Source organism: Rahnella rivi, from assembly GCF_019049655.1.
GTDB classification, from domain to species: domain Bacteria; phylum Pseudomonadota; class Gammaproteobacteria; order Enterobacterales; family Enterobacteriaceae; genus Rahnella; species Rahnella rivi.
In genome coordinates this window covers 114,415-166,580 of sequence record NZ_JAFMOX010000056.1, presented here as the reverse complement: position 1 = coordinate 166,580, position 52,166 = coordinate 114,415, and the positions used below count along the sequence as shown (strand labels likewise).

General features: G+C 53.5%; 43 protein-coding genes (1 of these 43 running past the window's edge). 16 read left to right on the top strand and 27 right to left on the bottom strand.

Annotated features, from left to right (window positions below):
- Positions 1-129: 129 nt before the first annotated feature.
- Positions 130-873, bottom strand: coding sequence for a glycoside hydrolase family protein (locus J1779_RS10385; protein WP_217203702.1), 744 nt, complete (start codon positions 871-873; stop codon positions 130-132).
- 566 nt (positions 874-1,439) lie between these two features.
- Here J1779_RS10385 and J1779_RS10380 point away from each other — a divergent pair.
- Positions 1,440-2,042, top strand: coding sequence for a LysE family translocator (locus J1779_RS10380; RefSeq protein WP_217203701.1), 603 nt, complete (start codon positions 1,440-1,442; stop codon positions 2,040-2,042).
- Positions 2,043-2,546: 504 nt separating this feature from the next.
- Positions 2,547-3,584: an aminopeptidase gene (locus tag J1779_RS10375; protein ID WP_122096445.1), complete on the top strand. Its 1,038-nt coding sequence runs from the start codon at positions 2,547-2,549 to the stop codon at positions 3,582-3,584.
- Between the two features lie 75 nt (positions 3,585-3,659).
- On the opposite strand, the gene J1779_RS10370 is transcribed toward J1779_RS10375, so the two are convergent.
- The 4 genes from J1779_RS10370 to J1779_RS10355 all read right to left on the bottom strand — a co-directional run bounded on the left by J1779_RS10370 (position 3,660) and on the right by J1779_RS10355 (position 9,315).
- Positions 3,660-4,391: a phosphoadenylyl-sulfate reductase gene (locus tag J1779_RS10370; RefSeq protein WP_056772846.1), complete on the bottom strand. Its 732-nt coding sequence runs from the start codon at positions 4,389-4,391 to the stop codon at positions 3,660-3,662.
- A gap of 24 nt (positions 4,392-4,415) precedes the next feature.
- Positions 4,416-6,152: an assimilatory sulfite reductase (NADPH) hemoprotein subunit gene (gene cysI / locus J1779_RS10365; protein WP_217203700.1), complete on the bottom strand. Its 1,737-nt coding sequence runs from the start codon at positions 6,150-6,152 to the stop codon at positions 4,416-4,418.
- Between the two features lie 27 nt (positions 6,153-6,179).
- Positions 6,180-7,982 carry an NADPH-dependent assimilatory sulfite reductase flavoprotein subunit gene (gene cysJ / locus J1779_RS10360; protein WP_122096447.1) on the bottom strand — a complete coding sequence of 601 codons (1,803 nt, stop codon included), beginning with the start codon at positions 7,980-7,982 and terminating at the stop codon, positions 6,180-6,182.
- A gap of 343 nt (positions 7,983-8,325) precedes the next feature.
- Positions 8,326-9,315, bottom strand: a complete 990-nt coding sequence (locus J1779_RS10355) for a hypothetical protein (RefSeq protein WP_217203699.1) — start codon at positions 9,313-9,315, stop codon at positions 8,326-8,328.
- Positions 9,316-9,483: 168 nt separating this feature from the next.
- On the opposite strand from J1779_RS10355, the gene queD reads away from it, so the two are divergent.
- Positions 9,484-9,846 carry a 6-carboxytetrahydropterin synthase QueD gene (gene queD / locus J1779_RS10350; protein WP_056772857.1) on the top strand — a complete coding sequence of 121 codons (363 nt, stop codon included), beginning with the start codon at positions 9,484-9,486 and terminating at the stop codon, positions 9,844-9,846.
- Between the two features lie 10 nt (positions 9,847-9,856).
- On the opposite strand, the gene queE is transcribed toward queD, so the two are convergent.
- From queE to rlmD, 6 genes are all read right to left on the bottom strand, one after another.
- Positions 9,857-10,528, bottom strand: coding sequence for a 7-carboxy-7-deazaguanine synthase QueE (gene queE / locus J1779_RS10345; protein WP_056773084.1), 672 nt, complete (start codon positions 10,526-10,528; stop codon positions 9,857-9,859).
- A gap of 165 nt (positions 10,529-10,693) precedes the next feature.
- On the bottom strand, positions 10,694-11,998 hold the full coding sequence (gene eno, locus J1779_RS10340; RefSeq protein ID WP_056772870.1) for a phosphopyruvate hydratase: 1,305 nt from the start codon (positions 11,996-11,998) through the stop codon (positions 10,694-10,696).
- Positions 11,999-12,079: 81 nt separating this feature from the next.
- The gene (gene pyrG, locus J1779_RS10335) at positions 12,080-13,717 is read right to left on the bottom strand and encodes a glutamine hydrolyzing CTP synthase (protein ID WP_056772874.1); all 1,638 of its coding nucleotides are present in this window, start codon (positions 13,715-13,717) and stop codon (positions 12,080-12,082) included.
- A 334-nt stretch (positions 13,718-14,051) separates the two neighbouring features.
- On the bottom strand, positions 14,052-14,870 hold the full coding sequence (gene mazG, locus J1779_RS10330) for a nucleoside triphosphate pyrophosphohydrolase (RefSeq protein ID WP_056772878.1): 819 nt from the start codon (positions 14,868-14,870) through the stop codon (positions 14,052-14,054).
- Between the two features lie 79 nt (positions 14,871-14,949).
- The gene (gene relA, locus J1779_RS10325) at positions 14,950-17,193 is read right to left on the bottom strand and encodes a GTP diphosphokinase (protein ID WP_056772881.1); all 2,244 of its coding nucleotides are present in this window, start codon (positions 17,191-17,193) and stop codon (positions 14,950-14,952) included.
- A gap of 9 nt (positions 17,194-17,202) precedes the next feature.
- Positions 17,203-18,567, bottom strand: a complete 1,365-nt coding sequence (rlmD, locus tag J1779_RS10320; RefSeq protein WP_217203698.1) for a 23S rRNA (uracil(1939)-C(5))-methyltransferase RlmD — start codon at positions 18,565-18,567, stop codon at positions 17,203-17,205.
- 63 nt (positions 18,568-18,630) lie between these two features.
- On the opposite strand from rlmD, the gene barA reads away from it, so the two are divergent.
- Positions 18,631-21,381 (top strand): two-component sensor histidine kinase BarA, encoded by a 2,751-nt coding sequence (gene barA, locus J1779_RS10315; protein WP_122096451.1) that lies wholly within the window; start codon positions 18,631-18,633, stop codon positions 21,379-21,381.
- Positions 21,382-21,457: 76 nt separating this feature from the next.
- Here barA and J1779_RS10310 read toward each other — a convergent pair whose 3' ends face one another.
- The 5 genes from J1779_RS10310 to J1779_RS10290 all read right to left on the bottom strand — a co-directional run bounded on the left by J1779_RS10310 (position 21,458) and on the right by J1779_RS10290 (position 27,255).
- A complete protein-coding gene (locus J1779_RS10310) occupies positions 21,458-22,765 on the bottom strand; it encodes an amino acid deaminase (protein WP_217203697.1) in 1,308 nt (435 codons plus the stop codon).
- A 140-nt stretch (positions 22,766-22,905) separates the two neighbouring features.
- Positions 22,906-24,045, bottom strand: a complete 1,140-nt coding sequence (locus J1779_RS10305; protein ID WP_183850099.1) for a glycerate kinase — start codon at positions 24,043-24,045, stop codon at positions 22,906-22,908.
- A 120-nt stretch (positions 24,046-24,165) separates the two neighbouring features.
- Positions 24,166-25,056, bottom strand: a complete 891-nt coding sequence (gene garR / locus J1779_RS10300; protein ID WP_183850157.1) for a 2-hydroxy-3-oxopropionate reductase — start codon at positions 25,054-25,056, stop codon at positions 24,166-24,168.
- Positions 25,057-25,082: 26 nt separating this feature from the next.
- Positions 25,083-25,853, bottom strand: coding sequence for a 2-dehydro-3-deoxyglucarate aldolase (gene garL / locus J1779_RS10295; RefSeq protein WP_122096455.1), 771 nt, complete (start codon positions 25,851-25,853; stop codon positions 25,083-25,085).
- 55 nt (positions 25,854-25,908) lie between these two features.
- A complete protein-coding gene (locus J1779_RS10290) occupies positions 25,909-27,255 on the bottom strand; it encodes an MFS transporter (RefSeq protein ID WP_122096456.1) in 1,347 nt (448 codons plus the stop codon).
- A 538-nt stretch (positions 27,256-27,793) separates the two neighbouring features.
- Here J1779_RS10290 and garD point away from each other — a divergent pair.
- Positions 27,794-29,365 carry a galactarate dehydratase gene (gene garD, locus J1779_RS10285; RefSeq protein ID WP_056772910.1) on the top strand — a complete coding sequence of 524 codons (1,572 nt, stop codon included), beginning with the start codon at positions 27,794-27,796 and terminating at the stop codon, positions 29,363-29,365.
- A 69-nt stretch (positions 29,366-29,434) separates the two neighbouring features.
- Here garD and exbD read toward each other — a convergent pair whose 3' ends face one another.
- Together exbD and exbB are read right to left on the bottom strand one after the other, a co-directional pair.
- On the bottom strand, positions 29,435-29,869 hold the full coding sequence (exbD, locus tag J1779_RS10280) for a TonB system transport protein ExbD (protein WP_122096457.1): 435 nt from the start codon (positions 29,867-29,869) through the stop codon (positions 29,435-29,437).
- A 9-nt stretch (positions 29,870-29,878) separates the two neighbouring features.
- Positions 29,879-30,784 carry a tol-pal system-associated acyl-CoA thioesterase gene (gene exbB / locus J1779_RS10275; RefSeq protein WP_238485128.1) on the bottom strand — a complete coding sequence of 302 codons (906 nt, stop codon included), beginning with the start codon at positions 30,782-30,784 and terminating at the stop codon, positions 29,879-29,881.
- A gap of 521 nt (positions 30,785-31,305) precedes the next feature.
- Between exbB and J1779_RS10270 the strand changes: the two genes are divergently transcribed.
- The 5 genes from J1779_RS10270 (at position 31,306) to J1779_RS10250 (ending at position 36,417) form a co-directional block, all read left to right on the top strand.
- On the top strand, positions 31,306-32,283 hold the full coding sequence (locus J1779_RS10270; RefSeq protein ID WP_136375493.1) for a TRAP transporter substrate-binding protein: 978 nt from the start codon (positions 31,306-31,308) through the stop codon (positions 32,281-32,283).
- A gap of 62 nt (positions 32,284-32,345) precedes the next feature.
- Positions 32,346-32,858, top strand: coding sequence for a TRAP transporter small permease (locus J1779_RS10265; protein WP_056772918.1), 513 nt, complete (start codon positions 32,346-32,348; stop codon positions 32,856-32,858).
- Positions 32,859-32,871: 13 nt separating this feature from the next.
- Positions 32,872-34,164 (top strand): TRAP transporter large permease, encoded by a 1,293-nt coding sequence (locus J1779_RS10260; RefSeq protein ID WP_217203695.1) that lies wholly within the window; start codon positions 32,872-32,874, stop codon positions 34,162-34,164.
- Positions 34,165-34,339: 175 nt separating this feature from the next.
- Entirely contained in the window at positions 34,340-35,533 is a 1,194-nt protein-coding gene (gene metC, locus J1779_RS10255; protein WP_217203694.1) for a cystathionine beta-lyase, read from the top strand.
- 224 nt (positions 35,534-35,757) lie between these two features.
- Entirely contained in the window at positions 35,758-36,417 is a 660-nt protein-coding gene (locus J1779_RS10250; protein WP_056772927.1) for a DedA family protein, read from the top strand.
- A 16-nt stretch (positions 36,418-36,433) separates the two neighbouring features.
- Here J1779_RS10250 and J1779_RS10245 read toward each other — a convergent pair whose 3' ends face one another.
- Positions 36,434-37,375, bottom strand: a complete 942-nt coding sequence (locus J1779_RS10245) for an AraC family transcriptional regulator (protein WP_056772930.1) — start codon at positions 37,373-37,375, stop codon at positions 36,434-36,436.
- Between the two features lie 287 nt (positions 37,376-37,662).
- On the opposite strand from J1779_RS10245, the gene dkgA reads away from it, so the two are divergent.
- Positions 37,663-38,487 (top strand): 2,5-didehydrogluconate reductase DkgA, encoded by an 825-nt coding sequence (gene dkgA, locus J1779_RS10240; protein ID WP_217203693.1) that lies wholly within the window; start codon positions 37,663-37,665, stop codon positions 38,485-38,487.
- Positions 38,488-38,552: 65 nt separating this feature from the next.
- Here dkgA and ftsP read toward each other — a convergent pair whose 3' ends face one another.
- The 3 genes from ftsP to parC form a co-directional block, all read right to left on the bottom strand.
- Positions 38,553-39,968 (bottom strand): cell division protein FtsP, encoded by a 1,416-nt coding sequence (gene ftsP, locus J1779_RS10235; protein WP_056772937.1) that lies wholly within the window; start codon positions 39,966-39,968, stop codon positions 38,553-38,555.
- Positions 39,969-40,037: 69 nt separating this feature from the next.
- Positions 40,038-40,775 carry a 1-acylglycerol-3-phosphate O-acyltransferase gene (locus J1779_RS10230; RefSeq protein WP_217203692.1) on the bottom strand — a complete coding sequence of 246 codons (738 nt, stop codon included), beginning with the start codon at positions 40,773-40,775 and terminating at the stop codon, positions 40,038-40,040.
- Between the two features lie 216 nt (positions 40,776-40,991).
- On the bottom strand, positions 40,992-43,265 hold the full coding sequence (gene parC / locus J1779_RS10225) for a DNA topoisomerase IV subunit A (protein ID WP_056772944.1): 2,274 nt from the start codon (positions 43,263-43,265) through the stop codon (positions 40,992-40,994).
- Between the two features lie 323 nt (positions 43,266-43,588).
- Between parC and J1779_RS10220 the strand changes: the two genes are divergently transcribed.
- Positions 43,589-44,176 (top strand): NAD(P)H-dependent oxidoreductase, encoded by a 588-nt coding sequence (locus J1779_RS10220; RefSeq protein ID WP_056772948.1) that lies wholly within the window; start codon positions 43,589-43,591, stop codon positions 44,174-44,176.
- 31 nt (positions 44,177-44,207) lie between these two features.
- The gene (locus J1779_RS10215) at positions 44,208-44,513 is read left to right on the top strand and encodes a putative quinol monooxygenase (protein ID WP_056772951.1); all 306 of its coding nucleotides are present in this window, start codon (positions 44,208-44,210) and stop codon (positions 44,511-44,513) included.
- Between the two features lie 81 nt (positions 44,514-44,594).
- Here J1779_RS10215 and parE read toward each other — a convergent pair whose 3' ends face one another.
- The 5 genes from parE to nudF form a co-directional block, all read right to left on the bottom strand.
- Positions 44,595-46,490 carry a DNA topoisomerase IV subunit B gene (parE, locus tag J1779_RS10210; RefSeq protein WP_056772954.1) on the bottom strand — a complete coding sequence of 632 codons (1,896 nt, stop codon included), beginning with the start codon at positions 46,488-46,490 and terminating at the stop codon, positions 44,595-44,597.
- A gap of 115 nt (positions 46,491-46,605) precedes the next feature.
- Positions 46,606-47,187 (bottom strand): esterase YqiA, encoded by a 582-nt coding sequence (gene yqiA / locus J1779_RS10205; protein WP_217203691.1) that lies wholly within the window; start codon positions 47,185-47,187, stop codon positions 46,606-46,608.
- Positions 47,184-48,014, bottom strand: a complete 831-nt coding sequence (gene cpdA, locus J1779_RS10200) for a 3',5'-cyclic-AMP phosphodiesterase (protein ID WP_217203690.1) — start codon at positions 48,012-48,014, stop codon at positions 47,184-47,186. Before cpdA ends, yqiA begins: the two co-directional genes overlap by 4 nt.
- 27 nt (positions 48,015-48,041) lie before the next feature.
- Entirely contained in the window at positions 48,042-48,464 is a 423-nt protein-coding gene (locus J1779_RS10195; protein WP_072158072.1) for a DUF1249 family protein, read from the bottom strand.
- Entirely contained in the window at positions 48,464-49,099 is a 636-nt protein-coding gene (gene nudF, locus J1779_RS10190) for an ADP-ribose diphosphatase (RefSeq protein ID WP_217203689.1), read from the bottom strand. The genes J1779_RS10195 and nudF overlap by 1 nt, the downstream gene beginning before the upstream one ends.
- A 233-nt stretch (positions 49,100-49,332) precedes the next feature.
- Here nudF and tolC point away from each other — a divergent pair, with 233 nt between their 5' ends.
- From tolC to J1779_RS10175, 3 genes are all read left to right on the top strand, one after another.
- On the top strand, positions 49,333-50,826 hold the full coding sequence (gene tolC / locus J1779_RS10185) for an outer membrane channel protein TolC (protein WP_122096467.1): 1,494 nt from the start codon (positions 49,333-49,335) through the stop codon (positions 50,824-50,826).
- Positions 50,827-51,020: 194 nt separating this feature from the next.
- Positions 51,021-51,689 (top strand): DUF1190 family protein, encoded by a 669-nt coding sequence (locus J1779_RS10180; protein WP_136374724.1) that lies wholly within the window; start codon positions 51,021-51,023, stop codon positions 51,687-51,689.
- 7 nt (positions 51,690-51,696) lie between these two features.
- On the top strand, positions 51,697-52,166 hold the beginning of the coding sequence (locus J1779_RS10175; RefSeq protein WP_217203688.1) for a glutathionylspermidine synthase family protein. 691 nt of this gene lie beyond the right edge of the window; the window shows 470 of its 1,161 coding nt (coding positions 1-470); its start codon is at positions 51,697-51,699; the stop codon falls past the right edge of the window.

Below are 52,166 nucleotides of genomic sequence, written 5' to 3'. Positions count from 1 at the left end.
CAAGGTACATGGGGGGAGTCCACGACTTACGAGATTCTTTCCAAAAGCAACCCGGTGTGGAAAATTCAGGAGATTAATGAAAACTCCCCACTTTGATGAAGAAAGGCGCTGATTAGCGCCTTTTTCTTATTAATGACCAGCAAGTGCCTGTTGGAAATTGTGTGCAGTATCGGCGTTTCTCTTATCACCAATTCCCGTACGATGCGATTCAGTCGCTGCAGTCCCCCAATCTCCCCGATTCACCGCAGCATTAAATTTTGGGAATTCATTGCGTAAGCGTGGAATACCCAAGTTAAATCCCATATCTACAAGTCCAGTTTTAGCGTTATCGGTAAAATGATCATAGTTTGCATACAATCCCCGCAACCCTTTCTCAGTTTCTTGTACATCCGCAATACAGGCTTGTATCGCATCATCATTGCTGAGATGCACGGCAGCACGGGAGCCTGGATGATTCAAAACCTGATTATAACCATTTCGGACATCCGTGGATGTAGCAGCTACTTCAATATTGCTGCTGTCCCCGTGGCCTAATGACTGATGATACGTTTTCAAAAATCGCATGCCTAAAGCCGCATCAATATTGGCAAGTAAATGACCTATTCCAACTGTTGGGTTCCCTTTTGAGTCAGCATAAATAGCATTTACAAACCCCTCATGTGCCATCAGGTTATTTGCGCACATGGTCATATAGATACCATCGTACGTTTTAGTTGAAGGTATGCTTAACCTTGTTGTTGGGCCTATGTTGGTGTGTGAACCAGCATTCCCGCCGGTACCCAAGGAGCCAGGGGCATCATAACTATGAATAGTGCCATAAGGCGTATCATGATCATTCCAGCCTGGGCCTGAATTCGGATCTGTATCTGACATATTAATCCCTCATAGAAAGTAAAATAAAAACTGTATTTAAATACAGTAATCAGACTGTGTTCTCGAAAGGGAGTTGTATCAACAGATGCCAATCGTGCTAACCATGGCACAACAAGAGCCGAAGTGGGAATATCTTCAACCGTTCACAGGTACAAAATTTAGCTGGGGTAAATTCTAGGAAAAGCAATGAATTATCTCGTTAACATGATTTTTCTCACGGTTTGCCCACGACCCCCTTATCAGATTGGCTTCGAAGCGACTGGTGCGTTTTTTGTGATGATATGGAGCTGGTCGCAGAAGAGTTTGAAGTTGTTGAGGTTCTGTGAATCGGACAAAGTTTCTGCATCTCAGATGAGAAAATTATCTTAGCATTTTGCTTATTGCAACCCATATCAATGTCCGCTTCTGGCACACAGCAGACAAAACACCTGACGCTGAAGGTCTGCTGAGAGCGAGGAGCCGACCTTTCATTCATGGCGGCTATATGTTTTCATTGTGTTAAATACAACATTCTCGAAGCGCCTTGACTGGCAATACAGTAGAGCGTCAATGACTATCAAAAATCTATGGATCTAAACCTTCTTGGGTTTATGCCAGCACTACTCCCTGTTGCACTGTCCCCCGGAGCAAGCTTCACTCTTGTTATGAGCGGTGCTCTGGCAGGCGGTCACAAAGGGCTGTTCAGGACTCTTGCCGGAACAGCTTTGGGCATTTATACCCACGCAGTTCTCATAGGGTTTGGTATTACCGCTGTGCTCATATCTTCTCCAGCAATTTTTGCTGTGTTGAAATTTTTCGGAACTGCCTATCTGCTCTGGTTAGGAGCGATGCTTATACGCAACGGCATAAGGGCAAACCCAGAAGGATTTGCTGATACGAAGCATTCGGTGACTTTAAGAGAGGCCTGGATAGCGAATGTTTTGAATCCTAAAGCCATCATTTTCTATCTGACAGTCGTTTCGCAGTTCGCAGGGGTACAGGGAGGTGTTTGCAACTATCTGACACTGGCATCAGTACATATAGTCGTTATGAGCGTTTGGCTTTACGCTGTTAGCCAAACACTGATCTTTTCAGTAAAAAAAGCCAACCCATTAATGCTCAAAAAATACGTCAACATTGCGGGCGGGATGTTGCTAATTGCTTTTTCTCTGCACAGCCTGATCCCGTAATTCATCACCTATAGCGACAACGTCCGCTCTTGGCCGATTTCTGCTTGTCACGACCGACAGCTATGGCCGACTGTCGCCGGTCAAGCCAGCGGCCTTGTCGCTATTTAGGAGCCATTTGGTGTGGAGTGCAAGAATTTACCGCCTTTAGCTTCAACTACCGAGCGAACGGCCCCGGCGTCTGATTTCGAGCCGATAAATGCAAGTTGTAATTTAGGAAGCATAGTTGATGTGTTACTTAAAGCTGCAATGGCTGAGTTAGCTGCATTACTAAATGGAATATAGAGCGCAAGGCGGCGCTCGGTCTTGCGGGATTTTTCTCTGCCTGAATATTTTTCATGACCCTTTCGCCTATGGCGGTCGCGACAAAAAGAGCGATTTCGAATTTGGGAAATTGTCTATTGGCTCACACAATCGCATACTATCCGCCCTGTAAGACCGCCACACGCGGCCTGCTGCTTTGATTGCCTTCCGGTCACCCTGACCAATTTACAAGGATTTTTGGCTATGTTTTCTTTCTTACGCATGAAGCTGTCGCTGCTGGCTTTAGGCCTGAGCTGCGCCGGTATGGGCCATGCGCTGGCGGCCACTGCGCCGCTTCCCCCGATGGGCAAAATTGCCAGTCAGCAAATTCGTCATATCGCCACCTATTTTCCGGGGCGGATGGCAGGCAGTCCGGCGGAGCTGATCGCCGCCGAATATCTGAATCAGCAATTTACTAAATTCGGTTACCAGAGCAATCTGCGCGGTTTCGATACCCGTTATCTCTACACCAGCAACGATGGCAAGCAGGACTGGCATACCCTTCATGCCACATCGGTGATCGCCGCGCGCGCCGGTGAAGTGCCACAGCAAATCATTGTGATGGCCCATTTCGACACCTATATGCCGCAAAGTGACGCCGACACCAATCACAACCTTGGCGGCCTGACATTGCAGGGTGTCGATGACAATGCGTCCGGCATCGGCGTGATGATGGAGCTGGCCGAGCGGATGGAAGCCATCCCGACGCATTACAGCCTGCGTTTTGTCGCGCTGAGTGCCGAAGAAACCGGGGCGAAAGGCGCAGAAGACTTTATTAAGCGGATGAGTGCCGAAGAGAAGAAAAATACGCTGCTGGTGATCAATCTGGATTCACTGATCACCGGCGATAAGTTGTATTTCAACAGCGGGGTGAACACCTCGGCGGCGGTGGCTAAACTGACCCGCGTGCGGGCAATTAATATTGCCCACAGTCTGGGGATCCCGGCGGAAAGTCATGCAGGGGCACATTGTTGTGAAGGTTTACAGGCGCTGGACGATGCGCGTCTGCCACTGCTGAATGTCACTGCCACCAATTACGCGCTGGGTAAAAAAGACGGCGTCCAGCAACGGGCGATCAGCAGCCATTTCCCGCTGGGCACTGCACGGTATCAGAGCCAGTTTGATAATCTGCAATATCTCGACAGCGTGTTACCTGGGCGCATCGACAAGCGCGCCAGAGACAGTGTGAAAGTATTGTTCCCGCTGCTGAAAGCGCTGGCGAAACCGGCCAAACACGCCTGACTTTTTACTGGCCGTGCAATTGAAAACGGACGCCATAAGCGTCCGTTTTTTTATTGGGAAAGATGCAGCGAAAGATTATTCGTGCAGGCCGCATTCACGTTTCAGACCAAAGAAGCGCGTGTCTTCTTCCTTCATCCCTTCTTCCCACTTTTTCGTGGTATGGGTGTCACCCACGGAAAGATAGCCCTGATCCCAGAGCGGGTGATAACTCAGACCGTTGTCTTTCAGATATTGGAAAATCTGACGATTGTCCCAGTCGATAATCGGCAGGAGCTTAAACACCCCGCGCTGAACGGCCAGCACCGGCAGATGCGCACGGCTGCCAGACTGCTCACGGCGCAGACCAGCGAACCAGGTCTGCACGCCGAGTTGCTCAATCGCACGGTTCATCGGCTCAACTTTGTTGATCTGATTGTACTGTTCGATCCCTTCTACGCCCTGTTCCCAAAGCTTACCGTAGCGCGCTTCCTGCCACGCGGGTGACTGTTCTGCGCGAAACACCTGCAGATTCAGATTCAGCTGTTCAGTGAGCGTATCGATGAACTGATAAGTTTCCGGAAACAGATAACCGGTATCGGTAAGGATCACCGGAATATCGGATTTCTGCTGAGTCACCAGATGCAGACAAACTGCCGCCTGAATGCCGAAACTGGAGGAAAGCGCGAATTCGCCGGGCATGTTTTCCAGCGCCCATTGCACACGCTCCTGTGCCGACAGCTTTTCGAGGCTGACGTTAATTTCCGCCAGCGCCATCGCCTGCCCGGATTTCGGTAACTCATTCAATTGCGCAAGACTGAGTAAACTCATAGCGTCTCCGATAAGTCGTCGTGCTTAGTCGTAAAAATCACGAGCCGGATCGAGCACCGGCCTGATGATGCCTGCGCGGATCACAAAGTCACCGAAGCCTTCGTTTGTTTCGCGCTCTTTTGCCCAGCGACCCACCAGCTCATCGATGATGCTCAGGATCTCTGTATCAGAAATATTTTCGCGGTACATACGCGGAATGCGCGTACCCGCACGGTTGCCGCCAAGATGCAGGTTGTAGCGGTTCATCGCTTTGCCGACTAAACCGATCTCAGCCAGCAATGCACGCCCGCAGCCGTTAGGGCACCCGGTGACGCGCAGAACGATATGTTCATCGCCTACGCCGTGGCCATGCATGATATCTTCGACTTTGGTCACAAATTCCGGCAGGAAGCGTTCTGCTTCTGCCATCGCCAGCGGACAGGTCGGATAAGACACGCAGGCCATCGAGTTTTTGCGCTGCTCGGTGACGCCGTCGTCGATCAGGCCGTGATTACGCGCCAGCGTTTCGATCGCGTCTTTGTCTTTTTCCGAAACACCCGCCACGATCAGGTTCTGGTTAGCAGTAAGCCTGAAATCGCCTTTATGGATCTTAGCAATTTCTGCCAGACCGGTTTTCAGCGGCTTGCCCGGATAATCGAGAATACGGCCATTTTCGATAAACAGCGTCAGGTGCCATTGTTTGTCGATGCCTTTAACCCAACCGATGCGATCGCCGCGACCGGTGAATTCATAAGGGCGGATATCCGCAAACTGAATCCCGGCGCGTTTTTCAACTTCGGCTTTGAATACCGGCACACCCACGCGTTCCAGGGTGTATTTAGTTTTGGCGTTTTTACGGTTAGTACGGTTACCCCAGTCGCGCTGCGTGGTGACCACCGCTTCGGCCACGGCCAGCGTATTCTCCAGCGGAATAAAGCCCAGCTCGCTCGCGGTGCGCGCGTACGTGGCTTTATCGCCGTGTGCGATAGAAAGCCCGCCGCCGACCAGCACGTTGAAGCCGACCAGTTTGCCGTTGTCGGCAATTGCCACGAAGTTCAGATCGTTAGCGTGAAGATCCACATCATTTTGCGGCGGGATCACCACGGTGGTTTTGAACTTACGCGGTAAATACGTTGCGCCGAGGATCGGCTCTTCGTCGGTAGTTTCGACTTTTTCCTGATCCAGCCACACTTCGGCGTAAGCCCGCGTGCGCGGCAGCAGGTGTTCGGAGATTTTCTTCGCCCACTGATACGCTTCCTGATGCAGTTCTGACTCCACCGGATTCGACGTACACAACACGTTACGGTTAACGTCGTTGGCGGTCGCCAGCGCATCCAGACCCAGCTTGTTCAGCAGCTGATGCACGGGTTTGACGTTCGGCTTAAGAATGCCGTGGAACTGGAATGTCTGACGGTTCGTGATACGGATGCTGCCGTAAATCGTGCTGTCATCGGCGAATTTGTCGATGCCCAGCCACTGCGCAGGCGTCATCACACCGCCCGGCAAACGGCAGCGCAGCATCATGGCATGACGCGGCTCCAGTTTTTGCTCGGCACGTTCGGCACGGATATCACGGTCATCCTGCTGATACATGCCGTGGAAACGGATTAACAGGAAGTTGTCACCGTTAAAACCGCCAGTCAGGCCGTCTTTTAAATCTTCTGTGATGGTTCCGCGCAGGAAATTGCTTTCCTTTTTCAGGCGCTCGGCGTCAGCCAGCGGGGCGGCCACGATTAACGGGCCCGGACCGGGATTGAGTTCACTCCACAACTTATTGCTCATAAGGTTTTCGCTCATTGCTCAAATTCGTTAATACACGTCGCGCTGATAACGGCGATCCAGGCGCAGCTCACTGAGGTATTCGTCGGCAGTTTCCAGATCCATCACGCCATATTCAGCGATGATCTCCAGCAACGCCTGCTCGACGTCCTTCGCCATACGGTTAGCGTCACCGCAGACATACACGTGCGCGCCTTCCTGCAACCATTGCCAGACTTCCGCACCTTGCTCGCGCAGTTTGTCCTGTACGTAAACTTTTTCAGCCTGATCGCGTGACCATGCCAGAGAGATATGGGTCAGCAGGCCGTCTTTCACGTAACGCTGCCATTCCACCTGATAGAGAAAATCGTCAGTAAAGTGCGGGTTGCCGAAGAACAGCCAGTTTTTGCCAGTTGCGCCATCGTTATCACGCTGCTGAATAAAGGCGCGGAACGGCGCGATGCCGGTACCCGGACCAATCATAATGACCGGCGTTTCAGGATTGGCTGGCAGGCGGAAGTTGTCGTTGTGCTCGATAAACACTTTCAGTTCACCATCTTCTTCCAGACGATCCGCCAGGTAACCGGATGCACCGCCAGAACGCGGACGGCCATCGATATCGTAACGCACCACGCCAACGGTAATATGGACTTCAGATTCGGTTTCCGCCTGCGAAGAGGCAATCGAATAGAGGCGCGGCGTCAGCGGACGCAGTAAATCCACCAGCTGTTGAGCATCCAGCTCAGTCGGCGCGCGGCGCACCATATCGACGAAAGGCACGGTCTGCGCGTAGTGCTGAAGCGCAGATTTGTCCGCCAGTAAACCGGTCAGCTGTTCATCACGACACAGACCGGCGTATTTCTCAATGATAGGCGTAGTGTTCTGGGTCAGTTCAATGTGGTGTTGCAGGGCGTCTGAAAGCGACAGTTTTTTATCATTCACTTCAACGGTTTCATCGCCTTTCAGCCATAACAGCTCGACGATTTCCTGCACCAGCTGCGGATCGTTTTCAAACCAGATGCCCAGCGCATCGCCTGGCTGGTAGCGCAAACCGGAATCACCCAGATCAATTTCCAGATGACGAACGTCTTTATCAGAATCCCGACCGGTAATTTTCTGGTTTACCGCGAGGGTCGCCGTCAGCGGCAATTCTTTGGTGTAAGGGCTGCTGTCGACCTGATTCACACTGCCCGCCAGCGTCGGTGCAGGCTGTGCAGAAACGTCAGCCGGTACGCGCTGTTTCAGCACATCGACTATGCGCTTGCGCCACGCCTGCGCCACGTCTTTGTACTCAACGTCGGCATCCACGCGGTCTAACAACCGCTCCGCGCCCAGCTCCCCCAGGCGGGTATCAAAGTCTTTACCGGCCTGACAGAAGAATTCGTAAGACGTATCGCCCAGTGCAAATACCGCAAAGGCGGTATCTTTCATTTGCGGCGCTTTTTTGGATTGCAGGAATTTATGCAGCGCGACGGCTTCTTCCGCCTGCTCGCCTTCGCCTTGCGTGGAGGCCACGATCAGGAGCAGTTTTTCCTGTCCAATTTGCTTGAATTTGTAGTCACCGGCGTTCACCAGATTGACATTCAGCTTCGCGGCGATCAAATCGTCACGCAGTTGCTCGGCAACGCGGCGGGCATTGCCGGTTTGCGATGCGGAGATCAAGGTGATCGACGCCGCTGCCGGGGCGGAAACCGGCGCAGAAACCACGTCAGGTTGCTGGTTTACCCTTCCCCAGAAATAACCGGAGAGCCAGGCCATCTGAGTGGGCGAGAAGTCACCCGTCGCCGATTGAAGGCGGGTCATTTGCTCGGGGGTCAGCGGGAGCAGTGAATTTGGAGGAGCCTGAGTCGTCATCGCGGTACGAATTCCCTTATGCAGAAGCCAGTCATCAATCCGGCCTTTTACGCTTTTCGCGCCCTTTGCGGTTCAACGAGCGCGCAGGAAAGACCTTTATTGTTTGTAAGGTTAACGAGGCGGATGATAACAATTAAAGAAGTGATGGAAATAATAAATAACCAAAAGGACTAAGAGCATTTAGAGGTAAGTTCTAGCGGAAAAACTGGTAAGTGAAGATTTTTATCGCACTGAAATCGCTAAAAAAATTCCCGCACACTTTTCAGGCCCTCAGCAAAGTGCCGGATAGATAAAGAAAAACCCCGCCAAAGCGGGGTGATGAATTTTTCTCATTAACCACACATCAGAGATGGAAGGCGTTGTGCTGCTCGAACCAGGCAAACTGTCCGGCGGCGAAAACCGACATCTTACTGCCGCTGTGCCCGACGTCAGAGAGATCAACAAAGTGCCAGTTAAATGGCGTGTTATTTTGCTCAGCCCGTTGCTGCGAAGTCGTGAAATAGCTCTCGGCGCGATCAAGACGGTTGGCACCCTGCGCCATGGCCTGCTTGGATTTACGCAACAGATGATTTTCCGGATCGTCATCTTCTGCACCCACAGCAATCAGCACCGGTTTGGCGAAGTAATCGTCCAGTTGTTGCTGACTGACCGCGACCGGTGCCTCACGCAGGCCGTAGGGCCAGCGCTGATCGGTATCGGGCAGAGTCCACCACCCTGCCGCCGCGCACACCGCCGCTTTGACATTGGGTTGCGGTAACAACGTCAGCATACGGTGTACAAACTGGCAGCCCGCACTGTTGCCAAACAAATAGTATTGCTTCTGGCTGGTCACACCCTGCTTTTGCAGCGTGGTAAAAATGTTGTCAACAATACTGAATGCCCACTGGGATTTCGGCTGGCGGTGGTGAGTTTTGCTGTCCACCAGATTACCGAGGTTATAACCCGCTGCACCGGGGAAATCCAGCTCGCTGAAATGCGGCACCACAACCCGCAAATGATACTGATCGGCCACGGTCATCCAGTCATTACGATACGTGGCCGCATTGCGATCGACACCGGTCATGACCATCACGACAGGCGTGGTTTCGTCTGCACCGGCGGGCTGATAGGTGAAAACTTCCAGCGTCTTTTTGCTTTGCGCCAGAGGAATATGCATCACGCCAGCGCCCGGCGGAAACGTCACTGACACTTTCGCCGCCACCGGCGCTTTCACCTCGGGGTGAACGGTTTTCGCCACCGCGGGCGCAGGAACCTGTTCGGGCGAGGCGGTTTGTGCCTGAACGCCAGCAGAGATAAACAGCGCCAGGACAGCGCAACGAAGCACAGTAATCATTCACTATCTCAACAGGTTAGTTTCTACCGGCTCACTGTATGCCAGTAACGCTGGCAGTGTAAAGGCAGTAAAAGTCAGGATTTGGTGAAGAAAAGCGCAGTGAAGTCATGGCACGCAGGGCGGTATTCCGGTACTATGCCGCGTTTTTTCGAGCAACGAGACTGCCTCATGACCACCACATTATTTAAAGATTTTCAGTTCGAAGCCGCCCACCATTTGCCGCATGTGCCTGCCGGACATAAATGCGGACGGTTGCACGGCCACTCTTTCACCGTGCGTTTAGAAATCACCGGTGAAGTGGATCCGTATACCGGCTGGGTAATGGATTTCGCCGATCTGAAAGCCGCGTTCAATCCAACGCTGGAACGTCTCGATCACTACAATCTGAACGATATTCCGGGATTAGAAAACCCGACCAGCGAAGTGCTGGCCGCGTGGATCTGGAACGAGATGAAACCGAAGTTACCTTTGCTCAGCGCCGTGCGAGTGAAAGAAACCTGCACTGCGGGCTGCGTTTATCGCGGCGAATAAACATCGCACGTTATGCGATGTTTAAGTATTTGTGCGTCTGCATCGACAGCCGCCAGTTCCTTGCAATGCAGGTCGCGATGCAAAGTCTGGTGGCTTCTTCTTTTTGGCTGATCGGTTGCAGGGCGATAATTCGCGCTTTGCTGTCAGTCAGTGTTTCCAGCAACGTATCCAGGGCGTCGATATCCCGCTGACGCGCCACCGGATGTTTCACTTCATCAGCACGTTTCAGTGCCTGCGGCAGAATGTCATAGCCTCCGCGCATATTCACTTTTGGCGAAACGGTTACCCAGGTGTTCACCGAACAACGCACTTCATGCGTACCGCTGGTTTCAATCTGGCAGCTGAACCCGTTCTTCTCCAGCAGCATCGTCAATGGCATCAGATCATAAATACACGGCTCGCCGCCGGTGATCACGATATGACGGGCGGTGTAGCCTTGCTGCACAATGATGTCCAGCAACTGCTCGGAGGTCGCATTGCCCCATGCATCGCTCTCTTCCGTTTTGACCAGAATGCGCTGCATATCGACTTCCCGATCGGCAATTTTATCCCAGGTGTGTTTGGTGTCGCACCAGCTGCACCCCACCGGACAGCCTTGCAGGCGTACAAAAATCGCCGGCACGCCGGTAAAATAACCTTCCCCTTGCAGGGTTTCGAACATCTCATTTATCGGGTACTGCATCTTTTTCTCAGTCATCTCTAAAAAATCAGCGCGCATTATCACAGATAAGACCTGTGAGACCAAACCTGAGCTGTAAATGAGTATGGCAGATTTCTGTTGCGGGACCTTTCAGGCATAAAAAAACCCGCCGAAGCGGGTTTTTAGAAAGAGTTTACAGCGCAGTAATTACTGGCCTTTCACTTCTTTCAGACCGTTGAACGGTGCAGGTGTGCCTTGTGCAGCCAGCGCTTCTTCGATACGGATCAGCTGGTTGTATTTAGCAACACGGTCAGAACGGCTCATAGAACCTGTTTTGATCTGGCCGGCAGCAGTACCCACAGCCAGGTCAGCGATGGTTGCATCTTCAGTTTCGCCTGAACGGTGAGAGATAACGGCAGTGTAGCCCGCGTCTTTCGCCATTTTGATCGCAGCCAGAGTTTCGGTCAGTGAACCAATCTGGTTGAATTTGATCAGAATGGAGTTAACGATGCCTTTATCGATACCTTCTTTCAGGATCTTGGTGTTGGTAACGAACAGGTCGTCGCCCACCAGCTGGATTTTGTCGCCCAGCACTTTAGTCTGGTATGCGAAACCATCCCAGTCAGATTCGTCCAGACCGTCTTCGATAGAAACGATTGGGTATTGTTTGGTCAGGTCTTCCAGGAAGTGAGTGAACTCTTCAGAAGTGAAGGCTTTGTTGCCTTCGCCAGCCAGAACGTATTTGCCATCTTTGTAGAATTCAGATGCTGCGCAGTCCATCGCCAGAGTGATGTCTTTGCCCAGTTCGTAGCCTGCTGCTTTAACCGCTTCCGCGATCACAGACAGTGCTTCTGCGTTAGAACCCAGGTTTGGCGCATAGCCACCTTCGTCACCAACAGCAGTACCCATGCCTTTAGATTTCAGAACTTTAGCCAGGGTGTGGAAAACTTCAGAACCCATACGGATGGCTTCTTTCAGCGTTTTCGCGCCAACAGGCTGGATCATGAACTCTTGAATATCAACGTTGTTATCAGCGTGTTCGCCGCCGTTGATGATGTTCATCATAGGCAGTGGCATAGAATATTTGCCTGGGGTGCCGTTCAGTTCTGCGATGTGAGCGTACAGTGGCAGACCTTTAGAGGCAGCCGCCGCTTTAGCAGCAGCCAGGGAAACAGCCAGAATCGCGTTAGCACCGAACTGAGATTTGTTCTCAGTACCGTCAAGATCGATCATGATCTTGTCGATGTTAGCCTGGTCTTTCGCGTCTTTACCCATTACTGCCTGAGCAATTGGACCGTTAACAGCAGCAACGGCTTTCAGTACGCCTTTGCCCAGGAAACGGGATTTGTCACCGTCACGCAGTTCCAGCGCTTCGCGGGAACCAGTAGAAGCACCAGATGGTGCAGCAGCCAGACCAACGAAACCGCCTTCCAGATGAACTTCAGCTTCTACGGTCGGGTTACCACGGGAGTCGATGATTTCACGACCGATGACTTTAACGATTTTGGACATTAGGATTTCCTCAGTACAAGTTAACTAAAGCTTCGGACAAGTGATCCCAGGCAGTCTGCCCCGCACCACTTCCCCGGTATTTTATTTTACCTGACGCTTCTGATACTCACCGGCAGCCTTCACGAAGCCTGCAAACAGCGGATGACCATCACGCGGCGTAGACGTAAATTCTGGATGGAACTGGCAAGCCACAAACCAAGGATGATTTGGCAGCTCGATGATTTCCACCAGTTGCTTATCGCCAGAGCGACCGGCTACGCGTAAACCTGCGGCTTCGATAGGTTTGAGCAGCATATTGTTTACTTCGTAACGGTGACGATGACGTTCAACTATTGTCGGTTCGCCGTACATCTCACGAACCAGGCTACCATCGCTCAGGTGACATTGCTGCCCGCCAACGCGCATGGTGCCGCCTAAATCACTGTCTTCGGTACGTACTTCAACGTTACCGTCTTCATCTCGCCATTCGGTGATCAGCGCCACCACAGGGAATTTACAGTCTGGCACAAATTCAGTGGAGTTGGCATTTTCCATACCCACCACATTGCGGGCGAACTCCATCAGTGCCACCTGCATACCCAGACAAATGCCCAGATAAGGAATGTTGTTTTCACGCGCATAACGGGCGGTGGCCACTTTGCCTTCAACACCACGGTAACCGAAGCCACCCGGGATAAGGATAGCGTCCAGGCCTTTGAGCACTTCAACACCACGGGTTTCGACATCCTGAGAGTCGATAAGTTTAATGTTCACGGTGAGACGATTTTTCAGGCCGCCGTGTTTGAGCGCTTCAATCACAGACTTATAGGCGTCTGGCAGCTCAATATACTTACCGACCATCCCGATGGTGACTTCACCACCCGGATTCGCTTCTTCGTAAACCACCTGCTCCCACTCGGAAAGATTCGCTTCCGGCGCATTCAGGTTAAAACGCTTACAAATATAGTCGTCCAGACCCTGAGATTTCAAGAGGGCCGGGATTTTATAAATGGAATCAACATCTTTAAGAGAAATAACCGCTTTTTCTGGCACGTTACAGAACAGAGCGATTTTCGCACGTTCGTTCGCAGGTACTGCGCGATCGGAACGGCAAATCAGCACGTCAGGCTGGATCCCGATGGACAGCAGCTCTTTGACGGAGTGCTGAGTCGGTTTGGTTTTGACTTCACCGGCAGCCGCCATGTACGGCACCAGCGTCAGGTGCATATACAGCGTGTGCTCACGGCCCACGTCAACGGCCATCTGACGAATCGCTTCCAGGAACGGCAGGGATTCGATATCACCCACGGTACCGCCGATTTCCACCAGCACCACATCATGGCCTTCGCCGCCTTCGATGATGCGTTCTTTGATGTTATTGGTAATGTGCGGGATAACCTGAATGGTCGCGCCGAGATAGTCGCCGCGGCGCTCTTTGCGCAGCACGTCGGAATAAATACGGCCAGTGGTGAAGTTGTTACGACGGGTCATTTTGGTACGAATGAAGCGCTCGTAGTGACCAAGGTCCAGATCCGTTTCAGCGCCATCTTCGGTAACGAAGACTTCGCCGTGTTGGGTCGGGCTCATGGTACCGGGATCCACGTTGATATACGGGTCCAGTTTCATCATAGTCACGTTGAGGCCACGGGCTTCGAGAATAGCCGCCAGAGAGGCTGCGGCAATGCCTTTACCCAGAGAGGATACGACCCCGCCGGTCACAAAAATATAATTAGTTGTCATGCTGAACCTGAGAGGTTAGGTTTAAAGATGATGGAGTAACCAAGACGGGAAAACAGTATACCGGAACCTTGTGTGCGCCACAAATAAACGTTTTGCTGCCCATCATCGTTTTCCTCAGCGTCAGTTCAGAAGAGTTAATCCTGCAGGTCACATTCTCTCAGTCTTTCAAAAACAACCAGTTAGCGATTAAAATTGTGTGGTGACTCTCATCCATCCGTAAAACATCTTAGATTTCAGTTTGTTGTACTTTAATGCTCTCAGATCAGGCTTTTATCTGCCGAATGCCGTTGAGCTTAACCGTTTCAGCAACGGCAGATCTTGTCGCCGATCAAAGTCAGAGCACAGGTTTTACCGCTTCACCCTGCTTTACCTGCTGCCACGCGGCTTCCATCTGCTCTAAGGTCGCGTCTTCCATGCTCAGCCCCTGCTCGCGGATGATGTTTTCAACCTGACGGAAACGACGCTCGAACTTACGGTTAGCGGCTTGCAGCGCATCTTCTGCTTTGTGACCTAAATGGCGGGAAAGGTTAACCGTGGCGAACAGCAAATCGCCGATTTCCTCACCGAGTTTTTCTTCGTCGATCACCGCCTGACGCGCTTCAAACATCACTTCATCGATTTCTTCATAGACTTTATCCAGCACCGGGCCGAGCGTGGTCCAGTCGAAGCCGACGTTTGAGCAACGCTTCTGAATTTTGTGCGCTTTCATCAGCGCAGGCAGTGCGGATGGAATATCGTCGAGCGCCGAATGCAGTGATTTGTCCGCCCGCTCCAGCGCCTTGCGCGCTTCCCATTTCACCAGAACGTCTTTGCTGCTGGCGTCTTTTGACCATGCAGCCTCATCACCAAAGATTTGCGGATGACGGCGCTCGAGTTTATCCGAGATTGCGTTGCAGATATCGTCGAAGCCAAACAGCCCCTGCTCGCTGCCCATCTGGGCGTAAAACACCACCTGAAACAGCAAATCGCCCAGTTCATCACGCACCTCGTCATAATCTTTACGCGCGATGGCATCCAGCACTTCGTAAGTTTCTTCCAGCGTATACGGGGCGATAGTCTCGAAGGTTTGTTCTTTATCCCACGGGCAACCTGCCGCCGGATCGCGCAGGGTTTTCATGATGGTGAGTAAGCGTTGCAGGGGTGATTCGGTCATGAGATCTGTCCGTTTAAAAAGGGGTATGCCAAAGCAGGAATGAAAAAGGCCCGACGGGCGGGCCTTAACGTTTATACGATCAGTTGCCGTGCAGGCGTTTGGCGTCGATGACATCCGGCAGCTGGTTCAGTTTGGCGATCACGCGCCCCAGAACCTGCGGATTGTAGATCTCGATATCCATATCGATGGTCGCCAGTTGCTGTTTGGTATCACTGCGGCTGGCGACGCCGAGCACGTTCACCTTCTCGTTGGCAAGAATGGTGGTGATGTCACGCAGCAGGCCGCTGCGATCGTTGGCCACGACACGCACAACCAGAGAATAGCCGCTGGAGTAGCTTTCGCCCCAGACGGCGTCAACCACGCGCTCAGGGGCGTTCAGACGCAAATCTTCCAGCTGATCACAATCGGCGCGGTGGATAGAAATCCCCCGTCCCTGCGTGATGTAGCCGACGATTTCGTCGCCCGGAATCGGCTGGCAGCAGCGCGCAATGTGGTGCATCAGATTGCCCACGCCTTCCACCACCACGCGTCCGTTATCTTTACTGCCATTACGCTGTGGAGCCGGCGTGGTTTTCTGCGTCAGCTGACGCATCGCCTCTTTATCCAGCTCTTCCGCACTCGGCTTTTTCAGCTGCGATTGCAGGAAGTTGACCATCTGGTTGATGCGGATATCACCGTTGCCAATGGCGGCCAGCACTTCGTCCAGCGAATTGACGTTATAGCGCGGTAGCAGCAGTTTCTCGGCATCTTTGATGCTGATATCCATACGATCCAGTTCGTCGTCGAGGATCTGCTTACCGGCAATAATATTTTTGTCGCGATCCTGTTTACGGAACCAGTTTTGGATCTTCGACCGCCCGCGGCTGGTCGTCACGTAACCGAGGCTCGGGTTCAGCCAGTCACGGCTTGGGTTCGCATGCTTCTGGGTGATGATTTCAATCTGATCGCCCATCTGCAACTGATAGGTAAACGGCACAATGCGCCCGCCGATTTTTGCCCCGATACAGCGGTGCCCGACATCACTGTGGATGTGATACGCAAAATCGAGCGGCGTGGAGCCCATTGGCAGGTCGATGACATCGCCTTTTGGCGTAAACACGTAAACGCGATCATCAAAGACCTGACTGCGAACTTCGTCGAGCATTTCGCCCGAATCAGCCATCTCTTCCTGCCACGCGATAAGTTTACGCAGCCACGCAATGCGGCCTTCGTAGCCACCGCTGCGACCACCCACCACGGCGGTACCTTCTTTGTATTTCCAGTGCGCCGCGACGCCCAGTTCGGCATCTTCATGCATCTGGCGGGTACGGATTTGCACTTCCAGCGTTTTACCACGCGGCCCTAACACCACGGTGTGAATTGACTGATAACCGTTCGGTTTCGGGTTAGCGACGTAATCGTCAAACTCATCCGGCAGATGGCGGAAATGGGTGTGCACAATCCCTAACGCGGCGTAGCAATCCTGTAAACGTTCCACCACGATGCGCACGGCGCGCACGTCGAACAGCTCGTCAAAGGACAGAGATTTTTTCTGCATCTTGCGCCAGATGCTGTAGATGTGTTTTGGCCGGCCATAGACATCAACTTTGATGCCTTCTTCGCCCATCGCATTTTTCACGGTGGACACAAAATCATCGATGTACTGTTCACGGTCGATACGACGCTCATGCAACAGTTTGGCAATGCGTTTGTATTCATCAGGATGCAGATAGCGGAAACAGAAATCTTCCAGCTCCCATTTGAGCTGGCCGATACCGAGGCGGTTAGCCAGCGGCGCATAGATGTTGGTACATTCTTTTGCCGCCAGTACGCGCTCTTCTTCCGGCGCGTCTTTCACTTCACGCAGATGCGCGATACGTTCGGCAAGTTTCAGCACCACGCAGCGGAAATCTTCCACCATCGCCAGCAGCATACGGCGGACGTTGTCCACCTGCTCGGAGGCCATGGAGTCATTTTGCGTGGCTTTCAGCTGGCGGATGGCATCCATATCACGCACGCCGTGCACCAGATCGGTAATGCCTTTACCGAACTGCTCCGTCAGCGTGTTTTCATCAATGATGCCATCATCGACCAGCGGGAACAGCAGCGCGGCGCGCATACTGTCGTTGTCCATACTGAGGGTCGAGAGGATTTCCACCATCTCAAGACCGCGCCACAATAAGAGCGACGCGTCCGGATGGCCCTGCGTTTGCTGCTCGCAGTAGCGCCAGGTTTCGGCTAAACGGTCACATGACTGCTGGCTGGACAGCCCCAAACTGTTAATCCAGTCGTCGAGCGCAAACTCGCCAGCCGTGTTCAGATGTGCACTTCTTACCGCAACCATACCCTCTCCCTACGTGTCTGACACAACCCCGGTGTCAGATGGGTTGATAAACAGAGCCATCGATTCAAGGTGCCCGGTGTGCGGAAACATATCCAGCATACGAACCTGAGCCAACCGATAACCCGCCTCCAACAAAATTTTACTGTCCCGAGCCAATGTCGTGGGATTACAGGACACATACACCACGCGCTGCGGAGCAAGCTTTACGATATGCGCCATCACGCCCGCCGCACCACCCCGTGCAGGATCCAGCAAGACTTTATTGAAGCCTTGCGCCGCCCAGGGTTGCTGACTGACGTCGTCCTCCAGATTTTCGTGGAAGAATGACGCATTTTCTAATCCGTTATTTCGGGCATTATCTTGCCCATTCGCCACCAGTGTAGCAACACCTTCAACTCCGACAACCCGCTTAGCTCTTTTTGCCAGCGGAAGGGTGAAATTTCCCATGCCGCAAAACAAATCCAGCACGCGATCTTCTGGCGTCAGCGCCAGCCACTCCAGTGCCTGTGCCACCATTTGCTGGTTCACGGCGTCATTAACCTGAATAAAATCACGCGGGCCGAAGGTCAGGTTAAGACCATCAATCTGATACGTTGGCGCCTCGCCGTGCAAACGCTCCAGCGTCTCGCTGTCAGGTGCCAGAAACAGCGTTAACTGATGGTGCTGTGCAAACGCGGTAAGACGCGCGCGATCCGCCTCGCTGAGCGGATCCAGATGGCGCAGCACCAGCAGCGCGCCGTTATCGGCCAGCACCATTTCCAGATGCCCCAGCCGCTTAGCCGCCGTCAGTGACGCCAGACATTCCTGCACCGGCACCAGCAGTTGCTCAAGCTCCGGGCGCAGTACAGGACAGCGGGTGATCGCCACCAGATCGTTTGATCCTTCCTGACGAAAACCCATCACCAGCGGTCCGTTTCCCGGTTTTCGCCCTGGCTTCGCACCGGCAATTTGTAATCCGAGACGCGCACGGCGCCGGTAACCGTATTGCGGACCGGCGATCACCGGTTGCTCTTCGGGCTGAATACCGGTTTCCAGGGAGATCAGCCTTAACAGCGAGGCGGATTTGCTGCGCTGCTGTAATGCTTCACTGGCGTGCTGTTGCTGGCATCCCCCGCAGACAGAATAGTGCGGACACGCCGGTTTTACCCGGTCGGCGCTGGTGGTCAGCAAACGTTTCAGTCGCCCTTTGGCGTACTTACTTTTATCTTCTGTTAAAATCACTTCCGCCTGCTCGCCGGGCAATACGCCACTGACAAACACGGCTTTACCGTTATGACGCGCAACACCTTGCCCGAAAGCATCAAGATCGGTGGCGGTCACAGTTATCGTTTGCCGGGTCGTCACACGGCGGTTCGGAGAGTAGAATTGAGCCATTATTGTCGATTGCACGCTGGTTTATTAAGCTTACTTTAGGTAATTCTCCCACATTGGAACCTCATGACCAAATATAGCCTTCGCGCACGGATGATGATCCTGATTCTGGCACCGACATTAATGATCGGTTTGCTGCTCAGCACCTTCTTTGTGGTTCACCGATACAACGAGTTGCAGAATCAGCTGATCGACGCCGGAGCCAGTATTATTGAACCCCTGGCCGTCGCGAGCGAATACGGAATGACGTTCCGGGAGCGTGAACCGGTGAAGCGCCTTATCAGCCGTCTGCACCGCAATCATTCAGACATTGTCCGCAGCATCAGCGTTTTTGATGGCGACAATAAGCTGTTCGCCAGCTCTAATTCCCTGCATGAAGGCAGCCCGCTGCAGGTCAAAAGCGTAAAAGATATCCCTCGCGAACTGACCCAGGCACGTTTCGGGGATTCGCTGATCCTGCGCACCCCGGTTCAGGCGGAGAATCATACCGAGGCGGATGATGACTCGTTCAGTTCGTCTCCTGAGCATACCCTGGGTTATATCGCCGTTGAGTTAGATCTCAGCTCGGTCCGGCTGGCGCAATATCAGGAGGCCTTTGTCTCGACCATGCTGTTATTGCTGTGTCTGGGCATTGCCACACTGTTCGCTTATCGCCTGATGCGCGACGTCACCGGGCCTATCCGAAACATGGTCAACACCGTTGACCGCATCCGCCGCGGGCAACTCGACAGCCGTGTGGAAGGCAACATGCCCGGTGAACTGAGTATGCTAAAAAACGGCATTAACTCGATGGCGATGTCGCTGACGGCGTACCACGAAGAAGTGCAGCAGAATATCGATCAGGCCACGTCCGATCTGCGGGAAACGCTTGAGCAGATGGAAATCCAGAACGTCGAACTGGATCTGGCGAAAAAGCGCGCCCAGGAAGCGGCGCGTATCAAATCTGAATTCCTCGCCAACATGTCTCATGAGCTGCGTACCCCGCTCAACGGCGTGATTGGTTTCACCCGCCAGACGCTTAAAACTCCGCTGTCGCCGACGCAGGCTGATTATCTGCAAACCATTGAACGTTCAGCGAATAACCTGCTGACCATCATCAATGACGTTCTGGACTTCTCTAAGCTGGAAGCCGGTAAACTGGTGCTGGAGCACATTCCTTTCTCGCTGCATGAAATGCTCGATGAAGTGGTGATCCTGCTGGCACATACCGCGCACGACAAAGGCCTCGAACTGACGCTCAACGTGCACAACAACGTGCCGGAAAACGTGCTGGGCGATCCGATGCGAATGCAGCAAGTTGTCACTAACTTGCTGGGAAATGCGATTAAGTTCACTGAATCCGGCAACATCGACATCAATGTCGAATTGCGTTCGCAGAACAATTTGCAGGTCGAGCTGGAGGTGCAGATCCACGACACCGGTATCGGGATTTCAGAGCGGCAGCAGTCGCAACTTTTCCAGGCTTTCCGTCAGGCCGATGCCAGCATTTCGCGCCGCCACGGCGGCACCGGATTAGGCCTGGTGATCACCCAGCGTCTGGTCAAAGAGATGGGCGGCGACATCAGCTTCTACAGCCAGATCAACCGCGGTTCAACTTTCTGGTTCCACGTGACGCTCGAGCTGAATGAAAACCGTCATGTGACGCCAGTTTCCATGAGTTCCCTCGAAGGTAAACGTCTGGCCTATGTGGAAGCCAACCCGGCGGCCGCCAAGGCTACGATGGAAATTCTGCAGGCGACACCGCTTGAGGTCACGCATCGCACCTCGCTTGCCGCACTGCCGGACAACTACTACGACATGATGCTGTGCAGCATTCCGGTCAAACCAGAACAGACGCTGGCGGATTATGACGACCGGTTAAAACGCGTGCTGAGCATGACGCGGCATCTGCTGCTGGCGCTGCCAAGTCAGTTCCAGGTTGAGGCTGAAGAGCTCAAACGCCGCGGAGTGCAGGCGTGCCTGATCAAACCGATGTCCAGCATCCGCCTGCTGCCATTGTTGTTAAAAGAGCAACAACCGGCAGTGAGGATCCTCGGTTCAGATGAGACTAAAGCCGCACGACTGCCGCTCACGGCAATGGCGGTGGATGATAATCCGGCCAACCTCAAACTGATTGGTGCGCTGCTGGAAGAGCTGGTGGAAACCACCGTGCTGTGTCACAGCGGCGAAGAAGCGATTGAAGTGGCCCGTCACACTGATCTGGACATCATTTTGATGGATATCCAGATGCCGGATATAGATGGCATTCGTGCCAGCGAAATCATTCATCAGATGGCGCGCCACGCCAGCACGCCGGTAGTGGCGGTCACCGCCCACTCACTGAGCGGCGAACGTGAACAGCTTCTCAAACTGGGGATGGACGATTATCTGGCGAAACCTATCGACGAAGGCATGTTGAAAAACGTCCTGTCGCGCCATTACTCTCATCAGAATCAGCAGGATTCTCCGCTGCAAACGCAGGAAGATCTCGCGCCAAACAACACGCTCGACTGGCAACTGGCGTTAAGCCAGTCCGCCAATAAAGTTGCACTGGCGCAGGATTTACTGCAAATGCTGGTGGAATTCCTGCCACAGGTCGCCGTGCGTGTGGATGCCGTCGCCAGAGGTGAAACCGACGACGATATCCTCGCGCTCATCCATAAACTGCACGGCAGTTGCAGCTACAGCGGCGTCCCGCGCCTGAAACAGCTGTGCTATTACATCGAACAGCAACTGCGTCAGGGCGTCGGCGTGGAAACTCTGGAACCGGAATGGTTTGAACTGCTTGATGAGATTGAGAATGTGAAACGGGCTGCGGTGGCGTATTTACCGAGGTAGGTGGAGGTAAAGAGTTAAACGTTTCATACAAAACGCCCGGCAATGTCCGGGCGTTTTTACAGGTCGTGAACGTCTGTCAAAACCAGGTCGTCACTGCGCCGGTCACGTCCCACTGTTCATTCACCAGCAACAGCTGACGCCATTTGTCGAATGTCAGACAGGGGTGACAAATGTCGAACACCAGCATGTCACCGACTTTCAGATCGGCATTTTCAGGGATCGACATAAACGCATGCTGATCCATCATCGCATAAACCTTCCAGTCTTCCGGTGCTGGTACGACGGTGGTATAGCCTGACTGTGTTGCACTGCGGGGACGGAAATGACCGGCGGCTTTCGGGTATCCGGCGTCGTAGCCGGCGTCACGTTTGCCGAAAGCGATAATCGCCCGGCCCGGCTCCGGCAATGACTGCACGGCCGCCCAGACCTGCAAAGCAGGCTGTAAGCTGCTGTTCATTTCACGTGCCACCGGATTACTGGTTTGCATTCTTTCCAGTGCAGCCTGATAGGTACCGACGTCATGCGTGACGTAACAACCTGAACGCAAAATCACATCCAGCTGATACCGTTTATCGCAGTCCAGATAGCGGCTCTCACGCGTTAACTCCTCCGCCACCACATCAAACCAGGCGGAACCTGCACCGGTTAATATCACCTGTTGTTCGGCGAATTCGCCTGCCTGCGCCAGCGCTTCAGTACGCGTGACGACGTGGCGCAGAAATGCACGGATCGCCGCTTCGTCGTTGCTGACACCTTCATACAGCTCGACACCGATCAGCGCCAGAGACTGCGGCCAGCGTTTGACCGCGGCCAGCACGTCTGCTTCCTGTTCTGCGGTACGGATACCGGTACGCCCGCCCTGAATACCGTACTCAAACATCATGCGTAACGTCAGTTGCTGGCTGGCGAAATAATGGCCGAGGGCATCAACGTTGTCGGCAGAATCCACCACGCAGGAAAATTCGAAATCAGGATCCTCACACAGCAATCCGGCAATTATCGCCATATTGCCTTTGCCAATCAGTTGGTTCGCCATGATGACTTTGCGCACGCCGTGCTTAAAAGCGGCATTAACCTGCGGCGCGGTCGCCAGCGTGATGCCCCACGCACCAAACTCCAGCTGCATCTTATACAGCTCCGGGCTCATGGTGGTTTTGCCGTGTGGCGCGAGTTTTAACTGATAACGCTGAATAAATTCACGCATCCACGAAAGATTGTGTTCGATTCTCTCCTCGAGCAGCACTGCCACCGGCAGGCTGACGTCCTCGCGCAGGATATTCCAGCCTTGCTGGCGAATATCGCCCATGCAGGCATCCGCGCTGAGTGGCCCTAAACCTTTAGTGTGTGTATTGACCGGTTGCTTCGAAAAATCAATCTCTGACATGGCTACGTTCCCGTTGCGATTTGATTCTAAAAACTAACGTAAAATCGTCGGGAATAAAACACAAAAACCGGCGCAGGCTGGGCCTGAACACCGGTTTTTTAATGACGCCTTGTTGCTGATTTTTTACTGTAAATAAGCTTTCAGAGCTTTTGCGATAACTTAATGGTCGCGGCAATATTGCGTGCTGATTTACGCAGATTATCAGCGGCATTTTTCAGCGCATCTTCCAGCGTACACACACTATAGAGCACGCTGAAAACCGCATCCAGCCCGTGTGCATACACCACATCAACATCTTTCGTCAGGCTGCCCGCAATGCCGATCACAGGTTTGTTATAACGCTTGGCGACCCGCGCCACGCCGATCGGCACTTTGCCGTTGATGCTCTGGCTGTCGATTCGTCCTTCACCGGTGATCACAAGCGTGGCATCTTTCACTAACGCATCCAGCCCCAGCGCATCGGTGACGATCTCGATACCCTGACGCAATTCCGCGCCGCAGAATCCGTACAGTGCTGCGCCCATACCGCCGGCCGCGCCTGCGCCGGGAACGTGCTCAACATCGATACCCAAATCCTGTTTGATCACGCTGGCGTAATGATGCAGATAACCGTCGAGCTGCTCGATCATCTCAGGCGTTGCGCCTTTTTGCGGGCCAAAGATGGCAGACGCACCGTCTTTGCCGGTCAGCGGATTGGTCACGTCACACGCCACTTCAAAGCGGCATTTTTTGATCCGCGGATCCAGCCCGCTGATATCAATGTGATGCAGTTTCTCCAGCTCACCGCCGCCCTGGCCGATCGGTTTACCCTCCTGAGTCAGTAACTTCGCGCCCAGCGCCTGCATCATGCCTGCCCCGCCGTCATTGGTGGCGCTGCCGCCGATACCGATGATGCAGTGTTTGACGCCATGGTCGAGTGCCGAATGGATCAGTTCGCCTGTGCCATAAGAGGTGGTTTTAAGGGGATTGCGCTGCGCCGCCGGGACACTTTCCAGCCCGCTGGCGGCCGCCATTTCGATAAAGGCGATTTTCTCGTCGCCGGAAAGCCCGAAGAACGCGTCGAGCGGTGTGCCCAGCGGGCCGGTGACATTCACTTTTACGATGCGTCCGCCGGTCGCCGCGACCATGGCTTCTACCGTTCCCTCACCGCCGTCGGCCACCGGCAATTTAATGTATTCCGCCTCAGGAAAAATCTCACGAAATCCGCTTTCGATGGCCTTCGCCACATCCAATGCAGACAAACTTTCTTTGTATGAATCCGGTGCGATCACTATTTTCATAAAGTCATTACCTTCATAACTGCACGCGCCGTTGTGGAATAGCGTCCTGTCAGTTTTGCTTTCTGCCGGAAGGGCAACGCGGCACGATTCACGTACATCTGGCCGCGCGGCCACCTCTGACTAACGGGTAACTTCAACCTTCGCTAAGTTTTCATAATAGCGTGCAATGGCGCTATGGTCAGATTGCCCGTGACCATCCGCTTTCAGAGCCTGCATCATTTCCATGACCAGCGAGGTCAGAGGCAGTTGCGCACCTACGCCATGAGAGGTGTCGAGTGCATTGGCTAAATCTTTGATGTGCAAATCTATACGGAAGCCCGGTTTGAAATTGCGATCCATCACCATCGGCGCTTTCGCTTCCAGAACGGTGCTGCCTGCCAGTCCACCCCGGATGGCCTGGAATACCAGGTTAGGATCGACGCCCGCTTTGGTGGCCAGCACCAGTGCTTCTGACATTGCCGCAATGTTCAGCGCAACAATGACCTGGTTTGCCAGCTTAGTGACGTTACCCGCGCCGATGTCGCCGGTATGCACCACAGATCCCGCCATCGACTTCATGATGTCATAGCAATGATCGAACACGGCTTTATCACCGCCAACCATCACCGACATGGTGCCGTCGATGGCTTTTGGTTCGCCGCCGGAGACAGGTGCATCCAGCATCGCAATTTGTTTCGCTGCCAGCGCTTCGCTGATTTCACGGCTGGCCAGCGGTGCGATGGAACTCATGTCGATGAAAATCGTCCCAGGACGCGCGCCTTCGATCAGGCCGTTTTCGCCCAACGCCACGTCTTTCACCTGAGGCGAATTTGGCAGCATAGTAATGATCACGTCAGACTGTTCAGCGACCGCTTTCGGTGTGTCAGCAGCAGTGGCACCCAGCGCAACAATTTCGCCCACGGTATCAAGATTGCGGTCCATGACCACCAGTTCATACCCTGCTTTGAGCAGGTTTTTACTCATAGGCTTGCCCATGATGCCTAAACCAATAAAGCCAATTTTCATTCGAATATCCTCTGATTATTGATGTGATGAGATCACTTAGTGAAGCGATCACACAGCGCCTGCGTTCCTGCGCGATAAATACCCAAGTCGCTGCCAACGGCCACAAAGGTCGCGCCCCATTCCATGTAGCGGCGCGCATCGGCTTCGACCGGCGCCAGAATGCCGCTGGATTTTCCGTGGGCTTTTGCGCGTTCAAAAATGTGACGAATGGCAGCCTGTACTTCCGGATGACCGGCGTTGCCGAGGTGCCCCATGCCAGCGGCCAGATCGCTTGGCCCGACAAATATGCCGTCAATGCCGTCGGTAGCGGCAATCGCATCGAGGTTATCAACGCCCTGCTGGCTCTCGATTTGCACCATCACCGTGATGTTGTCGTTAATGCTGGTGAAGTAGTCCGGCACCGTGCCAAACATGTTGCTGCGATGCGAAACGGATACGCCGCGGATCCCTGCCGGCGGATAGCGCGTGGAGGCGACGGCACGTTCGGCCTGCTCCTGCGTCTCAACAAACGGGATCAGGAAATTGTAGAAACCGATATCGAGCAGACGTTTAATCACCACCGGCTCGTTGAATGGCGGTCGCACGACCGGCGCGCTTTTGCTGCCTTTAAGCGCCATCAGCTGTGGAACAAAAGTGCTGATGTCATTGGGTGCGTGTTCGCCGTCGAGCAACAGCCAGTCAAATCCTGCGACACCCAACACTTCTGTGGCAATCGGGTTGCACAATGCGGCCCAGCATCCGATCAGCGTTTTGCCTTGCAGTAAGTCCTGACGGAACCGGTTTGGAATCATTGGATTACTCATAGTTGACCTCGTTATAGGGCGGGCGCGGGAGTTCCCGTCTGCCCGCCATCGCAATTTACTGTTTCTTTAGTTCGAGACGTTTGATTTCACCGACGACCAGCAGGTAACACAGCATCGCCATCAGGGCGGAACAGCCGACGAAAATCAGAGCCATGTTGAAAGAATGCAACCCTTTAACGATATAGCCGATGACCAGCGGAGTAACGATTGACGCGACGTTGCCAAAGACGTTGAAGATACCGCCGCACAGGCCAATCACTTCTTTCGGTGCGGTATCTGCAATCACCGGCCAGCCCAGCGCACCGAAGCCTTTACCGAAGAACGCCAGGGCCATCAGGGTAACGACCAGGGTATTGTTATCGGTGTAGTTACATAAAATGATGCTGGTGGCTAACAGCATGCCCAGCACAATCGGAATTTTACGCGCCACGGTCAGGGAGAAACCGCGTTTGAGCAGGTAATCGGAGAACACGCCGCCGAGTACGCCACCGGCAAAGCCGCACAGCGCCGGAATGGCCGCAATCATCCCCACTTTGAGGATAGACATGCCCTTTTCCTGAACCAGATAAATCGGGAACCAGGTCAGGAAGAACCACGTAATACTGTTAATAAAGTATTGGCCGAAGAAGATCCCAAGCATCATGCGGTTGCTCAGCATCTGGCGCACATAGCTCCATTTCGGGCCACTTTTCGCGCCGTCGGCTTTCTTGTGGTCGATGTCGACCACCGCGCCGCCTTCTTTAATAAATTCCAGCTCGCTTTTCGATATGCCAGGGTGTTCCGGCGGGTTGTGGATAAATTTGATCCACACCAGCGTCAGCACAAAACCAATCACCCCCATCACGATAAAGACATGTTCCCAGCCCCAGGCGTAGGTCAGCCAGCCGAGCAGCGGAGAGAACAGCGCGAGCGAGAAATACTGAGCGGAGTTAAAAATCGCCGAAGCCGTTCCGCGTTCTTTCGTCGGGAACCAGGCCGCCACGATACGGGCGTTGGCCGGGAAGGAAGGCGCTTCGGAGAAACCGAGCATAAAGCGCAGGATGAACAGCGTCAGCGCGCCGTACGCCAGCGGGAACCAGCCCACAAAACCTTGTAACAGCGTGAACAGTGACCAGAAAAACAGGCTGTAGGTGTAGACTTTTTTGGAACCGAATTTGTCCAGCAGCCAGCCACCAGGCAACTGCATGATCAGATATGCCCAGCCAAACGCCGCGAAGATTTGCCCCATATCAGCGGCATCCAGGCCCAGCTCACGCGCGACCTCGGTACCGGCAATGGAAAGCGTTGCACGGTCGGCATAATTCACCGCCGTGATAAGAAATATAATCAGCAAAATATAATAGCGAATATGTGTTCGCGTCTTACTTTGCGCCAGCACTCGGGACTGGGATTGAACGCTCATGGTGACCCTCATTTTACTATTACGGAATCATTCGCAGAGAAATCAAAGTTATCGAAATAACGTTTTTACTTTTCGCCTGCGGTTTTCCTTTATATGAGACAGACATTTCATAATTATTTATTTATGTCTGAAATTTACCTGTATTGCTTTGAACGCTACCTTCAGAGGGCCAACACAGTATAAAAAACGATGCCTCAAATAACACTGTGCATTCGCACAAGAATACGCCGGTTGAAAACGACTATTCTTTTGCATTCACACATCATTGTGGGAGGATAATCACAGTTCACGCGGCGGCTGAAGCCGCACAGATCAAAGGGTGATATTCATCACATTTATTCTGTCACCTGCCACACAGAATGACGTTCAGCGGGTGAAAAGCTGGTCAGTTGCACAATGAGGTTCCCGGACAGCTGTTTTATAATGGATGCATACCCTGTATTGCCGAAAAGACAAAACGCAACATTTGTACGCTACGAATTCAGAGAATTAACCGAAGGTTCTTTTTTCGGGATGTTTAATAAACGCGGAGACAGTTATGTCACGTAATAAAGATAAAGAGCATGCAACCGACGCACTTTTCATTAAAGTTCATGAAAACGATAACGTTGCCATTATTGTGAATGATAACGGCTTAAAAGCCGGCACCCGATTTTCAAATGGTCTGGAATTAATTGAGCATATTCCTCAGGGCCATAAAGTTGCTTTACAAACCATTGCCAAAGGCGGCGATATTATTCGTTATGGTGAAGTGATTGGTTATGCCGTGCGGGAAATCGCCCAGGGCGGCTGGATAGACGAATCCCTGGTCGAACTGCCCGTCGCTCCGGAACTGAACAGCCTGCCGCTGGCTACCCGGGTTCCCCCTGCGTTGCCGCCGCTGGAAGGCTTCACGTTTGAAGGCTACCGCAACGAAGACGGCAGCGTAGGCACTAAAAATCTGCTCGGCATTACCACCAGCGTTCACTGTGTGGCGGGGGTGGTGGATTACGTAGTAAAAATCATCGAGCGTGATTTACTGCCCAAATTCCCTAACGTCGATGGCGTGGTGGCGCTGAATCATCTGTACGGATGTGGCGTGGCGATCAACGCACCGGCAGCGGTCGTCCCGATCCGCACCATTCACAATCTGGCACTGAATCCGAACTTTGGCGGCGAAGTCATGGTGGTCGGCTTAGGTTGTGAGAAATTACAACCTGAACGCCTGCTGGAAGGCACGCCGGACGTGCAGGCCATTTCCCTCGACGACACCCACATCGTCCGTTTGCAGGATGAGCAGCACGTCGGTTTCCAGTCAATGGTTGACGATATCCTGACCGTCGCGCAGTTCCATCTGGAACGGCTGAACCGTCGTCAGCGCGAAACCTGTCCGGCCTCTGACCTGGTGGTCGGCATGCAGTGTGGCGGCAGCGACGCTTTCTCCGGCGTGACTGCCAATCCTGCCGTGGGCTTTGCCTCGGATCTGCTGGTTCGCTGCGGCGGCACGGTGATGTTCTCTGAAGTGACGGAAGTGCGCGATGCGATCCACCTGCTGACTCCGCGTGCTGCTGACGTCAGCGTCGGTAAACGCCTGCTGGAAGAGATGGCCTGGTACGATAATTATCTGTCCCTCGGACAAACCGACCGCAGCGCCAACCCGTCGCCGGGCAACAAGAAAGGCGGACTGGCTAACGTGGTGGAAAAAGCACTCGGTTCGATTGCGAAATCGGGCACCAGCGCAATTTCAGAAGTATTGTCTCCGGGGCAACGTCCGACCAAAAAAGGCCTGATTTTCGCTGCGACGCCAGCCAGTGATTTCGTCTGTGGAACGCAGCAACTGGCCTCGGGCATCACTGTGCAGGTCTTTACCACCGGGCGCGGTACGCCGTACGGCCTGCTGGCGGTGCCGGTGATAAAAATGGCTACCCGCACCACGCTGGCGAACCGCTGGCATGACCTGATGGACATCAACGCCGGTACGATCGCCACCGGGGACGCCACCATCGAAGACGTCGGCTGGGAGCTGTTCCACTTTATTCTGGACATCGCCAGCGGTCGTAAAAAAACCTGGTCCGATACCTGGGGTATTCACAATGCGCTGGCGGTGTTTAACCCGGCGCCGGTGACCTGATCTGCCACATCACCAAAGCAAAAGGCCAGCAATGCTGGCCTTTTTTATGCTTCGGATCCGAAGGATAACTTACTGAGCCGCTGCTGCGCCCGTCTGTTCTGCACCTACCAGCCCGACTTTCAGATAACCGGCTTTACGCAGGTTATCCATCACATTCATCAGCGTTTCGTAGTCCACCGTCTTATCTGCACGGAAGAAAATCGTACTCTGCTTATTTCCCTGAGTACGCTGATCGAGCATGGCGGTCAGGTTGTCGCTATTTACCGGGCTGTCGCCGAGGAACAGCTGTTTGTCCGATTTCACCGTCAGGAAGATCGGTTTCTCAGGACGCGGCTGCGCTTTCGCCGTGGAAGCCGGTAAATCTACCCGCACATCTACGGTGGCCAGTGGCGCGGCGACCATGAAGATGATCAGCAGAACCAACATAACGTCGATGAAAGGCGTGACGTTGATGTCATGCATTTCACCGCTTTCGTCGATATCGTCGTTTAACCGAATAGCCATAATCTGTTCTTATCCTACGCGTAACTGACCTGTCTGACCGCGCGGCGCATCGCCTTCGCTGGCAGCCAGATCCAAATCACGGCCCTGTAACAGGATAATCTGCGCCGCCACGTCGCCAACCTGATGACGATAGGAAGTGATGGTACGGGCGAAAATGTTGTAGATAACCACCGCAGGGATTGCAGCAACCAGACCCACCGCGGTCGCCAGCAGGGCTTCTGCAATACCTGGCGCCACAACGGCAAGGTTAGTGGTCTGGGTTTGGGCGATACCAATGAAACTGTTCATGATGCCCCACACGGTACCAAACAGACCGACGAACGGAGAGATCGCCCCGATAGTGGCGAGGATCCCATTGCCCCGGCCCATGTGACGCCCGGCAGCACCCACACGACGCTCCAGACGGAAACCGGTACGTTCTTTAATGCCGTTGTTGTCGGTGGAACCGGCAGACAGCTCGAGTTCATTTTGCGCATCGCGGATCATTTGTGCGCTGATGCTGCTGGCGGCGAAACTCTCAGCCTGCTCGGCAGCTTCGTCCAGCGTACGCACGGAAGACAACGCATCAAATTCACGGCGCATACGGCGTTTAGCGCTGAACACTTCCGAGCCTTTGCTGAACAGCAAAGCCCAGGTGACAACGGACGCCAGCAGCAGGCCGATCATGACAGTTTTCACCACCACGTCAGCATGATGGTACATGCCTAACACAGACAGATCGGTAGGGATGACGGGAGCTTCCGCTGGTGAGGATTGCATAACCGGCGCGGGCGCGGTGTCTGCCGCAGCAGGTGCCGGTTGCGTGGTTTCAGAAGTGACAGCATTCGCCGCCGGCGTCGCAGGTGCAGCCATTGCGTTACCGCTCAGGCCAACCACCAACATTAACGACATCAATACTGAGGTCGTTTTTTTCATCTTATTGCGAGCCGTTTTCACACGTCGCCTCCAGCCAGAATCAGTGTATATGGGTTAAATAACGCCGAATTGTATCAAATAAAAAGACCTAATTGATAGTCGTTCTCATTATTATTTACATTGTCCCGCCTGCTGACGCGGGTGTCCTTGACGGATGACAAGGTTTTGAGTCTTTGGTCAATACTTCAACAGTTATACACGGGTCACACTTTTGCAAAAAATACCGCAGTAAATCAATCGCCTGAACATAATTATCAAAGACAAAACAATGTTTTAAATATTAAGTAACAGCATTTTACATTTGTTATTAATTTGTGATAACGCTCAAATACCCGGCAGTTATAAATAAGGTAAGGTCTATGTACCGGGAAAGACCACACACCGGAATTTCCTGTATCCATTTAATTTATAAGACAATTTACAAGATTCGCATGAGGTTCCGTCAGCGCACTTCGCGCCAGACCGGTTCATTTTCGCTGTAACTTTTCATTCCCTTACTGAATTCCCCTGGAGACAAACTGATGAAAATGCAAAAAGCACTTCTCAGCCTTTGCCTGAGTTCCGCGACCCTGTTATTCACTTCCGGCCTGTCAGCACAAACGTTGAAAGCCGCCGACGTGCATCCGCAAGGTTACCCGAACGTCGTTGCCGTCCAGCATATGGGCGAAAAGTTGCAAAAACAAACAGACGGACGCCTTGAAATCAAAACCTTCCCCGGCGGTGTGCTGGGCGACGAAAAGCAGGAAATTGAACAGGCGCAGCTCGGTGCGCTGGATATTATTCGCGTATCAATGACCCCGGTGGCGTCAATCCTGCCCGAAATCAACGTGTTCACCCTGCCCTATATTTTCCGCGATGAAGATCACATGCACAAAGTGCTCGACGGTCAGATTGGCAAAGAGATCGGCGATAAAATTACCAATAACCCGAACTCCCGGCTGGTATTTCTCGGCTGGATGGACGGCGGGACCCGCAATCTGATCACCAAAGAACCGGTCGTCAAACCGGAAGATTTGAAAGGCATGAAGATCCGCGTTCAGGGCAGCCCGATTGCGCTGGCAACGCTGAAAGCCATGGGAGCAAACCCGGTCGCTATGGGCGTCAGTGAAGTGTTCAGCGGTATGCAAACCGGGGTTATCGACGGCACGGAAAACAATCCGCCGACCTTCGTCGCGCACAACTACCTGCCGGTGGTGAAAAACTACACTTACAGCCGTCATTTCATTATTCCTGAGCTGTTCCTGTACTCAAAAGTGAAATGGGACAAGCTGAAACCGGAAGATCAGCAATTAATCCTGAAACTGTCAAAAGAAGCCCAGGATGAGCAGCGTGAACTGTGGAAAGCCTATAACGAGAAAGCCCTCGCCACCATGAAAGCGGGCGGCGTGAAATTTTACGACATCGATCCGGCGACCTATGTTCAGGCCACCCAGTCCGTTCGCGATGAGTTCGGTAAAGACCATAAAGATCTGATGCAGCAAATCGCTGACGTTCAGTAACCACTGTCTCTGACACGGGCAGCTCCTGCTGCCCTTTTCCGACACTCACCGGGGGAGACTTTATGATTTCCGGATATCACACCCTGATGGACATTCTTTACCGTGCCGCAATGTGGCTTGCCGGGATTGCATTATTGCTGATGGTCGGGGTGATCCCCATCGGGATATTCGCCCGCTACGTCATGAACAGCGCACTGTCATGGCCTGAGCCGGTTGCCATCATGTGTATGGTGACGTTCACCTTTATCGGCGCGGCCGTGAGTTATCGCGCGGGTTCTCACATCGTGGTGGCGATGGTCACCGACCGTCTGCCTCCTGCCCTGAAAAAGTTCTCGGCGCTGCTGTCAGATCTGATGATGCTGGCGATCAGCATCTTCATTTTCTGGTACAGCCTGCATTTGTGCAGCGAACTGTGGCTCCAGCCGGTGGCGGAATTCCCGCTGCTGACCGCCGGAGAAACCTATTTACCGCTGCCCGTGGGCTCTGCCCTGACGATCTTATTCATCATTGAGCAGATCATTGCCGGGCCGCAGCATCAGCGCCCTGTCGTGATGCTGGGAAATTCCGACGCCTGACCCGGAGAGACTTATGGATGCACTCATTTTACTGTTAACGCTGGGGGTGATGCTGGCGATCGGCGTGCCGGTGGCTTACGCCGTTGGCCTCAGCGCGCTGGCCGGTGCCTGGTGGATCGATCTGCCGCTTGAAGCACTGATGATCCAGCTGACCAACGGCGTGAATAAGTTTTCACTGCTGGCGATCCCGTTCTTTATTCTGGCCGGCGCGATCATGGCTGAAGGAGGCATTGCCCGCCGGCTGGTGAGTTTTGCCTATATCTTTGTCGGGTTCATTCGCGGCGGTCTGTCGCTGGTGAACATTGTCGCCTCAACCTTTTTCGGCGCGATCTCCGGCTCATCGGTGGCGGATACTGCGTCGATTGGTTCGGTGATGATCCCGGAAATGGAGAAGAAAGGTTATCCGCGCGATTTTGCCGCTGCGGTCACGGCCAGCGGCTCGGTGCAGGCGATCCTCACGCCGCCGAGTCATAACTCGGTCATTTACTCGCTCGCCACGGGCGGTACGGTGTCGATCGCCGCACTGTTCATCGCCGGTATTTTGCCCGGTTTGCTGCTCAGCCTGACCCTGATGGTGATGTGCGTCGTCTTTGCGCATCAGCGCGGTTATCCGAAAGGTGAACGCGTGCCGTTTCGTCAGGCACTGAAGATTTTCATCGATACGCTGTGGGGCCTGATGACCGTCGTCATCATCATGGGCGGAATTCTCAGCGGGATTTTCACCGCCACAGAATCTGCCGCCATCGCCTGCCTGTGGTCATTTTTCGTCACGATGTTCATTTACCGCGATTACAAATGGAGTGAACTGCCGAAACTGATGTACCGCACGGTGAAAACCGTCAGTATCGTCATGATCCTGATTGGCTTCGCGGCCAGCTTTGGCGCCGTGATGACCTACATGCAATTGCCGATGCGCATCACCGAATTCTTCACTTCGATCTCCGACAACAAGTACGTGATCCTCATGTGGATCAACATCATGCTGTTGCTGATCGGTACGCTGATGGACATGGCGCCGATCATTCTGATCCTGACGCCGGTCCTGCTGCCGGTGGTGTTATCACTGGGCATCGATCCTGTTCATTTTGGCATGATCATGCTGGTGAATCTGGGGATCGGGCTTATCACCCCGCCGGTCGGGTCGGTGCTGTTTGTCGCCAGCGCGGTCAGTAAACAGAGCATTGAGAAAGTCGTCAAAGCCATGCTGCCGTTCTATTGCGTGTTGTTCCTGGTGCTGATGCTGGTGACCTATATTCCTGCGATTTCGCTGTTCCTCCCCAAACTGTTCGGCGTCTACACCGGATAAAACTTCTCTGCCAGGCCCGTCATTTCTGACGGGCCTTTCCTTGTATAAACGATTGGCTGAAATTTTCTCATTCAACCGGCAAAAACCTGATCCTGTGATTTCATCATGTTAAGTTAATGAGATATCAGCGGATGCCAGAGAGCATCGCTCTACAAAACAGGGTGAAACACGGATTATGTCGTCGAAGAAAATCGAAACCGCGCTGATAAGCGCCGGACGGGACAAGAAGTTCACGCAAGGTTCGGTCAATGCCGTCATTCAGCGCGCCTCCTCGCTGGTGTTTAACACCGTGGCGGATAAAAAACACGCCACCGCCAACCGCGCTAACGGAGAATTGTTTTACGGTCGTCGTGGCACCCTGACGCATTTCTCGCTGCAGGAAGCGATGGTCGAACTGGAAGGCGGCGCGGGCTGCGCGCTTTATCCCTGCGGCGCCGCGGCGGTCAGTAATGCGGTATTGTCATTTGTCAGCACCGGCGACCACATTCTGGTGGCCGGTTCCTCTTATGAACCGACGCAAGATTTCTGCGAAAAAGTGCTGAAAAAACTCGGCGTTTCCACCACCTATTTCCCGTCCGATATCGGCGCAGATCTCGGTTCTCTGATGCAACCGAACACCCAGGTCGTGTTTCTCGAATCACCCGGCTCTATCACGATGGAAGTGCCCGATATCCCGGCCATGGTGGCGTCCGTGCGCGCGGTGAACCCTGATGTTGTCATCATGATCGACAATACCTGGGCGGCGGGCATTCTGTTTAAGGCGCTGGAGTTTGACATCGATATTTCGATTCAGGCGGGTACCAAATATATCGTCGGGCATTCCGATGCGATGATAGGCACGGCCGTTTCCAATGCCCGCTGCTGGGAACAGTTGCGCGAGCATTCTTATCTGATGGGGCAGATGGTCGATGCCGATACGGCCTACGTCGCCAGCCGGGGGTTGCGCACCATGGGCATCCGCCTCAGGCAACATGAGGAAAGCAGCCTTCGTATCGCGCAGTGGCTGGCAGAGCGTCCGGAAGTGGCGGTAGTCAACCATCCTGCCCTGCCTGGCAGTAAAGGTCATGAATTCTGGAAACGCGATTTCACCGGCAGCTGCGGTTTGTTCTCGTTCGTGCTGAAACAGCGCCTGAGCACACAACAGCTTTCCGATTATCTCGATCACTTTGAACACTTCAGCATGGCCTACTCCTGGGGCGGATTTGAATCGCTGGTGTTAGCCAATCAGCCGGAAGAAATTCAGGCGATCCGTCCGGCTGAAACCGTGGATTTCACCGGTACGCTGGTGCGGCTGCACATCGGGCTGGAGCATTGTGATGATTTGATCGCCGATCTGACCCTGGCGTTTGAACGAATCGGCGCTGCCTGAGCCTCAGGGATTGCGACGTACCGCGCAGATCGTTAAGGTATCTGTCGGATTTTCATTCGCAAAATGAGAATAATCTGTAAGCTCTCCCTGTACCGGTGAACACTACCGGGGCAGGCGATCTTTTTTGAAGTGATCTCAGATCAACGTCTCCGGGCGGGATCCGCGGTACACTGGCAAGTGACAGCGATTGTTACGAAAAGCACACGACAGCAACAGGAAAGAATATGGCAGTGATTTGCGACATTTTTCATGCACTCTGGCGGCATGATTTTACTATGCTCGCCGACCCCAATCTCCTTTGGGTCATTTATGCTGTCCTGTTCACCACGCTATTTCTTGAAAATGGATTGCTTCCTGCTTCCTTCCTGCCCGGCGACAGCCTGCTGCTGCTGACCGGCGCGCTTATCGCCAAAGGGGTGATGAGCTTTTTCCCGACGCTGATTATTCTGGTGATTGCCGCCAGCCTCGGCTGCTGGCTGAGTTATATACAGGGCCGCTGGCTTGGACATACCCGCGTGGTCAGGGGCTGGCTGCTGCAGCTTCCGGCGCATTATCATCAGCGCGCCCACCGGATGTTCACTCAGCACGGATTAATGGCGCTGCTGGTAGGCCGTTTTCTGGCTTTCGTGCGCACTCTGCTGCCGACGATGGCGGGGATTTCCGGCCTGAATAACGCCCGTTTCCAGTTCTTTAACTGGCTGAGCGCTATTCTGTGGGTAGGCGCGGTGATCACACTGGGATTCGCCATGAGCCACATTCCGCTGGTTAAACGTCATGAAGATCAGGTCATGGCCGGGCTGATGATTTTACCGGTGGTGTTGCTGGTCATTGGCCTTGCGGGCGGCGTCGTGGTGCTGTGGAAAAACCGCAAAGCCCACGCCTGATCGCCGGATCGCCCGGTCAGAATACGGCTTTAAAGGAGGCATCGGCGCTGGCCGATGCACCAAACGTACTTTCCCTCAGGCGCGCAATCTCGTCGCTTGGTGTCACCCCAAAATAACGCTTAAACTCCCGGCTGAACTGCGACGCACTTTCGTACCCCACCTGCAGCGCCGCTGAGCTTGCCTTTAATCCGTCGTAAATCATCATCATGCGCGCTTTATGCAAACGATAGGTTTTCAGATATTGCAGCGGTGACGTGCTGGTGACCGCTTTAAAGTTGTGATGAAACGCCGACACGCTCATGTTCACTTCACTCGCCAGAATTTCCACGCTGAGATTATCTGCGTACTGAGCCTCAATGCGGCGCAGGGATTTGGTGATCTGACTGAAATGCGTGTGACGGTTGACCAGCGCCTGCAATGCCCCGCCATTCTCGCTGGTAAGGATGAAGAACAGGATTTCGCGGATAATCTTCGGCCCCAGCACGCGGGCGTGCAACGGCTTATCCATCACATCCAGAAGACGTTCTGTTGCACACAGGATATCGTCATCAAGAATACCGGAGTTGATCCCGGTGGAAGACTCCCGCTGGCTGGCCATCGCTTCATCACCCATGTCCATCAGCAAGTCCTGCAACATCGTGTTATCGATGCTGATTTGTATACCGGCCATTGGCTGATCCGGGCTGCCAAAGGTTTCGCATTCGAACGGCAGCGGCACCGTCAGCATCAGATAATTATGCGGATCGTAGGAGAAGGTTTTCTTACCGAGATAACCGACTTTGCGCCCCTGAAACAGGATCACCACGCCAGGGTTATAGAGCACCGGCTGCCTTGCATGGTACTGCGTGGTGTACATCAGCGTGACCTGCGGTACCGCAGATTTACTGAGTATTTTATCCCCGCTGAGCTGCGCAACGCGTGCTGACATGCGGGCACATAAGCTGTCCACATTTTCCATAATTCCTGCTCTCCGCCTTCGATAAACCGGCATCAATAGTGCCATATTCCCCCCGGTTTCTACAGAGACAAGCAGAAACAGGCAAGTCTTAAGCAGGAATGAGCATCTTACGCGCGACAATTTGGCCTTACAGTAAAAACGGTCCGGCTGGCTTTGCGTTGAAAATAAAATCAGTAGCTTGCTCAGCAAGATGCTGTTTCGTTAACTAGACTTAGTCACAGGCTAAAGCCCCATCCCTCTCTGTGCCCGCGCATTTTGCGGGCACTCTGCCCATTAAGGAGAAACTCATGGCAACGCAACCCATCATAAAACTTCACGATGGCAACCTGATGCCTCAGTTAGGACTTGGCGTATGGAAAGCCAGTAATCAGGAAGCCAGTGCCGCGGTGAAAACCGCCATTGAAACCGGCTATCGCCACATCGATACCGCCGCCATTTATAAGAATGAGGAAGGCGTCGGCGAAGCCCTTGCCGCCCGTCTCGTTCCTCGTGAAGAGCTGTTCATCACCACCAAACTGTGGAATGACGATCAGCTGAACGCACCTGAAGCGCTGGAAACCAGCCTCAAAAAACTGCAAACAGATTACGTTGATCTGTATCTGATTCACTGGCCGCAACCGCAACAAGGCCACTATGTGGAAGCCTGGAAAGCGCTGCTCAAGCTCAAAGAACAAGGTCTGGCGAAGAGCGTTGGCGTGTGTAACTTCCCTCTCGAGCATTTGCAGAAACTGAAAGATGAAACCGGTATTTTCCCGGTCGTTAACCAGATTGAGCTGCACCCGCTGATGCAACAGCGTCAGCTGCATGCGTGGAACGCAACGCACAATATTGCGACCGAATCCTGGAGCCCGCTGGCACAGGGCGGTGAAGGCGTATTTGATCAACCCCTGATTCAAAAACTGGCGGAGAAGTACGACAAAACGCCGGCGCAGATCGTGATCCGCTGGCATCTGGATAACGGGCTGATTGTGATCCCTAAATCCGTGACGCCAAAACGCATCCGTGAAAACTTCGACGTGTTTGATTTTAAGCTGGAGAAGGAAGAGCTGGCGGAAGTGACCAAGCTCGACAAGAGCCAGCGTCTTGGGCCTGATCCGAAAAACGATCTGTAAGCCAGTCGCTTAACGTCATAAAACAAAAACCCGCCGCGGCGGGTTTTTTATCGGGCAACACGCCGTTACATCGACGGCTGAACCAGCATATTTCCGGCGGAACCCCGGTCGGCCAGTTCCAGCGCCCCGCTGCGATACACAAACGGGAAATGCTCGTACGACGGCTGGTTGAAATACACCAGCAGCTCCACATCGCCATCGACCCACACCGTATCTTTAAAGCCGGCGTCTTCCACCAGCGGCGCAGCGCCGTTGACGCTTTTCACCAGGAAAGACACCCCTTCGGCATGGAACGATTGCGGCATATCCGCATGGATTGTCCAGCGCTCCCACGTCCCCTGCTGGGCCGTGAGGTCAATTCGGTTAATATCCCAGGTCGCACCGTTCACACCCGGCTGACTGTCGCCGAGGCGCAGGTCGCGGGTGCGGATCACGTTGCCGGAAAGGATTTGATCCGCCAGCAAGCGCATCGGCAGATTATCTGTCACCAGCGGCAGCAGGCCGGTCGGCTTGAGCGTCAGCACCAGCGTGGAAACCAGAATGCTCGACGGTTCAAACAACCCGCGTAAACGCTCCATCACGCCCGCGGCTTCACCGGCGGTAATCGACACTTCTTCACCCTGCGACATGTCCACCAGCACTTCGCGGCGTTCACCCGGCGCCAGCGATAAACGCTGCACGGTCATCGGTGCAGGCAGGAACCCGAGATCCGAGGCGACCACGTGGAACGGGCGGCCATCACTCATGTTCAGTTCGTAACGGCGGGCATTTGAGGCATTGAGTAAACGTAGACGCACCCAGCCGCGTGAAACTTCCACGAACGGACTTTGCACGCCATTCACCAGCATGGTATCGCCGAAGAATCCGCCGGAAGCGGGCGTGTCGTACTGCGGCACGCCAAAACTGTCCAGGCGTTTGTCCTGAATGATCAGCGGGAAATCATCCACACCGTAATGATTCGGCAGCGGCAAATTTTTACTGATTTCGTCTTCGACAATCCACATTCCCGCCAGTCCGTTATAGACATGCGGTGCCATGCGGTTGGGGGTGTTGGCGTGATACCAGCAGGTCGCAGCGGGCTGGCGGATAGGCAATACCGGCGACCAGTCAACGCCCGGCGACATCATGCGTGCGCCGCCACCGGTGAGCGTACCCGGTTCGAGCAAACCGCTGATGGTCATCGACACCGGTTCTGCCAGACGGTTGCTGTAAATCAGCTTAACGTCATCACCACTGTGCACTTTCACCGTCGGCCCGAGATACATGCCGTTAATCCCCCAGACCGGGGCTTTGGCACCGCCCAGAAACGACCAGTGGGCTGACTGCAAAGTGAGAAACAGGGGTTGTCCACGACGCGATTCAAGCAGCGGCGGAACGGGCAGGGCCGGTTGCGAACCACTCGCTTCTGCTTTAAATGGCAGAGCACCTGCGGCAAGTGCCACGCCGGAGGCTTGCAGGAACGAGCGACGACTGAGTGACATATCTTCTCCATGAAAACATAAGTAAGCCCCGTCGCCATCAATGGCAGCGGGTGTGGTAGGTAGTGAATTTTATTTCTTATCTGCGGCTTCGCGTTGCGCCACTTCGGCGTCCAGCTCGGCGATTTTATCCGCCATCAGCTTGTGGCAGTGCTCAGACAACTCGCGCAAACGGTCTTTCGTATAACCGGTAGTATCGACAGGCGGCAGCATTTCAACAATGACGTGGCCGTTGTACCAGCGGTTGAGTTTGACCTTGCCATTGGTGTTCGACACACAAATCGGCACGATCGGCACACCGGCGGAAATCGCGGCATGGAATGCACCGGTTTTGAACGGCATCAGGCCGCGTCCACGGCTGCGTGTCCCTTCCGGGAACATCCAGATCGACAGATCTTTTTTCTTAATCTGATTCACAACCTGCGAAATCGTTCCGTGGGCTTTCGCGCGGTTATTACGGTCAATCAGCAGGTTGCCGGTAAGCCAGTACAGCTGGCCAAAGAAAGGGATCCAGACCAGGCTTTTTTTGCCCACGGTCACGGTGCCCGGCATCACAACCGATGACGCGGTCACCATGTCGTAATTGTTTTGATGGTTGGCGATATAAATACATTTACCGTTATTCAGCGCTTGTGCGGGAATACGCTTTTCAACGGTCAGGCCGAAAACGGGGGCCAGATGACCAAATAACTTACCAAACGTCGCCACATGCTTCGGATTACGCGGGCTGAACAGACAATAAATACAGCCAAAAATACTCACCAGGATCGAGTAAATCACCACGATTATCAGTCGTAAAATAAATAACATAACATCCTCTTAAAACTACAGCCGAAGCCGGTAAGAAACCTTTGCAGTTCAGATCCCGTGCGCTGAGCTATTCTCAAGCCTGATTCAACGCTATACAACGGTTTTGTTTATACAAATGTAAAATCTTTGCACTGCACAACAGTCTCAAACAATAGCTGAACTCTACAACGTAGACAGGGCACAAATGTGCCCTGTCAGTGCCATGAAGCCCGCGCGTTATTCTTCGCTGTCGCCACCTTTGCTGCGAACCGGCGCATCCACTTCGACGCGATCGATTCGTTGCAGGCCACGTGGCAGAAGGGTTCCCTTGCGCCCGCGTTCAGCGCGGAATTTCTGCAAATCTTCAGGACGCAGCACCAGTTTGCGTTTTCCGACGTGCAACGTGATCGACGTCTGCGGTGGCAACACCAGCAACCAGGCGAGTTTGTCTTCGCCGGAAGCGGCCTGCGCCGATGGGATTGAAACAATTTTGTTACCCTTGCCCTTCGACAACTGCGGCAAATCAGCCACCGGGAATAACAGCATGCGCCCCGCCGCCGTCACGGACAGCAGCATGTCGTCGGCGCCATTGAGTTCGATTGGCGCAAAGGCTTTGGCGTTGTCCGGCAGAGTAATCATCGCTTTACCGGCACGGTTACGCGCCACTAAATCGTTGAAAGTACAGACGAAGCCGTAGCCCGCATCGGAGGCCATCAGCAGTTTCTGATCGTCTTGCGCCATCAGAACGTGTTCGATGGTGGCGCCCGGCGGCGGTGTCAGCTTCCCGGTCAGCGGCTCACCCTGCCCTCGAGCGGAAGGCAGCGTCATTGGATCGAGTGCATAGCTGCGCCCGGTGGAGTCGATAAACACCACCGGCTGATTGGTCTTGCCTCTGGCGGCAGCGCGGAAGCTGTCACCGGCTTTGTAGCTCAGCCCGGCGGCGTCAATGTCGTGGCCTTTGGCGCTGCGTACCCAACCCGATTCAGACAAGACGATAGTCACCGGCTCTGACGGCAGGATGTCGTGCTCGCTCATCGCTTTAGCTTCTTCGCGTTCCGTTATTGGTGAGCGGCGTTCATCACCAAAGGATTCGGCATCAGCCTGAATTTCTTTGCGGATCAGCGTGCTGAGTTTGCGTTCAGAGCCCAGAAGCGCCTGCAGCTGATCGCGTTCTTTCGCCAGCTCGTCCTGCTCACCCCGAATTTTGGTTTCTTCGAGTTTTGCCAGGTGGCGTAATTTCAGCTCAAGGATGGCTTCAGCCTGCGTATCTGACAGTTCGAAACGCTGCATCAACACCGGTTTGGGTTCGTCTTCGGTACGGATGATGTGAATAACTTCATCAATATTCAGGAACGCCGTCAGTAAACCTTCAAGGATATGCAGGCGCTTAAGCACCTTATCCAGACGGAAGTTCAGGCGGCGGCGCACGGTATCACGGCGGTAGGCCAGCCATTCGGTCAGAATTTCCACCAGTCCTTTCACTTGCGGACGATGATCCAGACCGATCATATTCATGTTAATGCGGTAACTGCGTTCCAGATCGGTGGTGGCGAACAGGTGATTCATGACCTGATCGAGATCGATACGGTTGGAACGCGGCACCACCACCAGGCGGGTCGGGTTTTCGTGATCGGATTCGTCACGAAGATCTTCGACCATCGGCAGTTTTTTAGCCCGCATCTGGCTGGCGATTTGCTCCAGCACTTTCGCGCCAGACACCTGATGCGGCAACGCGGTGATCACCGCACTGCCGTCTTCTTTATGCCAGACCGCACGCATGCGCACCGAGCCTTTGCCCGATTCGTACATTTTGCGGATTTCGCTGCGCGGCGTAATGATTTCGGCTTCGGTCGGGAAATCCGGACCCTGCACAAATTCCAGCAGGTCATCCAGCGAGCTGCCCGGTTTTTCCAGCAGCGCCACTGCCGCGGCCGCCACTTCCCGAATGTTGTGCGGCGGAATGTCCGTCGCCATCCCCACGGCAATGCCGGTGGTGCCGTTCAGCAAAATGTTCGGCAGACGCGCAGGCAGCATTTTCGGCTCCTGCATGGTGCCGTCAAAGTTCGGGACATAATCCACCGTACCCTGACCCAGCTCACGCAGCAGCACTTCTGCATATTTAGACAGACGTGATTCGGTATAACGCATCGCCGCGAAGGATTTCGGGTCATCCGGCGCACCCCAGTTACCCTGCCCGTCAACCAGCGGATAACGGTAGGAGAACGGCTGAGCCATCAGCACCATCGCTTCATAACAGGCGCTGTCGCCGTGCGGATGGTATTTACCCAGCACGTCACCCACCGTACGGGCGGATTTTTTAAATTTGGCGTTATTACTCAGGCCCAGCTCGGACATCGCGTAAATAATACGGCGTTGCACCGGCTTGAGGCCGTCACCGATAAACGGCAGCGCGCGGTCCATGATGACGTACATGGAATAGTTGAGATAGGCGTTCTCAGTAAACGTGTGCAGTGCTAAACGCTCTGTTCCGTCATGAGTCATTTCGCTCATTGATGTTTAATCCTCAGACCCGTGGCGTTATCGTTTTGGAAATTAAGGAAGCTTGCCGCGCGGGCACGCAAAGGCACCCGCCGCGAGGCAATGATGTCCGCGATAGTACATCATCTGCCGTATTGCTGTCACAGTTGCTGTGTTTATGCGTTGTTTTTAAGCAATTACCGGTCAGGCATCGCGCTCATTTGTCAGCTAAAACGGTCAATTATTGCATCTGCGTCAATAGTCTTGTGCGCAATATCACATTTTTTCGCGATACCGGGTTGGGTACACTGTGTGGTAACAGCCTGACGCCCAGAATTCAATTTAAGGAAAACTCCATGAGCAACATCCTGATCATCAATGCCGGTAAAACCTTTGCCCACTCGAAAGGCGCGCTGAACAACAGCCTGACCGACGTCGCCACCAGCTTTCTTCGCGATAAAGGCCATGACGTACGCGTCACTGTGCTGGAAGAGGGTTACGACGTGCAAACCGAAATCGAAAGCTATCTGTGGGCCGACGCCATCATTTATCAGCAACCGGGCTGGTGGATGGGCATGCCGTGGACGCTGAAAAAATACATCGATGAAGTCTTCACCGAAGGCCACGGTAAACTGTACGCCAGCGATGGCCGTACCCGTTCTGATGCCGCGAAAAAATACGGTTCCGGCGGCCTGTTACAGGGCAAATGCTACATGCTTTCCGTCACCTGGAACGCACCGCTGGAAGCGTTCGAAGATAAAGAACAGTTCTTCCACGGCGTGGGCGTTGACGGCGTGTACCTTGCGCAGCATAAAGCCAACCAGTTCATCGGCCTGGACACCCTGCCGACGTTCATGTGTAACGATGTGATCAAGCAACCTGACGTCGAAGGTGATTTCGCCCGTTATCGTGCACACCTTGAAAATGTGTTCGGTCAGGCCTAAGGTAAAAAGTCATTCGTGTAATGAGGTAGTTATGATCACTGTTATCGCCGAAATCAAAGTAAAACCGGGCCGTCGTGAGTCGGTTATGGAAAAGATTACCGCGCTGTTGCCCAGCGTTCTCGAAGAGAAAGGCTGCCATCGCTATGAGCCTTACATTGATTTCAACGGCCAGATCCCATGGCGTAAAACCGTACCTGATTCCATTTTCATGCTGGAAGACTGGGAAAGCCTGGCGCATCTTGAAGCGCATCAGCAGGCAGCGCACATGGACAAACACCGCGAAAACATTAAAGCCGACGTGCTGGATGTAGTGATCCATATTATCGAAAAAGCGTAATCGTAAGATCTGCGCGGATCAGAAAACAAAAATGCCGGAGCTGCAAAGCGTCCGGCATTTTTTTTGGAACATGCTGAGGGATCAGACGTCCAGTTCGGCTGTATCACCTTTTTCCTGCAACCAGTTACGGCGATCTTCCGACCGTTTTTTCGCCAGCAGCATATCCATCATGCGCAGCGTCTGGTCGATATCATTTTCGTCGATGGTCAGCTGAACCAGACGACGGGTATTCGGATCGAGCGTGGTTTCGCGCAACTGCAACGGGTTCATCTCACCCAGCCCTTTAAAGCGCTGTACGTTCGGTTTGCCTTTTTTGCGTTTCAGCTGATCCAGCACACCCTCTTTTTCCTGCTCGTCCAGCGCATAGAACACTTCTTTGCCCAGATCGATACGATAAAGAGGCGGCATAGCGACATACACGTGACCGCCGCGAACCAGTGAACGGAAATGGCGGACAAACAGCGCACAAAGCAGCGTGGCGATGTGTAAACCGTCGGAGTCCGCATCCGCAAGAATACAGACTTTGCCGTAGCGCAGTTGTGAGAGGTCTTCACTGTCGGGATCAATACCGATCGCCACGGAAATATCGTGCACTTCCTGAGACGCCAGCACTTCGTCAGAAGAGACTTCCCATGTATTTAAGATCTTACCTTTGAGCGGCATGATCGCCTGGTATTCGCGATCGCGCGCCTGTTTGGCAGAACCGCCTGCGGAATCCCCTTCCACCAGGAACAGTTCGGTCATGTTCAGATCTTGCGACGTACAGTCCGCCAGTTTGCCCGGCAGCGCAGGGCCACTGGTGAGTTTCTTACGCACCACTTTTTTCGCGGCACGCAAACGACGCTGCGCACTGGAAATACACAGTTCCGCCAGCTGTTCTGCTGCATGCACGTTCTGATTCAGCCACAGGCTGAAAGCATCTTTCACCACACCGGAAACGAATGCTGCGCACTGGCGCGAGGAGAGACGCTCTTTGGTCTGACCGGCGAATTGCGGATCCTGCATTTTTACCGACAGCACATAGGCACAGCGCTCCCAGATATCTTCCGCCGAGAGTTTGACGCCGCGCGGCAAAATATTGCGGAATTCGCAAAACTCACGCATTGCATCCAGCAGGCCCTGACGCAATCCGTTAACATGCGTCCCGCCCTGCATCGTGGGGATCAGGTTAACGTAGCTTTCCGTCAGCAGCTCGCCGCCTTCAGGCAGCCACAGCAGAGCCCAGTCTACCGCTTCGATATCACCGGCAAAGGCCCCGACAAAGGCTTTTTCAGGCAACGTGATCAGGCCGTTTACCGCTTCCATCAGGTAGTCGGTCAGCCCGTCTTCGTAACACCAGCGTTGCTCGGTGTTATTCACCTTGTCTTTGAAAATGATTTCAACGCCAGGGCACAGTACGGCTTTGGCTTTCAGCAAATGGCTGAGGCGGCTGACCGAAAAACGCGGGCTGTCGAAGAAACTGACGTCTGGCCAGAAATGTACGCTGGTGCCGGTATTGCGCTTGCCGCAGGTACCGGTAACGTGCAAATCCTGCACTTTATCGCCATTTTCGAACGCCATCTCATACACTTCGCCGCCGCGTTTTACCGCCACTTCGACACGTTTAGATAAGGCGTTAACCACTGAGATCCCCACGCCATGCAGGCCGCCGGAGAACTGGTAGTTTTTGTTGGAGAATTTACCGCCTGCGTGCAGACGGCAGAAAATCAGTTCGACTGCGGGCACGCCCTCTTCGGCGTGGATATCCACCGGCATGCCGCGGCCATCATCGATGACTTCCAGAGACTGGTCTTCATGAAGGATCACTTCGATGCGTTTGGCGTGGCCGGCTAATGCCTCATCCACGCTGTTATCAATAACTTCCTGGCCGAGGTGGTTTGGCCGGGTGGTATCAGTGTACATGCCCGGACGGCGGCGCACCGGTTCGAGTCCGCTGAGGACCTCTATGGAATCCGCGTTATAAGTAGATTGGCTCATCGTTGATTATTCGTGGCTCATAGGTTTGTGGGCTAACGATACAGTATGTGGGCGGGAGGAAAGCACTGGCAGCGCGCAGACGCCAAAAATCCGGGGGAAACGTCACCCTGCGATATTAGTCTGCGGCCAGTTCGAGGAAATCGACAATCGGCGAAAAATAGCGTTCAAAGCCGACAAATGCATGATTTCCCTCGGGTTCGACCGTCTGGCGACAGGTGGTGTAATAGGCCACAGCCTGACGGTAATCGAGAACTTCATCGCCCGTTTGCTGTAATAACCAGAGTAAATCCGGTGACTCCAGCGGTTCGATCTGCATCACTTTCAGATCGTAAACGTGGCGTGACTCTAACACATATTGTTGGCCGGTGTAGGGGTTCTCATTTTGCCCGAGAAAGTCGATCAGCAGCTCATAAGGCTTCACCGCCGGGTTCACCACCACCGCGGGGACGGCAAAACACTGCGACAACCAGGTCGCGTAATAGCCGCCGAGCGAGGAGCCGACAATGCCCAGTTTTTTACCGGCATGTTGAATCACCAGTGTTTCCAGTTGTTCTGCCGCTTCGGACGGATACGGCGGAAGCTGGGGGATCACCATCTCGATGGCCGGATGATTTTCCGCCAGCCAGTTTTTCATTAACGTGGCTTTGGCGGAATTAGGCGAACTGTTAAACCCGTGCAGATACAAAAGGGTATTCATTCGTAGCCGTCCGATTCCGTATCGGGATGAAACTCTGTGGATTCGAGACGAAATACCTGCGTCTCAACGCGACCATCCGGATACAAATCCAGATAACGCCAGCCCGGTGCAACGGTATCAATCGTAAAATTGGTGCAGTGAGGTTTGAACTGTACGCAGGTTGATGGCGTGGCGTACAAGCGACGGCCATACCAGTCGAGATCCAGTTCCTGATGAATATGCCCGCACAGCAGCGTATTCACTTTCGGGTAGTTCACCAGCGTATTGGCCAGCATGTGCGCGTTGCGCAGGCTGTGCTGATCGAGCCAGGTACACCCGGAGGGCAACGGATGATGATGCAACATCAGCAGGGTGTAGCGGTCAGGCCAGGCCTGCAGGCAGCGCTCCATCCACTCCAGCTGATATTCGCTCAGCTCGCCGTGAGGCACGCCAAATACCTGAGTATCAAGCAGAATGATTTGCCAGTGTTCGCCAACCAGCACGTGCTTCGACGGGATGATCCCGGCTTCGCGCAGGGTTTCAAACATCGCTGGCTGGAAATCATGGTTTCCCGGAAGCCAGACACAAGGCGCAGGCAGTTCACTGATGCCACGGCAAAACTGCTGGTATGCCGCCACCGACTGATCCTGAGCCAAATCCCCCGTCGCGGCGATGATATCGACTTCACGCTGCTGCGCCTTTATAGCGTCCAGCACCGCGCGATAGCTGTTAAACGTATTCACGCCCAACAACGTTTCATCTTCACCGGCAAAAAGATGGGTATCTGTAATCTGTAGAACTCTGACTTTGGCCCCATTTACCAAAGGCAGTTTAAACAGGCTTTCCAAATCGTTTCCCTTGTTATTGAAGTCTGTCTAACAAACCGGAATTGCCATCGCTCCGTGCGCAAGGCAATAACGCAGCCAGTCCGCAAGAAACTGGTTAATTTGATGCTTTTCATCACGCTGATGCAACTTTTTATTAGGATAATCATAACGTGCTTTGAAGCGGAAAATCTGCTGACTTGCACACACTTCAGCCACCATCGCATCATGATAAAGCCGAACCGTCAGCGACGGCAGACTCCAGTAACTGACCGCAGGTGCCGTTTGTTTTATCTCCACCAGAGACGTATAGCGTGTCGATTCGAGGATCGTCAGACGATACTTGGCGCTACTTACCTGATATGTCACTGTTTCGCCGGGCTCATCGGTGCGCGGCATTAAACGTCGCAATTGTGCGAAATTGGTTTCACACAATCTCATCATTTCAGGGAAATCAGGGGTATAGCGCTTAATCATTCGTTGGCCCACTCTTTTCTCAGGGATTCATAGTGCAGTTGCAGCCATTGCAGAGCAATCACTGATGCCGCATTGTCTATCGCTCCTTCTTCCACCCAGCGGTAAGCCTGCTCGCGGCTGACGACGTGTACCCGGATGTCTTCATTCTCTGCTTCCAGACCGTGAATTCCTTCTGCCGTTGTGGCGTCGACTTCACCGACCATAATGGAAAGACGTTCGCTGGTACCGCCGGGGCTGGCTAAATAATTCAGCACCGGTTTGCAACGCTTCACCACGATGTTCGCTTCTTCCAGCGCTTCACGGCGGGCGACTTCTTCTACCGTTTCGCCCTCTTCAATGATACCGGCGACCATCTCCAGAAGCCATGGTGTATCACTGGAATCAATACATGGTATGCGGATCTGCTCGATCAACACCACCTCATCGCGTGACGGATCATAAGGTAATAACACCGCGGCATGCCCGCGTTCAAAAACCTCACGTACAACCTCGCCACTCATCTCGCCATTAAACAAACGATGGCGAAACCGATATGCAATAATAGAAAAAAAACCTTTATATCGTGGCTCACGTGCAATAATTTCTACATCATCTTTGCCGAAACTTACCGGTGAACTTTTAAATGAAGACATGGAGCGTTCTCCTTTAATGCCTCATAAAGGTAATTTATCGCCTTTTGAGGTCAATTTGATGAAAATGCGTTAATAATAATCAAGGTTGTTTGTGATAGATTTAGGCTCATTCCGCGGGTAAGGCACGTTAAGCCAACCTACCCGCTAGCCTGTCTCTGCTAGAATCCGCGTCTATTCGATTATTTGACTGCGTCACCATACATAACAACATTGCTGCACAACAAGGAATGCAAATGAAGAAACTGCTCCCCCTTCTCATCGGACTCAGCCTGGGCGGCTTTAGTACGATAAGCCAGGCCGAAAACCTGATGCAGGTCTATCAGCAGGCCAGGACGAGTAACCCCGACCTGCGTAAATCAGCTGCTGACCGGGATGCCGCATTCGAAAAAATTAACGAAAGCCGCAGTCCTTTATTACCGCAACTCGGTTTGGGTGCGGATTATGGTTATACCAATGGTTACCGCGATGCGAATGGCGTAAACAGCAATGTTGGCAGCGCCAGCCTGCAATTAACGCAGACCCTTTTTGATATGTCAAAATGGCGCGCCCTAACGTTGCAGGAAAAAAGTGCCGGTATTCAGGATGTGTCTTATCAGACGGATCAACAATCTTTGATCCTTAATTCTGCGACGGCCTATTTTAATGTATTGAGTGCGATCGATTCACTCTCTTATACCGAAGCGCAGAAACAGGCTATTTACCGTCAGTTAGATCAAACCACTCAGCGTTTTAACGTGGGTCTGGTTGCCATCACTGACGTGCAGAACGCCCGTTCACAATACGACACCGTGCTGGCGAATGAAGTTACCGCACGCAACAACCTGGATAATGCGCTGGAATCCCTGCGTCAGGTGACCGGGACTTATTATCCGCAACTGTCTTCTCTCAACGTTGACAATTTCAACACCACGCGCCCGCAACCGGTCGCCACGCTGTTGAAAGAAGCCGAAAGCCGTAACCTGAGCTTGCTGTCAGCACGTCTGTCACAAGATCTGGCTCGCGAGCAAATCCGTTATGCTGAAACCGGTCATATGCCAACGGTAGATCTGACTGCCTCTACCGGCATCAGCAACACCAAATACAACGGCGACAAAACCGGTGGCGCTTCAAGCTATCAGGATGCCGATGCTGGCCAGAATAAAATTGGCCTAAGCTTCTCTCTGCCTCTGTACAGCGGCGGTTCTGTCACGTCTCAGGTGAAACAGGCTCAGTACAACTTCGTGGGTGCAAGCGAACAGCTTGAAAGCGCACACCGCAGCGTGGTTCAAACCGTTCGTTCCTCCTTCAACAACATCTCTGCCTCTATCAGCAGCATCAACGCTTATAAACAAGCCGTTGTTTCTGCTCAGAGTTCTTTAGATGCAATGGAAGCCGGTTACCAGGTCGGTACCCGAACTATCGTTGATGTGCTCGATGCCACCACCACGCTGTACAACGCCAAGCAACAGCTTTCCAGCGCGCGTTATACCTATCTGATTAACCAGCTGAACATCAAGTCAGCGCTGGGTACACTGAACGAAAGTGACCTGCTGGCACTTAATGGTGCGCTGGGTAAACCGGTACCTACGGCGCCGGATCAGGTTGCGCCTGAAACGCCAAATCAGGATGCGGCGGCTGACGGCTATAACAGTGACGGCACGCAGGCAACTGCACCGCGCACTGAAAGAGCCAGCGCAACCACCACAGCGCCAGTTGCGCAGAAAAGCAGAAATCCTTTCCAAAACTGAGTCTGAATGACACCGTTTTGTAGAGCGAAATCCCCTGAGGCAGCCTGAAAAGGCTGCTTTTTTTTGTCTCCGTCACGTCCCTCTGTAAAGTCTGGTAACAATTGGCTTTCGCTGCTTTAACAATAACCCGCTTTCCCCTATCCTTAAACCCTACTGGGAAAGGGCGAAAAAGCCCTGTGAATGGGATAAGAACGATGAAACGGACACAACACGTCAACCTGGCAACCTTCCGAAAATCCTGGCGCAGCTCTCGAATGACGCCTGTCGCACTGGCGGTCAGCGCCGTATTTATGCTGTCTGGCTGTGAAAAAACCGACGAAACGGTTTCTTTGTATCAGAACGCGGATGACTGCTCTAAAGCGAATCCGTCCGGCAGCGCGCAGTGTGTCGCAGCTTATGATGCCGCGAAAAAAGACGCCGAAAAAACCGCCCCGAAATACGCCAGCCGCGAAGACTGTATTGCCGAATTCGGCGAAGGTCAGTGCACACAAACGCCGGCTCAGGCCGGTGTGGCTTCCGCCGAAGGCCAGAGCAGTGGCAGCATGTGGATGCCACTGATGGCTGGCTACATGATGGGCCGTATGATGAGTGGCGGCGCGTATGCACAGCAGCCACTCTTCAGTTCTAAAAATCCGGCAAGCCCGGCGAACGGCAAATTCGTTGATGCAACCGGTAAAAACTACGGTCCTGCAACGGCCGGTGGCCGAACCATGAACGTGCCTAAAACCGCGATGGCGCCGAAACCAGCCGTGACTAAAACCATCACCCGTGGCGGTTTTGGTGAAAGCGTAGCAAAACAGACATCGATGCAACGTAGCTCAACCGCCGCTCCGCGCAGCGCTGGGCGCAGCATGGGTGGCTAAGGCATAGATGAAACGTTTACCTGTTACCGAGCGCCCGGACTGGCGCGAAAAAGCCACCGAGTTTGGCTTCAATTTTCACACCATGTATGGCGAACCTTACTGGTGTGAAGATGCCTATTATCAGTTCACGCTGGCGCAAATCGAAGAGATTGAAGATGCCACCGCTGACATTCATCAGATGTGTTTGAAGGTGGTCGAACGCGTGGTGGGCGACGATGCGCTGATGGCGAAGTTTCAGATCCCAAAACACGTCTGGGAATTTGTTCGCCATTCCTGGCGGACCCATCAGCCTTCGCTGTATTCGCGTCTGGATCTGGCCTATGACGGCATCAATCCGCCTAAGCTCCTGGAAAATAACGCCGATACGCCAACGTCCTTGTATGAGGCAGCGTTCTTTCAGTGGCTTTGGCTTGAAGATCAGATCGCGGCAGGCAATTTGCCGCAGGACGCGGATCAGTACAACAGTCTGCAGGAAAA

Excerpts from the sequence above, each read along its gene's own strand:
- J1779_RS10385 (WP_217203702.1), bottom strand. The coding sequence starts at position 873 with ATGTCAGATACAGATCCGAATTCAGGCCCAGGCTGGAATGATCATGAT.
- J1779_RS10380 (WP_217203701.1), top strand. The coding sequence starts at position 1,440 with ATGGATCTAAACCTTCTTGGGTTTATGCCAGCACTACTCCCTGTTGCA.
- J1779_RS10375 (WP_122096445.1), top strand. The coding sequence starts at position 2,547 with ATGTTTTCTTTCTTACGCATGAAGCTGTCGCTGCTGGCTTTAGGCCTG.
- J1779_RS10370 (WP_056772846.1), bottom strand. The coding sequence starts at position 4,391 with ATGAGTTTACTCAGTCTTGCGCAATTGAATGAGTTACCGAAATCCGGG.
- cysI (WP_217203700.1), bottom strand. The coding sequence starts at position 6,152 with ATGAGCAATAAGTTGTGGAGTGAACTCAATCCCGGTCCGGGCCCGTTA.
- cysJ (WP_122096447.1), bottom strand. The coding sequence starts at position 7,982 with ATGACGACTCAGGCTCCTCCAAATTCACTGCTCCCGCTGACCCCCGAG.
- J1779_RS10355 (WP_217203699.1), bottom strand. The coding sequence starts at position 9,315 with ATGATTACTGTGCTTCGTTGCGCTGTCCTGGCGCTGTTTATCTCTGCT.
- queD (WP_056772857.1), top strand. The coding sequence starts at position 9,484 with ATGACCACCACATTATTTAAAGATTTTCAGTTCGAAGCCGCCCACCAT.
- queE (WP_056773084.1), bottom strand. The coding sequence starts at position 10,528 with ATGCAGTACCCGATAAATGAGATGTTCGAAACCCTGCAAGGGGAAGGT.
- eno (WP_056772870.1), bottom strand. The coding sequence starts at position 11,998 with ATGTCCAAAATCGTTAAAGTCATCGGTCGTGAAATCATCGACTCCCGT.
- pyrG (WP_056772874.1), bottom strand. The coding sequence starts at position 13,717 with ATGACAACTAATTATATTTTTGTGACCGGCGGGGTCGTATCCTCTCTG.
- mazG (WP_056772878.1), bottom strand. The coding sequence starts at position 14,870 with ATGACCGAATCACCCCTGCAACGCTTACTCACCATCATGAAAACCCTG.
- relA (WP_056772881.1), bottom strand. The coding sequence starts at position 17,193 with ATGGTTGCGGTAAGAAGTGCACATCTGAACACGGCTGGCGAGTTTGCG.
- rlmD (WP_217203698.1), bottom strand. The coding sequence starts at position 18,567 with ATGGCTCAATTCTACTCTCCGAACCGCCGTGTGACGACCCGGCAAACG.
- barA (WP_122096451.1), top strand. The coding sequence starts at position 18,631 with ATGACCAAATATAGCCTTCGCGCACGGATGATGATCCTGATTCTGGCA.
- J1779_RS10310 (WP_217203697.1), bottom strand. The coding sequence starts at position 22,765 with ATGTCAGAGATTGATTTTTCGAAGCAACCGGTCAATACACACACTAAA.
- J1779_RS10305 (WP_183850099.1), bottom strand. The coding sequence starts at position 24,045 with ATGAAAATAGTGATCGCACCGGATTCATACAAAGAAAGTTTGTCTGCA.
- garL (WP_122096455.1), bottom strand. The coding sequence starts at position 25,853 with ATGAGTAATCCAATGATTCCAAACCGGTTCCGTCAGGACTTACTGCAA.
- J1779_RS10290 (WP_122096456.1), bottom strand. The coding sequence starts at position 27,255 with ATGAGCGTTCAATCCCAGTCCCGAGTGCTGGCGCAAAGTAAGACGCGA.
- garD (WP_056772910.1), top strand. The coding sequence starts at position 27,794 with ATGTCACGTAATAAAGATAAAGAGCATGCAACCGACGCACTTTTCATT.
- exbD (WP_122096457.1), bottom strand. The coding sequence starts at position 29,869 with ATGGCTATTCGGTTAAACGACGATATCGACGAAAGCGGTGAAATGCAT.
- exbB (WP_238485128.1), bottom strand. The coding sequence starts at position 30,784 with ATGAAAAAAACGACCTCAGTATTGATGTCGTTAATGTTGGTGGTTGGC.
- J1779_RS10270 (WP_136375493.1), top strand. The coding sequence starts at position 31,306 with ATGAAAATGCAAAAAGCACTTCTCAGCCTTTGCCTGAGTTCCGCGACC.
- J1779_RS10265 (WP_056772918.1), top strand. The coding sequence starts at position 32,346 with ATGATTTCCGGATATCACACCCTGATGGACATTCTTTACCGTGCCGCA.
- J1779_RS10260 (WP_217203695.1), top strand. The coding sequence starts at position 32,872 with ATGGATGCACTCATTTTACTGTTAACGCTGGGGGTGATGCTGGCGATC.
- metC (WP_217203694.1), top strand. The coding sequence starts at position 34,340 with ATGTCGTCGAAGAAAATCGAAACCGCGCTGATAAGCGCCGGACGGGAC.
- J1779_RS10250 (WP_056772927.1), top strand. The coding sequence starts at position 35,758 with ATGGCAGTGATTTGCGACATTTTTCATGCACTCTGGCGGCATGATTTT.
- J1779_RS10245 (WP_056772930.1), bottom strand. The coding sequence starts at position 37,375 with ATGGAAAATGTGGACAGCTTATGTGCCCGCATGTCAGCACGCGTTGCG.
- dkgA (WP_217203693.1), top strand. The coding sequence starts at position 37,663 with ATGGCAACGCAACCCATCATAAAACTTCACGATGGCAACCTGATGCCT.
- ftsP (WP_056772937.1), bottom strand. The coding sequence starts at position 39,968 with ATGTCACTCAGTCGTCGCTCGTTCCTGCAAGCCTCCGGCGTGGCACTT.
- J1779_RS10230 (WP_217203692.1), bottom strand. The coding sequence starts at position 40,775 with ATGTTATTTATTTTACGACTGATAATCGTGGTGATTTACTCGATCCTG.
- parC (WP_056772944.1), bottom strand. The coding sequence starts at position 43,265 with ATGAGCGAAATGACTCATGACGGAACAGAGCGTTTAGCACTGCACACG.
- J1779_RS10220 (WP_056772948.1), top strand. The coding sequence starts at position 43,589 with ATGAGCAACATCCTGATCATCAATGCCGGTAAAACCTTTGCCCACTCG.
- J1779_RS10215 (WP_056772951.1), top strand. The coding sequence starts at position 44,208 with ATGATCACTGTTATCGCCGAAATCAAAGTAAAACCGGGCCGTCGTGAG.
- parE (WP_056772954.1), bottom strand. The coding sequence starts at position 46,490 with ATGAGCCAATCTACTTATAACGCGGATTCCATAGAGGTCCTCAGCGGA.
- yqiA (WP_217203691.1), bottom strand. The coding sequence starts at position 47,187 with ATGAATACCCTTTTGTATCTGCACGGGTTTAACAGTTCGCCTAATTCC.
- nudF (WP_217203689.1), bottom strand. The coding sequence starts at position 49,099 with ATGTCTTCATTTAAAAGTTCACCGGTAAGTTTCGGCAAAGATGATGTA.
- tolC (WP_122096467.1), top strand. The coding sequence starts at position 49,333 with ATGAAGAAACTGCTCCCCCTTCTCATCGGACTCAGCCTGGGCGGCTTT.
- J1779_RS10180 (WP_136374724.1), top strand. The coding sequence starts at position 51,021 with ATGAAACGGACACAACACGTCAACCTGGCAACCTTCCGAAAATCCTGG.